A 43,418-nucleotide genomic window follows, 5' to 3' on the forward strand; every position below is an offset into this window, starting at 1 on the left:
GAGATAAAGTAATCGTTTTCAAAAAGAAAAGAAGAAAAGGTTACAAAAAGAGAAATGGTCACAGACAATATCTTACTCAAATTGTAATTGAAGGTATTACTGCAGCAGGAGGAACTAAAAAAGCAGCAGCTAAAAAAGCGGTTGTAGCAGAAGAAGCAGCTACTGAAGAAGTAGAAGCTCCTAAAGTGAAAAAAGCAGCAGCTCCAAAAGCAAAAAAAGAAGCTACTAAAGAATAATAACAATATTTAAACTCATACGTCATGGCTCACAAGAAAGGTGTCGGTAGTTCGAAGAATGGTAGAGAATCAGAATCAAAACGTTTAGGCGTTAAGATTTTTGGTGGTCAGGCTGCTATTGCTGGAAACATAATCGTTAGACAAAGAGGTTCAAAACATAATCCAGGTGAAAACGTTTACATCAGTAAAGATCACACTCTTCATGCAAGAGTACCTGGAGTTGTTAAGTTCCAAAAGAAAAAAGATAACAAATCTTATGTATCTATACTTCCATTCGAAGCATAATCATTAGATAACTTATTACAAAACCCGTTCTGAAAAGAGCGGGTTTTTTGTTTTATATTTTAGATTTAGTTATTTCCAATATATTTAAATAGTTGTTCATCAATTAGGATTGAAGATTTTGTAACATTTTATAAGATTGTACTACTTATGCTGTAATCAAATTAAATAATAAAGAAACGCAAATCAAATTTATGAATAAAAAGATGTTTACTACCTTCCAATTGTATTGTACAGGAATGATATTTATTTTGATTTGGGGATTGTTGCTGTGGGCGCATTATCATGGGGGAGTCTCAAGTCATCATATACTCGCCGATAAAGATTTGCCGGAGATTTCTAATTGGTGGGGCGGTCTTTTACTTCCCTTACTTACTTTCTTTTTATTACATCGAATGAAAAAAAGAATAATGATAAACAAAAATCAAGAATCACAAAAGTCAACTATTCCAGTAGCTATAATTTATGGATTTCTTTCTGCCTTAATTTATGGAATACTGCTTTCAGTCTTTTTTACATTAGGCTATTCAGATATTCCTGCCTATATGCTTATTGGGGCTTTTTTATTGGCATTATTTTTCCCGATTTACAAAGCAGAGTATATTCTTGGTTTTGTAATCGGCATGACTTTTACATTTGGAGTTGTTCTGCCAACGGGAGTAGGATCTATACTGGCATTAATTGGTGCATTTCTATATCTGTGTATAAGAACCGTAATGTTATATGTAATATCAAGGTTATTGTTTTTTCGGGTTTCAAAGAGATAAAAAGCAACTCAATAAATTTCAGTCAGAACAGAATAGTAGTATTAGGAACCTTTCCAAGTTTTCGTTTGATTCACATCAATACAAATATGCAAACTATCCGTGTACGGTTTCGTTTTTTCCATAATTGGTAATAATTGAACCCTCGAACTCAATCCATTCCTTCCAGCGTTTGTCAACATCTACATTATCGGCATATTTTCTGGCGAAACCTAAAAAAGTGGTGTAATGTCCAGCTTCCGAAATCATCAAATCGCGGTAAAATTTAGCCAGTTCTTCATCTTTTATATTTTCTGAAAGTACTTTAAAACGCTCGCAGCTTCTGGCTTCAATCATAGCAGAAAATAATAAACGATCACAAAGTGCATCTTTTCTGCTTCCGTCTTTTTTCATAAATTTGAAAAGTTCATTTACGTAATGATCTTTTCTTTCACGCCCCAATGTTAGACCTCTTTTTTTTATCAAGTCATGAACCATTTGTAAATGTTCCAGTTCCTCTCTTGCAATAACAAGCATTTCGGTTACTAATTCTTCTAATTCCGAATTGTAAGTAACTAAACTAATTGCATTCGAGGCTGCTTTCTGCTCGCACCAGGCGTGATCAGTTAAAATTTCTTCAATATTCGATTCTACTATATTTACCCATCGAGGGTCTGTGGCTAATTTTAATCCTAACATAATTTTGTTCAAAGGTATGATGCAAAATTAGTGTTTTTTTTATAACCGAAAGTCAGTAAATATTGTGTAAATCCGATCAAAATAGTATTATTTTGTATGTCGAAACAAATCAAATGAATCAAACAAAAAAACTTTTAATAATTGGTTTTGTCTGGCCCGAACCCAATTCATCTGCGGCTGGAGGACGTATTATGCAATTGATTTCTATTTTTAAAGAAAATGGATTTGAAATTACATTTGCGAGTCCGGCTTTAGATAGTGATTTCATGGTTGATCTAGCTGAGTTTGGAGTGGAGAAAAAATCAATCGAATTGAATAATTCCAATTTTGATGATTTTATAATTGCATTAAATCCGGAAATTGTTTTATTTGATCGTTTCATGATTGAAGAACAGTTCGGATGGCGCGTTTCTGAAAATTGTCCAAAAGCAATTCGATTGTTAGATACAGAAGATTTGCATTGTTTGAGAACTGCAAGACAAAAAGCTTTTAAGGAAAACATAATTTTTGAATTAAATGATTTGCTTTCAGAAGAAGTAGCAAAACGGGAAATTGCCAGTATTTTAAGATGCGATTTGTCTTTTATTATTTCTGAATTTGAAATGAAAATTTTGAATGAAATTTTTAAGATCGATCTCAGTTTATTACATTATCTTCCTTTTTTGGCTGATAGAATGTATGAAGAAGAGCTTTTGAAATTGCCATCTTTTGAAGAAAGAAAAAATTTTGTTTTCATCGGAAATTTTCTTCATGAGCCTAATTGGAATACCGTTCAGTATTTAAAAGAAACAATTTGGCCTTTGATTAAAAAAGATTTTCCGGAAGCTGTTTTGGAAGTTTACGGAGCTTATCCATCACAAAAAGTGTTGCAATTGCATCAGCCTAAAAATGGATTTTTTATTATGGGAAGGGCAGAAGATGCTAAAGAAATAGTGAAAAATGCCAAAATTGTTTTGGCGCCAATTCGTTTTGGAGCAGGTCTAAAAGGAAAATTATTAGAAGCCATGCAATGTGGAACGCCAAGTGTAACTTCAACAATTGGTTCTGAAGCAATGCATGCTAATTTGCCTTGGAATGGTTTTATTACTAATGATATTCAAGAATTTGCTCAACATTCAATTGAGTTGTATCAGAATGAAAATCTTTGGAAGCAAGCTCAAAAAAACGGAATTGCAATTGTAAATGAATGCTATCAAAAAGATAAATATTCAGAAGAAATAATCAAGACAGTTACTTTATTATTGAACGATTCAGAAAGTCATCGACTTTATAATTTCATGGGAAGCTTACTACAGCATCACACTTTAAAAAGCACCAAGTACATGGCGAAATGGATAGAGGCTAAAAATAAATAAAATAAAAATCCCGTTTTGAATTTTCAAAACGGGATTTAAAGATATAAAATGATCGATTATGCCAGCATGGTAACCGGGCTTTCGATGTATTGTTTTAATGTTTGTAAAAATTGAGCACCAGTTGCACCGTCAATTGTTCTGTGGTCACAAGCCAATGATAACATCATGGTGTTCCCAACTACAATCTGACCGTTTTTAACTACTGGTTTCTCCACGATTGCACCGACAGAAAGGATTGCGGAGTTCGGTTGGTTGATAATTGAATTGAATTCAGTGATGCCAAACATTCCAAGGTTAGAAACTGTAAAAGTACTTCCTTCCATTTCCTGAGGCCCTAATTTTTTGTTTTTTGCTCTTCCGGCAAGATCTCTTACTGAAGCTCCGATTTGTGATAAGCTCATAGCATCTGTAAATTTTAATACAGGAACTACTAATCCGTCTTCAACCGCTACAGCAACACCAATATTAACGTGGTGATTGATGATGATAACATCTTCTTTCCACTGAGAGTTAATTTTTGGATGTTTTTTCAAGGCTAAAGCACAAGCTTTGATTACCATATCGTTGAAAGAAACCTTTGTTTCAGGAACCGTATTGATTGTCGCTCTGGCTGCCATTGCATCATCCATACTCACTTCGATCAAAAGGTTGTAGTGAGGAGCTGTAAATAATGATTCAGCTAAACGTTTTGCGATAATTTTACGCATTTGAGAGTTTTTGATCTCTTCTGTGAAAACTTCTCCGGCAGGAACAAATACTTTTGGCGCAGCAGTTTCAGGTTTTTGACCGTCAGTATTTGCATTTGCAGCAGGCTGTGCTTGCGCAGATGGAGTAAAGTTTTCAATATCGCTTTTTACGATACGTCCGTTTTCTCCAGAACCTTTTACCTGATTTAACTGGATTCCTTTGTCAGAAGCAATTTTCTTTGCTAGAGGCGAAGCTAAAATTCTTCCATCTGAAGTGTTAGAATTATTAGTGGTTGCTTCTGTTGCTTTTTCAGCAGCATGAGCAGCTTTTTCTTCAGTTGCAGGAGCACTTGCAGTTGCAGTACCTCCGGCAGTATAATTGTCGGCAATTCCAGAAATGTCAGTTCCAGCAGGCCCAATGATAGCTAATAAACTATCAACTGGAGCAGTGTTTCCTTCCTGAATTCCGATGTATAATAATGTACCGGCATTGAAAGACTCAAACTCCATAGTCGCTTTGTCCGTTTCAATTTCCGCTAAGATGTCACCTTCTGCAACAGCATCTCCTTCTTTTTTCAGCCAGGTTGCTACTGTTCCTTCAGTCATTGTATCACTCAAGCGTGGCATAGTTACAACGACAACCCCTTTTGGTAATTCAGTTGTAGCTTTTGCAGGAGCAACAGTTTCGGTTTTAGCTTCAGCAGCAGGAGCTTCTGTAGTTTCTGCTTTTGATTCCGAAACTTCGGAACTGGCAGCAGGAGCATCGCCACCTGCTAAAAGTGCAGAGATATCTTCTCCTTCATTTCCAATAATTGCTAATAACGAATCAACCGGAGCAGTTTCTCCAGCCTGAATTCCGATATGTAAAAGAGTTCCTTCGTTGAAAGATTCGAACTCCATAGTCGCTTTATCTGTTTCAATTTCAGCAAGGATATCACCTTCGCTAATTTTATCGCCTACTTTTTTAAGCCAAGTCGCTACCGTTCCTTCCGTCATAGTATCGCTCAAACGAGGCATTGTTACTTTTATCGCCATAATATTTCTATAGTTTATGAGGTGTAAATGGATAGTCTTCTTGTGCGTATACTACATCGTATAATTGTTGTAATTCAGGATATGGAGATTCTTCAGCGAATTTCACACATTCTTCAACAAGGTCTTTTACTTTTTGGTCAATTACTTCAATTTCTTGTTCTGTAGCATATTTTTGATCCATAATTACATCTAAAACCTGAGTAATTGGGTCAATTTTTTTGTATTCTTCAATCTCATCTTTTGAACGATATAATTGTGCATCAGACATAGAGTGCCCTCTGTATCGGTACGTTTTCATTTCAAGGAAAGTTGGTCCATCTCCGCGACGTGCCCTGTCAATAGCTTCAGTCATTGCTTCGGCAACTTTTACAGGATTCATTCCGTCAACGGGTCCACAAGGCATTTCATATCCTAAACCAAGTTTCCAGATGTCAGTGTGGTTGGCGGTTCTTTCTACCGAAGTTCCCATTGCGTAACCATTGTTTTCAACAATAAATACGACTGGTAATTTCCATAACATAGCCATGTTGAAAGATTCGTGTAATGAACCTTGTCTGGCGGCACCATCACCAAAATAGGTCATAGTAACCCCTCCGGTTTCAAAATATTTGTCAGCAAAAGCCAATCCAGCTCCTACAGGAATTTGTCCGCCAACGATTCCGTGACCTCCATAAAAACGGTGTTCCTTAGAGAAAATGTGCATAGAACCTCCCATACCTTTAGATGTTCCTGTTGCTTTTCCTAAAAGTTCAGCCATAACACGTCTTGGATCAACTCCCATGCCAATTGGCTGCACGTGATTTCTGTAGGCAGTAATCATTTTGTCTTTAGTCAGATCCATAGCATGCAAAGCTCCCGCTAATACAGCTTCCTGACCGTTGTAGAGGTGAAGAAATCCTCTGACCTTTTGTTGGATGTATAATGCTGCAAGTTTGTCTTCAAACTTTCTCCAAAGCAGCATGTCTTCATACCACTTTAAGTAAACCTCTTTTGTAACTTCTTTCATCTGAATTCTTTCTTTTGCTAAAGTTGTTTTTTTGTGTTATCAATTATTACCTATAACGCAAAATAGTTTCCTCCCACAAATTTGCGCCCGAAGGGTCGGGATGCAAAAATAAGACATTACATTTAAGAACTAAAATTTAAAAGCTACTTTTTGGCTTTTTTTACAAGAACTTTTTATCAAACATAAAAGGGAGGAGGTTTTTTAGGGATGCAGACTGATAAATTGCACCTGTTTCTCCCATAAAATATATTTCTATCGGGGTATCTTGTTTAATTTCATATTCTGCAATTGATTGTCGGCAAGATCCACAGGGCGGAATTGGAGACTGAGTCTGATTCAAATCCGATGCCGCTGTAATGGCCATTTTTAAAATCTTAGCTTCAGGATATACGCTTCCAGCATGAAAAACAGCTACACGTTCAGCGCATAAACCCGATGGGTATGCGGCATTTTCCTGGTTTGATCCCAAAACTATTTTACCATTATCCAATAATAAAGCTGAACCAACTCTAAATTGCGAGTAAGGGGCATAGGCTTTTTTACGGATTTCTGTTGCCTCTTTCATTAGGTTTTGAACGTCATTTGGCAATTCTTCCAAAAAATCAAAAACTAAAAACGATGCTGTTATGTTTATTTCTTTCATTAGTATTAGAGGAAAAAAAATCCAAATTCCTAAAACAGAAATTTGGATTTATATTTATTGTATGTTTTTTTGATTAATACTCGTCGTATTTATCACCAAAATTAAATGTTAAAGAGAAACGTAATGTATTCTCTAACGGATTTTTAACTTTTGATGCAGAGAATAAGTACGATACATCAACTTTAACCACATTATATTTAAAACCTGCTCCCAAAGAGAAAAATTTTACGGCTCCTTTTTCAGGGCTTTGGTGATAATATCCTGCCCGCATCGAAAATGAGTCCTGATAGATATATTCTCCTGCTAAACTATAGGTGATTTCTTTTAATTCTTCACTAAATCCATCAGGAGCATCTCCAAATGATTTGAAAATACCAGGTACCCATCCAATAGAGTTATAATCATTATTTGCCTGCTGTACACCATTCGATTCTCCAGCGTCTTGATAATCCCCATCATTATTTAGATCAATTGGCACTGGAATTTGTTGAGTAGGAACTAATAATTTTGCAAATTCCACACTAACGGCTACTTTATTATAATCGTCTAATATAAAATCAAAACCGCCGCCTACTCTTAAATTCGAAGGTAAGAAGTTTGATCCTGCTCCATCTGTTACTTCGCTTAAATCATAGTTTATTTTTGGACCCAGGTTTTGGAAATTAAAACCAGCTCTCCATCTTCCGTTGAAATCACTGTAGGCAATTTCTTCTGATTGGTAAAATCCGGCAACATCAAATGCAAATGAAGTAGCGGCAGATAAACTTTGTCCTTCGGTTGTAATTCCTAAATTCGAACTGATAAACCTTGCCCCTACGGCCATCGAAAAAGTTTCACTTAACTTTAAGGAGTAAGAACCATCGATTGCAAATTCTGAGGGCTTTACAACATTTGGCTGATCGTTTTGATTCTGCCTCAACTCAATATCTCCAACACTAAAGTATCGTATGCTTCCGGCAAAAGCACTTCTTTCATTAATTTTATTGTAATAAGTCAACTGGCTAAGCGAAATATCATTTACTAAATCAGTTAAGTAGGGGGTGTAGCTCACAGAAAGTCCTTGTTTGTCTGTTGAAAAAGCATATTTTGCAGGATTCCATTGTTGAGAAAACACATCTGCTGATGTTGCTACACCCTGATCTGCAAGACCTGCTGCCCGGGCATCAGCGGCAACCAATAAAAAAGGGACTCCAGTTGTAATTGGCCTGTCCTGTGCTGTTGCAAAGGTAATAATAAGTAAACAAAATAATAAAAGCGATATTTTTTTCATTTATCTGAATAATGTGTTAATTGTGCAAATATATATTATAGAATGACAAGTTTTTCATACTTCTCGGCTTTTTTATTTGTTAAACTGGATTTTACAGTCAGTTTATAAATGTAAACCCCCTTTCCGATTCGATCTCCATAGTCATCTTTTCCATCCCAGCTGATTTCCCTGGATAAAAAACCTTCGGTAGTAATAATCTGATTTTTTGTCCACACCACTTTTCCGGTAATAGTCATTACCTGAACCTGAACTTCTAAAGGTTCATATGGTTTATTATGTGAAAACCAAAATTGGGTATAAGTAGAAAATGGATTAGGATAATTAAGAACGTGTGTCAGGGTTAGTGATTCATCGCCAACAACTACAAATTGTATTTCGCTTGTTACAGGGTTGTTATATACATCCCATGCCGTAAAACTTATTGTATGAATGCCTTCACTTAAATTGCGCAAAGGGAAACGTAAATTTCCATTAGTGTAATTATCTAATTCTGTTTGGTAATAATCGTTTAAAATCATAGGATTTGTAACATCCCCATCTAAAATCGCAACAATATCATGACCAATTCCACTAGCTGTATTGATTCCGTTTTCATCTTCAAGAAAAGCCAATAAAAATGGAGAATTATTTGTAATTCCGCCAGAAACAAAAGTTTCATCGTTCATATATAACTTCACTTTTGGATTAATATTGTCCTGAGGTGCATTTTCGTTAATTCCTCCTATTTTAATAGTATTACTGTAACCTGATTGGTTTTCCAAAACTTCATTTTTTTTCGAATAAAAGCTTATTCGGCCGTTATCTACAGGAATTCGGATATCTCTTGGAACTATAAAACTAAATTCAAACTGACCATTGGTTATTGATGCATTTCCTCTAAAAATCGTTTGTCCCAGTGTTTTAAATTGCATAGCCGGACTATATCCATCATTGTTAAGAGTTGAATTTGTAATTAGTTTATCAAAAATTGCTGTAAAAAGTTCTCCGTTGTAATTACTCAAAACATTATTGTTTTCATCTGTTATTTCACCTGAAATTTTAATCTTCGCAAGAGACTTCAAATCTTCAATTGGTCCTGTAATAAGGGCATCATTAACTTTTGTTAAATTAATTTTGGGTTTAGCAATGGCCAACATAATAGCTGGGTCGCCAATGTAAAAGACAACATTGCTGGAAGAACTGGGATTCTCATTTTTTGAAATTCTAAGCGCTTCTGCTATCGTGGAATATTGAGTGGATCCGAAAGAAAGCAGATTTTTAGTCAAATTGTCATTGAAATTTTCCGCATTAAATTGTCCAATAGAACGTATAGTGGTTAGCATTGCAATCGCACCTCCTTTTGGATTCCAGAATGTATATTCACCAGCAGTAGGTCTGGTTGGGTCATCAAAACGGGAAAATTCGCAAGTAATAGTAATAAACAAGGGATACTTATATTGATTGCTCAAGTTTTGACCATCTGATTTTTCCCAAATTCTTTCAGCTGCTAGTCCATCTTCTCCTCCATGCCCTAAATAATTAAAAACTAATGCACCTTTTTCGAATGCATCAAAAAAATCTGTTTTTGCTTTTGGGTATCTTGACCCGCCTGCTGAAGCTTCCTGAGAATAGGAATCTAAAATGATTTTATTGACGTTTAAAAAAGGTTTTTCGGCAATAATTACATCTGCTAAATTGTTTTGACGTGATTGCAGTGAGGAATCAGAACTTTTGTCTGAATCATCGCTGATCAATACAAAATTATTTCTCCAATTTCCATATGATTTTAGATTATGATATTCTAAAACCTTATTGACCATTTCTTCTGCCTGAGCATTATCCGAAACTAACATTCTGCCAACTGCAATATCAATTCCACCAAAAAAAGAAATAACATTACCTTCATTTTCATCCATGAGTCCATAAAAATCATCAGAAGCAAATGCGGCTTCTCCAGTACTGTTACTAATTAAAGAATGATAGACCGGTACTATATTACTATTGTTTGGAATTCTGGCTTTATAATCATAAGAAGCATCACCGAAAAGATTGAGGTATTTTATTCTTTTTTCTGATGAAGATGCATTTTGATAAATATATTTGATGCAGTTTCGAATGGCGGTAATATCTTGTTTTCCTGATGAAAATTCCTGATAAATGTTTTCCAAAGAGATAACCCTTACATTCAAGTTAGAACTATTTCTATGAAAATTTGCTAATTTTTCTGCCTGAGGAAGTAAAATTTTTGGCGATACAATTACATAATCCAAATCCTGAAAAGTGTTTTGGTTATTTTTTAAAAGTGTACCTTTTAAATTTTGATTGGTTATTTTTGACTGGTTTTCTTTTAATGGAGCATAATAATCAGAAGCGTCAACCATTAGATATTTTCTGACTTCGCCTAATGGAGCTTTGAAACTAAAAATAGTTTGATTGGTGTTTTCAATTTTTGATACATTATATATGTCTGTAATGTCCCAAACTTTTGAAATACCAGAGGCGTTCGTAATGGTGTAATTTACGATTCCGACAGAAGAACCACCAAGATCATATTGAAATCGGAATTGTTTCCCCGTACCAGTCAATTTTCTTTTAGCAATTAAATTAACGTAATCCATATATCCTTTTGATCCCGGGACGCCATTATTATTGTAAGTTAATTTTATTTTTATTTTTTCTGAACCCGTAAATGAACTGTTTACAGGTAACTTTCCAGTGTAGAATTTTGTTTCTGAATTTGAATTTAAGGAATTCAAAGCAATGTTTCCGACTGTTGCCCCATTGGCTGAAATTGAAAATGAAGTAGGAGTAAAAGCTGCAGAAGCAACTACTGTTTCAATTTTTACAGGAACTGAAACCTCTAAATTAGGAAATTCAAATTCAAATTCCTGCTCCTGATTGATGTCAAAAGATTCTCCAAACCACTGACGGCCTAAATGAGCAATATTGGTAAGATCTTTTTCATGAAATTGATGGTCATCAAAAGTGTTTAATTCCAAATTACTATTGCCGACTGGCTGATTAATATTCACCATCCTTTTTCCATCTCTGCCTTGTGTAGTGATATAATAATAAGATCTGGTATCGTATAGATTTAAGTTGGTCTGGCTTTCAGTATTCCAATTATCAACTCCTTCGCCATAAAAAAGTATGTAATCCTCGTTGTTGAAAACACCATCACTCTCTCCAATGATTTGAATTGCATTTTCAGTCAAATCTTCAGGATAATAAATATTGTTGGCTAATGGAAGCATTCTTCCGCCGTTTCCGTAAATTTTAATTTTCTGAGGATTTTCTTTATTCGTGTCAAAACCAATACTCTGTAAAAATGATTTAGAAATTTTATAGACTCCTGACTTTTCAATATAAAAACGATACCAGTCACCAGATGACAGAACAGAATTTGAAATTATACTTGATTTTGACGATAAGGATGGATTGTTTTTAGATGTTGAACTACGAATGGAATAGTCAAAAGATTGAATACGTTTGAAATTATTTCCATCAGATATTATTGGCGATAAAGCGATAAAAGATTGATTTTTATCCCTCGAAATTGCTGTTTGAAGTGTTTCGTTCGGCTTTTTAGGAATGTTTTCAAGCGATAAATCACCTAATTGGGAGATCGATAGCGATTCATAAACTACATTAGTGATTTCTATCGTACTCGTAGTTGAAAAATTCATTTCTTCTAACTTAAATAATAATGTTATGTTTTTTTTTGTAGTATCAAAACGAAAACCATTACCCGAAAAATAAGGAATTACTATTTTGGAATCTCCAATATTCATTTCTTTTTTATCATGCCAATCCAAAGATATGGTTCTGTTTACCTGAGAAAAAGAGATAATTGAAGACAAAAAGAAAGATAAGATTATAGCTTGTTTCATGTTAAAAGAAAACGAAATAGATTTAAAAATATTTTAGTAAGTAAAAATATAGTATTTAATGTTATTGTAATAATAAAAAGTATATTTTTGCGTTCAGAATATAGGTTATTTTCTGGGTAAAAAACAGCTAAATAAAATTATTAGAACAGATGTTGCTAATTAAATGTTAATTATTATATTGCAGCACCTAAATTTATCACCTAAGAATGAGTATGAAAGTAAACAAAATTGTAGTCTTGCAATTAATGATGTCAATGGTATTGATGTTAGGCACGGCTAGTTGTAGCAAAAAATCGAGTTCAAGCCATGCATCCAGAGCAACAGGTTGGGATGTCGACAGTCAAAATGGAACGGCTGCTAGAAATGCAGGAAAGAAACAACAGGCTGGTCCTGGTTTAGTTTTTGTTGAAGGTGGTACCTTTACTATGGGTAAGGTACAGGATGATGTTATGCATGATTGGAATAACACACCAACTCAACAACATGTTCAGTCATTTTATATGGATGAAACAGAAGTAACCAACGGTATGTACTTAGAATACCTGGAATGGTTGAAAAAAGTTTTCCCTCCTACAGAAGAAAATTATAAAAATATTTATGCTGGAGCATCTCCTGATACTTTAGTATGGAGAAATCGTTTAGGATATAATGAAACGATGACTAATAACTATTTGAGACATCCTTCCTATGCAAATTATCCTGTCGTTGGTGTAAACTGGATTCAGGCAGTTGAGTTTAGCAAATGGAGAACAGATCGTGTAAATGAAGCTGTTTTAGAAAAAAGCGGGTATGTTAAAAAAGGAGCTAAATCAAATGATGTCGCTGCAGAAAGTTTATTTAGTACTGAGGCATATTTAGCGTCTCCTTCTACTACTTACGGAGGAAATGAAGAATTAGTGTTAAAGAAAAGTCCTAATGGTAAAAGGCCTAAGAAAGGTAAAGATGGTGCTGTAGAAGAACAGAAAAACGTATATGCTCAACGTTCTTCGGGAGTTATATTGCCAGAATACAGACTTCCTACAGAAGCTGAATGGGAGTATGCAGCAGCAGCAGATGTTGGACAAAGAGAATATAATATCTATAAAGGACAAAAGAAATATCCTTGGTCTGGTGATTATACACGTTCTACGAAACGCAAGAACAGAGGAGATCAATTGGCAAACTTTAAACAAGGAAATGGTGATTACGGCGGGATAGCAGGTTGGTCAGACGATGGAGCTGATATTACAAATGCTATTAAAAGTTATCCGGCAAATGATTTCGGTTTATATGATATGGCTGGAAACGTTGCAGAATGGGTAGCAGATGTTTACAGACCTATAATTGATAATGAAGCTAATGATTTTAATTACTTTAGAGGAAATCTTTACGGTAAAAACAAAATTGGTAAAGATGGAAAAATCGAAATAGTAACGAAAGATAATATTAGATACGATACTTTAAGTAATGGTAAAGTTGTAGCCAGAAACCTTCCAGGCGAAATTGCACAGGTTCCGGTTGATGAAAACGAAACATATTTAAGACAAAACTTTAGCACAAGTGATAATATCAATTACAGAGATGGTGACAAACAATCGTCCAGATATTATGATTTCGGTGAATCTGATTCATCAGATAAAGATGGTAAAGAAGCCATGTATAATTCTCCAAAGCATAATGTTACGACAGATAGTTTAGGAAACATGGTTAGAAAATATGACAGCTCAAGCAAAAGAACAACTTTGATAAATGATAATGCAAGAGTTTACAAAGGTGGATCATGGAGAGACAGAGCATATTGGTTAGATCCTGCGCAAAGAAGATATTTTCCTCAGGATATGGCAACAGATTATATAGGATTCAGATGTGCTATGTCGAGAGTAGGCTCAAAAACTGAGAGAAGGAAATCGCCAAGAAATTAACAATATATTTAATTGTAGATAAAAGCCCTTTAATTAGGGCTTTTATTTTTTAAAAATGTTTAACTAATGACTATTCAGGATATTCATACTTTATTTTTAAAATGTAAATCTCTTTCAATCGATACACGCAGAATTGAAAAAGATTCTATGTTTTTTGCTATTAAGGGAGAAAACTTTGATGCTAATACATTTGCTCAGGAAGCGCTTGAAAGAGGAGCGCTATTTGTTGTTATTGATAATCCAGCCTTTTTAATTGATGATAGAACAATTCTTGTTAACAACAGTTTGGAAACATTGCAGGAATTGGCTAAGTTTCATCGGTTGTATTTAAATATTCCTATTATTGCTTTAACAGGCAGCAACGGAAAAACAACAACAAAAGAACTTATAAATATAGTTTTATCGCAAAAATACAACACGAAAGCGACTGTTGGTAATTTGAACAATCATATTGGAGTACCATTAACATTGTTATCTTTTAACAATGAAACCGAAATTGGAATTGTAGAAATGGGTGCTAATCATAAAAAAGAAATTGAATTTTTATGTGCAATAGCACAACCTGATTATGGCTACATCACCAATTTTGGAAAAGCTCATTTAGAAGGATTTGGTGGTGTTGAAGGTGTCATACAAGGAAAGAGTGAGATGTATAACTACCTTCTTGAAAATGATAAATTGGCATTTGTTAATTTAAATGATGCAATACAGGTTGAAAAGTCAAAATTAATAAGATCCTACACTTTTGGATTACTAAATGATCGTGCAGATCTAAATGTCCATAAAATTGAAGCCAATCCGCTAGTTTCTGTCCGTTATAATAATTTCTTTATAAATTCTAATCTTATCGGACTCTATAATGCCAATAATATAAATGCAGCGGTTGCTACAGGTATTTATTTTAACATTGAAAGCAAACATATCAAATCAGCAATTGAAAATTATATTCCCAATAATAATAGATCCCAGTTATTAAAGAAAGGATCTTTTCAAATTATTCTGGATGCTTATAATGCTAATCCAAGCAGTATGGGTGTGGCAATTACTAATTTTTTGCAATTAGATAGTTTAAATAAGATAATGATTTTAGGAGACATGTTTGAGCTTGGTGAAGAAAGCATGAAAGAACACAAAATTATTGTAGAAACTTTGGTTAATCAAAACAAATCAGATTGTTATCTGATTGGAAAAGCTTTTTTTGAAAATCGAATTTCTAATGAAAAAATTCATTTTTTTGAAACTTTCGATGATTTTATAATGTATCTTAATAATAATAAATATAAGGAAGAAAGCACTATATTGATTAAAGGGTCACGGGGCATGGCACTAGAGAGAACACTGGATTATATTTAAAACTAAACTCAAATTTGAATTATTTGAGAACATGATGTACAAAATCGATAGCGCCAATTCCTTTATAGGAAGCATATAATGCTTTGTCAAAAGCTTCGCTTTTCTTTTTTTTATCCTTAAGTCCTGTTTCCAGAATCATCTCATTGAAAATTTTTTCTTGTTCTTCGCTATATTTCAAAGATGCTTCTAAAAGGTATGTCTTAGAAACGAAACCAAATGAAGTCCAGATTTTATTTCTGATTTTTTGATTAATATTTTTTAGTGAATCTGTAATCATATTGGTGTAGTATAAATTATACAAAACACTATTCCCGCAATGCGTTATAGTGACGCAATGTACTTATTTTTCCAATTCAATTTTGATTTTAAGTAAAATTTGTGATTTTTACATTTCTAAAATTTTTATTGACTGATTAGATTATAACCAAATCAAAATAAAAGATCAATGCCTGAATTAACTTTAATAAGCAACGATAACTATCAACCAGGACTTTCAATAGATTGTGTTATTTTTGGATTTAACGATAATCATTTAAAAGTCTTACTGATTAAGACCCTTTATGAAAATAAATGGGCGTTACCAGGTGGATTTATTCCCATTGGTCAGGATATTGATGATGCAGCGATAGAAGTTTTGAATAAAAGAACGGGAGTAAAAGGTGTTTTTCTCAGGCAATTTTCAACTTTTGGAAAGGTAAAACGAAATGACAATCATTTTAGTGAGGAAGTTTTAGAATTGCTTCAAATTTCTAAAAAGGAACGAAAATGGTTTGTACAACGATTTGTAACTATTGGTTATTATGCATTAGTAGACTTATTAAAAATATTTCCGGAGAATGTAAGCAGCTATGAAGTTGTCGAATGGGTTGATCATAAGGAAGTGCCCGAACTTATTTTGGATCATAAAGAAATTTTAGATAAAGCTTTGGATACCTTAAGAATTGAATTAAATCTGATGCCCATCGGCTATAATTTATTACCTGAGAAATTTACTATTACGGAACTTCAAAAATTATATGAAACGATTTTGGATAAGAAACTCGACAGAAGAAACTTTCTTAGGAAAATAACGAATATTGGGATTCTAAATAAACTTGATGAAAAAAAGAACAACGTTGCACACAAAGCACCAGGTTTATATTCTTTTGATATGGATAAATACGAAAAAGTCCTTAAAAATGGAATGAACCAGGCTTGGTGAAGAAAAAGCAATTTTAATTTATACATTATTAATGGTCACAATTGAAACATTCAGAAAATTAGCCATGTCTTTCCCTGATACCAATGAAGAAGCACATTTTGAGAAAATATCTTTTCGGATCAATAAGAAGATATTTGCCACTTTTGATAAAAAAAATAATCATGCAGTGCTGAAATTAAACGAAATAGATCAATCCGTTTTTTGTGCTTCAGGCGAAATGAGTTTTTATCCACTTCCAAATAAATGGGGCAAGCAAGGCTGGACAATAATAGAACTTTCAAAAGTAAGACCTGACATGTTTGAGGATGCATTAGAGTATTCATATAAAAATGTCATTTCCAAAAAAACATGATAATTTTTTAAATTATCCGACAATAGTTCTAAAAGTCAAATTTACTCTTGGCTTGGAAGTTGTTTTTGTTGGAGGTAAACGGTGTAGCCAATTTGTTTGTGTCTCACCTTTCATAACCAATAAACTTCCATGTTCTAAAATCATAGAAACCGTCTCTTTACTTTTTTTATGTTTGAAAGCAAATTTACGTTCAGCACCAAAACTTACGGAACCAATTGCACCATTCTTTTTTAAATCTTTTTCAGCATCGCTGTGCCAAGCCATTCCTTCATCGCCGGAATGATATAAATTGAGTAAACAGGAATTGAATGTTTCTCCTGTTTTTTCTTCAATAGTTTTCTTTAATTCTAATAATTCTTTTGTCCACGGAAGTGCTTTTTTAGTGGTATTTGAATACGTATATTCAAACTCCGAGTCACCGTACCAGGCAACTTTCCGTTTCGTAAGAATTAGTTTTCCGAAGATAATAGCCTCGTCATTTTTCCACTCTATAGTATTTAATAGTACTTCTAAATAATGATTTGAATCTTCTCTGGAGAATAATCTTCCGTAATAATTCACGATTCCGTCTTTTGGAAGCAAGTTTGTAGTTTCGTTTATTTCGGGATTAAATAAGTCCATTTTCCATTTTAAATATTTAGATTTCATGCAATGTCCACAAGGTCTGTAACCATTTTTTCTGGCTTCATTTTCAGAGAAAAAGAAGACACGGTTTTCACGTTTCATTCTTTTTCCCGAAGAACATTTCAAACTTCCATAAATTTTTAGTATTCGGTTTCCACCAAAGCAAATTTCAGCATTTTTAATTTTATTTCGGAGATCTGAGTCAGGAATTTTGTCATGTTTAATCATGATTGAGCGTCATGAAAAATAATTCCCAAGGTATGTCGTTCTCCCGAATGAATTTCACTCACACCATGCTTCATATTTACGCGATAATATCCTTTTGTACCTTTAACAGGTCTGAAATTAGTTGTAAAAACCAAAACATCCCCTTTTTTAGGTTTCAAAACAATCACTTTCGATTGTGCTCTAGGTGTTTGCTGTGTTAATACAAATTCTCCTCCAGTAAAATCTTCATCTGGTTCATTTAAAAAAAGTACTATTTGAATAGGAAAATAAAGATCTCCGTATAAATCCTGATGCAAAGTATTAAAACCGCTTTTGCCATATTTTAAAATTAAAACAGTTGCTTTTAGTTGATTATTAGCGTGACATTGCTCTAATAATTTTTCATGCGTTTCAGGAAAAATTGTATTGATGTTTAATACTTTCATCCATGCGTTTGCAATTGGTGCCAATTTTGGATAAACGGCAGAACGTATAGTTTGAATTAAATCAGGCAACGGATAATTAAAATATTTATACTCACCCAAACCAAATCGATAACGCTCCATTACAACTGTTTTTCGATATAAATTTGGATTATCATAATCGAATTTTAAATCTTCGCATTGTTCGTTATTAAGTAAATTAGAAATAATTACAAATCCATTTTCGTGCATAGATTCGGTGATGCTTTCCCAATTTTGAGAAGCAATTTTTGATTGTATATTTTGCATTATTTTTTTAAATTTCAGGATTAGATTGAACACCTTCCCAGCCAATTATAGCTGTTTTTCGGGTATTTCCCCACATATAGCCGCCAAATGTTCCTGAAGATTGAATCACCCGATGACAAGGAATCAAAAATGCTACAGGATTACTGCCAATTGCGGTTCCTACTGCTCTTGAAGCATTAGGTTTTTCAATTTGTTGTGCAATTGATCCATAGGTAGAAAGTTGCCCCATCGGAATTTTAAGCAAGGTCTCCCAAACTTTCAATTGAAAATCGGTTCCTTTTAAATGCAGTTTGATTTCAGATAATTTGCTCCAGTCGTTTTGAAAAATGAAAAGTGCATTTTGTTGTGGCAAATCCATTTTTTGGGAGAATTCAGCATTTGGAAATTTTTGTTTTAAATTTTCAAATCCGGTTGCTTCATCTTCGGCGAAAGCCATAAAACAAACACCTTTAGTGGTCGAAGCAACGATAATATTCCCAAACGGACTTTTGGAGAAGCTGAAATTAATCGCTAAGTTTTTACCACCATTTTTATATTCAGCCGGTGTCATTCCTTCAATGTTTACAAACAAATCGTGTAAACGGCTTGTTCCTGATAACCCGGTATAAAATGCAGCATCGGACAAAGTGGCCTGATTATTTTTGAGGATATTTTTGGCGTGTTCGAGACTAATATATTGCAAAAACTTCTTCGGACTAGTGCCGGCCCATTCGGTAAACAAACGCTGAAAATGAAAAGGACTCAAGTGTACTTTCTCGGCAACTTCATCCAGATTAGGCTGTTCCTTAAAATTAGCTTTGATGTAATCAATGGCATCTGCAATTCGGCTGTAATTGATATTTTCCTGTGTATTCATTTCTTTCAATTTTATATTGCAAAGATCGGCTGATTTTTATCGTCATAAAATCCGAAACTTGCGAAAGTCATTTGAGTTTATCCTCGTTAACTTGAGTAAATTGAAAAGGAGCTTAATTAAGATTTTGCTTTATTCTTTTCAAAATTCAATTTCTCCAGAAGTTCTTTTTTTAAATCAATTAATATAGTTTCATCAATATTGAAAGCTGTCGACAAATCAATACTCTGATATAGAATATTTTCAGGAACATACTTGGCAAGCTCCCTAATTAAATTGTCACATTCAGTATCATAAACGTTCATGTCAAAATGAAGTATATCTTTTAAAGGATGATCTCCTGGTCCGCCTGCTGCCATTTCCTAATGTTTTTAATTTTGTGAAATTTTATTTGAGTATTTGCTTTGGGGTCGAAATACTGATTAATTTATAACCGTTATCCGTTCTTAAAAACTGAAAATGATCTTGTCCGAAATCCGATTCGCTTTTGGGTGAAATAACGATGTTTTTAACCGGATATAACCATTCTTTTGATTGATTGCAATTGTTGAAATACGTTTCATATTCGGTTGTTTCAAAGATAAAAGGATTTAAACCGTCTGATGAAATAAAATATTCTGTTTTGTTATCAATAAGTTCCTGTAGTTTTAGTTGTATAAAAGTATAATTCTGGTTGATGAATTTAGATTTTGATTCATTTATCCATCCATCAGCTTCTTTCCAAAAGCTGATTTTATCAAAAGAAGATTTCAATAAATTGTCTTTTGATAGATCAGTAAGCAGATTGTTTTTGATCCAGAATTCAAATTCCTTATCAAAATTGATGAAAGAATAATATTGTCCGTTAACTCCAAGAAAGTTTTCTCTTATAGGATCTTTGCTTGGTGCTGCTGATTTTTGTACAGAATAAAAATTCAAATCATCATTGTATTTAAAATTTTCAATTAAGATTTTGTTATTGGTGTCGACTAAGAATTCCTTTCCTTCTTTCCAGAAAAAATGTTCTCCAATTAATTCTTTTTTAGCATCTTTTAGACCTATAAACATTCCGTTTTTGGCTTTGGTTAGATTACTATATTCTGCTGGAATAACAATTTTTCCCTCGCCATTGAACATTCCCATTTTATCGGTTTTTGGATCCCTGAATCTGATGAAACCTTCGTTTTCACAATCGGATCCATTATCAAAAGTATACAAACTGTCGATACCCACTTTTTTTCCGGATTTGGTGAGATAATAACTTTTCCAGTTTTCATTGTCTTCTTCTGTTACAGCGATAATATCGTCAAATTTACTGGCGAAAGTCAGTCCAATGAATTTTGGTTCAATTTTGATGTTGCCATTTTTGTCTTTAAATCCGATGTAGGCAGAATCTTTATCCTGAAATGAAACCCAGGTGTCTTTGTTTTGGGAAAACGCTGTACAGCTGAAAAAAATAAACAGATATATAAAAAAAGAAAGTCTCATAAAAAAGTATTTCCAGTAAATATAATACAACGTTTTTGAAAACGAAATAGTCTGTTATATTTGAAATTTGTGGAGATAGGTTTTACGTGAGGGATAGTAGCAGGCTACCGAAGTAGCGCGGATAGCCCGACAGCATCCCGATAAAAGGGCGTATAACCGTAATGTAAGTTTGCCCATTTATCGCGATGGTGGCACGCCCCAATAAAAAACCCTCACATCACTGCAAGGGTTCTGAATTATAACTAGTAACTAATCACTAAAGACTAATCACTAAGTACTAAAAATTAGTATCTGTAATATTCCGGTTTGTATGGACCTTGAACTTCAACGCCAATATAAGCAGCCTGATCGTCACGTAAAGTTTCCAATTCAACGCCTAATTTAGCTAAGTGCAAAGCAGCCACTTTTTCATCTAAATGTTTTGGTAACATATAAACGTCATTGTTATATGCAGCGCTGTTTTTGTACAATTCGATTTGAGCCAAAGTCTGGTTAGTAAATGAGTTACTCATTACAAAACTTGGGTGACCTGTAGCACAGCCAAGGTTAACTAAACGACCTTCGGCCAAAATGATGATATCTTTTCCAGCGATAGTATATTTGTCAACCTGAGGTTTGATTTCGATTTTAGAGGCACCGTGGTTTTTGTTTAACCAGGCCATATCAATTTCGTTATCAAAGTGTCCGATGTTACAAACAACCGTTTTGTCTTTCATTTGCTCGAAATGAGAACCAAGAACGATATCTTTATTTCCTGTAGTAGTAATGATGATATCAGCAGTAGCAATTACAGTGTTTAATTTTTTAACTTCATAACCGTCCATTGCAGCTTGTAAAGCACAAATTGGGTCGATTTCAGTAACCGTTACAATAGATCCGGCACCTCTAAAAGAAGCTGCAGTTCCTTTTCCAACATCACCGTATCCACAAACAATAACTCTTTTTCCAGCTAACATCAAGTCAGTTGCACGACGAACCGCATCAACTGCAGATTCTTTACAGCCGTATTTGTTGTCAAATTTAGATTTAGTAACAGAGTCATTAATGTTGATTGCTGGCATTGGCAATGTTCCGGCTTTTACTCTTTCGTAAAGTCTGTGAACTCCAGTAGTAGTTTCTTCAGACAATCCTTTGATTCCAGGAACCAATTCCGGGAAACGGTCAATAACCATGTTAGTTAAATCTCCACCATCATCAAGGATCATGTTCAATGGTTTTCTGTCTTCTCCAAAGAATAAAGTCTGCTCAATACACCAGTCAAAAGATTCTTCGTCAAGACCTTTCCAGGCATACACCTGAATTCCTGCAGCAGCAATAGCAGCAGCAGCCTGATCCTGAGTAGAGAAAATGTTACAAGAAGACCAGGTAACTTCAGCACCAAGAGAAATTAAAGTTTCGATTAAAACTGCAGTCTGGATCGTCATGTGAAGACATCCTGCAATACGTGCACCTTTAAGAGGTTGCTCATCTTTATATTCAGCACGAAGCGCCATTAAACCCGGCATTTCAGCTTCAGCCAGTTCAATTTCTTTTCTTCCCCAAGCCGCCAGGGAAATGTCTTTTACTTTGAAAGCCACATAAGGCGTAGTTGTAGTACTCATTTATAGTATATTTGTATTGTAGAATTTTTTGCAAATTTACGGAATAGCTTTTGAATTTTGAATAATTTCGGTAAGATTTGTGAAATGTTTAATTTCTTAATCTTTAGAATATTAACTGATTAGTATTTTTAAGAAGCTAATCCTGCTGTACACTATATCTTTTATGGCGAACCCCGCCACAAAAGGATGCCGTTTCCATCAGGGCTAAAGATCACGGATTAAACAGAATTTAGTTTTCAGACACAGAAAATAATTCATAATTTAAAACTCATAATTTATAATTAAAGAAGTAATGCCTTTATTTCAAACCATACAATGCAGTGAAACAACCAAAATTTTAATTTGGGAAATAACAGAATCTTTAGAGGAATTATTGAGCAAGGTAGTTTTAAAAGAGAAAACACAGAAGAGGCTTGACGGAATGAAATCCCAATTACACCAGCGTGCTTTTTTGAGTGTTCGGATGCTGATTCAGGAAATGGGTTTTACAGATCATGATCTGCATTATGATGAATTTGGGAAACCCTATTTCGATTGTCATAACCATATTTCGATCACCCATTCTTATCATTTTGCAGCGATTATCATCAGCCACGAAACAGTTGGGATCGACATGGAGCTGCAGCGTGAAAAAATTATTCGCATCGCCGATAAATTCACCGATTATGAGGGCAGTTATCTGGAGCCTGACTTGACAGAAGAATATGTAAAAAAATTAACTGTAATCTGGGGAGCAAAAGAAGCAATTTTCAAAATCAGGAACGAAAAAGGGATCAGTTTTAAAGACCATATTTACGTGGATGATTTTTCTTTAAACCAACCTCAAACAAAGGCAAGTCTTCATTTTGATGATTTGATAAAAGATTTTGATGTCCATTATAAGAATATACACTCAGAAAATTTTGAGGGAAATTTTACTTTGGTTTACGCTTTTGAGAAGTGATTTACTCCGAAGCTTTATCCTCAGCCAGCTTTCTACGATGCTCAAACATGCTCATAAATAAAAATGTCCCCATTTTTCTGGCACGACGTTTCAGCGTTTCCACATTCTCTCCTTCAAAATGCTCGTCTAAAGTCTGAAACCAATAATTTAGCCAGATTCCGAATTCGTTAGAAGTAATTTTACCATTAAAATGCGAATCAGCTTCATTATGAACAGCAAGCGGATTGCCTTTGTATTTTTGTGTCGCAAACAAATTCGTTTCCCAAAAATCGGTCAGTTTTTCTAAATGCGAATCCCAATTTTTTATCATCGTATTAAAATAAAAACCAATTTCTTTATCGGCTCTTATTTTAGAATAGAACTGATTAACCAAAAAAGCAATATCAGCTCTGGTTTCTATTTGTTTTTTCATAGCACGAAATTATTTAGAAATATAAATAAAATGCTTAATACAGCGCTTAAAATAATAAGGTTAAAAACCACTTTGTGTTTCATTTGTGCTAAAATTGAAGTGTTGGCAAAAACACAAGCCAAGACAATAATTGCAAGTTGAAGCATTTGTACAATAGACGTTCCGTGTGAAAGAATATACATGGCCGCTGTTCCACCTAAACAGCTTTGACCAATTACTGCCATTGCTGCAGAACCCATGTAGTTTTTATTGAAATTTTCGAATGTTGTTTGATATACTGTCATGATATTGAGATTTTATATCACAAAGATACAGGCACGATACAGTTACAATTTATGACTTAAATCATAAAACAGGAACTCTTTTATCGATATACTTTTCTGTTGATTATCTTCAATTCGCCTTTTTTTTCGAGAGCTTTTATAGCTCTAATTACCGTTTCCACACGTAACCCTGTTAAATCCCCAATCTGCTGTCGCGTAAAATTGATTAAATATCCGTTTTCGTCTTTTCTAAAATTAAAATAGGAAATTCCGTGATCAATTAATTTTAAAATACGATGCTCGGGATCATGCGTTGATATTTCTGCAGCGATAACGGATTTGTAATATAATCGCTGTGCTAAATTTTCAATTATTTTAATGCTGATTGCCGGGTTTGCTTCCAATAGTTTCATGAAGTTATTTTTTAAAAGAAGAAATACCTGTGAATCCTCCATAGCTACAGCATTTGCAGGATATTTTTGATTTAAGAATAAAGGAGGTTCACCAAAAGATTGATTTTTATAAAAGATTCCCTGAATAAATTCCCTGCCGTCATCATTATAATTGCTCATTTTTACTTCGCCTGAAATAATCTGGTAATAATGCGCGGGCAGATTACCTTCTTCAAAAATAGTTTCATTTTTTTCGAAAGACTTTTTTAAGGCGCCGTATTTTTCAAGTAGTTCAGTCGTAATCATAATTTTGTACATTGGTTATCGAAAGACGTCATACAAATATAATTCATTCAAAATAGTTCTTCTCCGTTAAAAAACTTTTACTTTTACGGCCGTTATGGAGCAAAAAATACTAACCATTCACCAGCAAATTTTACACGCTAAGAAAAATGGGCAAAAGCTGTTGGCCATTCTTTTGGATCCTGATAAAATTGTTTGGGAAAATTTTGGACATTTATTGAGTAAAATAAATGAGTCTCCTGCAACCCATATTTTTGTTGGAGGAAGTATAGTTGAAAGTAGTCTTATTGAAGATTTAATCAAACAATTAAAGCAAAATACAGATTTGCCGGTTATTATATTTCCGGGTGATCCATCGCAGATTTCCCGGGAAGCAGATGCGATTTTGTTTTTGTCCCTGTTATCTGGACGAAATGCAGATTATTTAATAGAATATCAGGTTCAGGCTGCGCCTATTCTTAAAAAAACAAATCTCGAAGTTATTTCGACAGGTTATATTTTGATTGAAAGCGGTAACGAAACTGCCGTTGCCCGTGTGAGTAAAACAAAACCGTTAAATCGGGAAAACCTTGATTTGGCTTTGGCAACAGCACAAGCGGGAGAAATGTTAGGCAATAAATTAATCTATCTTGAGGCTGGGAGTGGTGCAAAGCAAGCAGTGCCGCTGGAAATGATTCAGCTAATTGCTCAAAATATTGAAATTCCTATCATTGTTGGAGGAGGAATTGTAAATTTACAAGGAATTCAAAAAGCCCATAATGCCGGCGCTGATTTGGTCGTGATAGGAACAGCTTTTGAAAATGATAACTATTTTTTTGAATCATAAAAGTTCAAAACAATAACCAAAAACAGCTATATAGATGATTGATTTTTTCTTAGACAGTTATAAAAATGCTCCGTTATGGCATATTGCCTTAGAGTTTTTGGTCTTTGTATTTGGGATTTTAAGTGTCTGGTTTGCGAAAAAAGAGAATATCTGGGTATATCCAACAGGTTTAATTGCAACTGTAATTTCGGTATATCTTTTATACATTGCTGGCTATATAGGTGATATGATTATCAATGCCTATTTTTCTATTATGAGTATTTATGGTTGGTATTTTTGGGCAAAAGGACAAACAGCAGATGAAAATTTGCCCATTTCCCGGACAAATTTTAATGAAAAAATAATCGGAATTTTACTCTTTTTTGTTACCATTTTTGTAGTTTTCGGTATTTATAAATATTTTGACTATGAGATTAAGATTGACAACTATGTGGATATAATTTCATCAGGAATATTTTTTGCCGGAATGTGGTACATGGCCAGAAAAAAGATAGAAAACTGGACACTTTGGATTATTGGTGATATCATTGTTGTGCCTCTTTATGCCTACAGAGGCTTAGGAATGTTGTCACTGCAATATTTAATTTTTACAATTTTGGCTGTTTCAGCCTATTTAGAATGGAGAAAAATCTTAGACAGCAAAAAACATCTATCATAAAAATTGCCTTGTTTGGACCTGAAAGTACAGGTAAAACTACATTGGCAAAACAATTGGCTGCATATTACAATACAGAATGGGTGCCAGAGTTTGCGCGTGATTATTTGCAGTTGAAATGGGAACAAACCCAGCAAATTTGCACTGTAGAAGATATGATGCCTATTGCTTATGGTCAGATATTATTAGAAAATGAAAAGTTAGGCACTTCAAAAAAATACTTGTTTTGTGATACAAATTTAATGGTTACTAAAGTTTTTTCTGAAGTTTATTATGGTATTTGTAATCCGCATTTGGCGGATGCTGCAATAGAACATGAATACGATTTGTTTTTCCTGACCGATATTGACGTGCCTTGGGAAAAGGATGACATCAGAGATAAACCGGAAGGCAGAGAAACTGTATTTTCTATTTTTAAGCAAACTTTAATTGAAGCAAAAAAGTCATTCATAACGCTTTCCGGAAATGAAGAAAGTCGTTTAGCAAAGGCAAAAAACATTATAGATAATTTGACACTTGCCAAAGAAATGGGATTTTCTTCAGAGGATTTTCTTCAGATTTACGAACATGGAATTCCTTTTGAAAAAATCCAGAAACAATTATCTATTTTAAAAAAAGGAATTGCAAAAAGTAATTTGATAAGTCCTGCTGCAGCTTCAAATGGAATCCTGAATTTATCAGAAACTGATTTTGAAATAAAAGCGGCATTTTTTGATGCCAATAAATCAAAATTAAAGTTAAAAAAATTCGTTCCTGCATCTGGTGCTGCCACTAGGATGTTTAAATTCTTAACAGCTTTTTTAAATGATTTTGATATTGAAAATGAAAGTATAAATGCTTACATAAACCGAAAAAAAGATGCGCAGTTGTCTCTTTTCATAGTAGGGATGGACAAGTTTCCTTTTTTTGAAGTACTATATAAAAAACTAAAAGAGATATATCATGATTTCGATTCTTTAAACAGGGATTATAAAAACTATTATTTTATAAAGCTGCTATTGTCGTCAGATTATTTTGATTTTGCCAATAAGCCAAAAGCGGTATTACCTTTTCATCATTACAAAAAGCATATTGCAAACCCTATTGAGGAACATTTGCATGAATGTGTACATTATGCCACTTCAAATTCTGTATCTAATTTACATTTTACAGTTTCAGAAATACACCAAAACCAATTTGAAAAATGTGTTTTGGATGTAAAAAGAAAAATTGAATCCGAATCTGGAATAAAAATAGAAATCAATTATTCCTATCAAAATAAAAGTACAGATTCAATTACAGTCGATTTGAAAAATAATCCGGTCAGAAATGAAAATGGAAAACTTATTTTTAGACCAGGCGGTCACGGGGCATTGATTGAAAATCTAAATGAACTGAATTCTGATATTATATTCATCAAAAATATTGATAATGTAATTCAGAATCATATTGATAAGATTGCATTGTATAAAAAAGCACTGGCAGGAATTTTAATTGAATTGCAGGCACAGGTTTTTGGCTATTTAAAAAGTATAGATAAAAAGCTGATTAATGTTGGGAATTTAGAAGAAATCATTATATTTTTAAAACAAAATCTCAATATAGAATTGACTTCTGATTTCTATAAATTTACTTTTGAAAATAAAATAAGCAAGATAAAAGAATTGTTGGACAGGCCAATTCGCGTATGCGGGATGGTAAAAAATGAAGGAGAACCTGGTGGAGGACCTTTTTGGATTATGGATGAGAAAGGAAGAGTTTCTCTTCAGATTGTAGAAGCCTCGCAGGTTGATTTGTCGAATAAAAAGCAAGAAGCGATTTTATCTGATGCAACGTATTTTAATCCTGTTGATTTAATATGCGGAATCAAAAATTATAAAAATGAAAAATTTGATCTTATAAAATTTGTTGATAAGAATAGTGGTTTTATCGTTGAAAAAAGTAACGCCGGAGAAACTGTAAAAAGTTACGAATTACCCGGTTTATGGAATGGTGCAATGGCCAACTGGTTAACGGTTTTTGTTGCTGTGCCAATTATCACTTTTAATCCGGTAAAAACCGTAAATGATTTATTAAAACCAGCTCATCAGCCACAATAATGGATGTCGAAAAAATCATATCAGAGTTAAGTTTTAAAGCTGTCAGAAGTAGTGGGGCCGGCGGACAAAATGTAAACAAAGTATCGTCTAAAGTTGTTTTAACTTTTGAACTGAGTAGTTCTCAGGCTTTATCTGAAGAAGAAAAATTACTCTTGGAAACCAATATTGGTTCCCGACTAACAACTGAAAACATCTTAATCTTAAATTGTGACGAAGACAGAAGCCAGCTTAAGAATAAAGATATTGTTGTAAAACGTTTTTTAGAAATTATCAAAAAAGGATTGTTCGTTCCAAAGATTAGAAAAGCGACCAAAATTCCTAAATCTGTTATTAAAAAACGCATTAAGGATAAAAAGAATATTTCTGAAATAAAGCAATCAAGAAAGAAACCTAATTTGGATTAGCATCATCCATTAAGCGATTTCAATGTAGCAACCTAAAAATATTCCCTTGACAAAAAACAAAATGTTTAAACGAATTGTATGGACTTTGACAATTGTATTTGTTTTAATGAATATTGTTGCAGGTTTTCATGCTTATAAATTCACGCATTTTGCAGATAGTAGTCAAATAAAAACGAAAAGCCCTAATAAACTATCTTCACTTGATAAATTCAAAACAGTTTTGTTTGGTCTAAATAATCCCAGATCGGAAAATAAGGAAAGGCCGCTTGATTATTATGAAACCATCGTACTTAAAAGCAATAAAAATTGAATGCTGGTACATTAACAAAGATAATTCTGTAAAAACAGATACAGTTAAGGGAACTATAATTATATTTCATGGGTATAGTGGAGAGAAATCTTCAATGCTTGATAAATATGACGAGTTTGTAAAACTTAAATACAATACATTTTTAGTTGATTTTATGGGAAGTGGCGGCTCAGAAGGAAATCAGACAACATTAGGATTTAAAGAAGCCGAACAAGTAAAAACAGCATTTGATTATTTAACTGAAAGAGGCGAAAAAAATATTTACTTATTTGGAACTTCCATGGGGGCTGTTTCTATTTTAAAAGCAATTAGCGACTATGGCTTACAACCAAAAGGAATACTAATTGAATGTCCATTTGGTTCCATGTATACAACTACTTGCGCAAGATTTAGAAATATGAATGCGCCAGTTTTTCCAATGGCAGGACTTTTAGTTTTTTGGGGTGGAATTGAGAATGGATTTTGGGCTTTTGGACACAATCCTACACAATATGCAAAGAAAATAAATTGCCCAACTTTGTTGTTTTATGGCAACTTAGATAAAAATGTGAGTAAGGAAGAAACAAATGAAATTTTTGAAAACCTGAATGGTAAAAAAAGCAAAAAAGTTTTTGAATTCGCCGGACATGAAAATTATTTATCCGGACCTTATAAATATGAATGGGTAATTGCAGTATCAAAATTTCTAAATGAAAATTGAAAATTATCTCTTGTTTTAAATTTGATTTTTGCAATTTTAAACACTACTTTTGCACTGTCTCAAAGGGGTGCTCTAAATAACGAGCTGAGATCATACCCAAAGAACCTGAGCAAGTAATGTTGCTAAGGGAATAAACGACAATTTTGGTTGTACTATTTATTGTTGTGAAACACATTTATTAATTTAACAAAAGAATAATTCCCCCTTTTATTCGTAATTCTTTTACGGATGAAAATTTATTTAAATCTTAAAGTTGCAAAGTCTCAAAGTTGCAAAGTTTTTAAAACCCAGAATTGGGCTAATCACAAATTAATTTTCTTTACTCTATTCTCTTTTTTCTCTTTTCTTTTATCTTCAGCACAAGATCAGGATTCAACTAAAGTCAATCAATTGGATGATGTATTAGTTTCAGCAGTTCGTGTTACTTCAAAAACTCCGGTTAGCTTTAGCAATCTGGATAAAAAAGATATTAAAACCAGAAATCTGGGTCAGGATATTCCAATTCTTATGAATTATCTCCCATCTGTTGTTACCACTTCCGATGCTGGAAACGGTTTCGGATACACAGGTATTCGTGTACGTGGTAGCGACGCAACGAGAGTCAATATTACCATAAACGGAATTCCGTATAACGATGCTGAAAGCCAGGGAACATTTTGGGTCAACATGCCTGATTTTGCTTCTTCGGTAGAAAGTCTGCAATTACAGCGTGGTGTTGGAACATCAACAAATGGTTCGGGTGCTTTTGGTGCCAGCCTGAACATGCTTACAGATAATTATGCAGCCAAAGCAAATGGTGAAATCTCTAACTCTTTTGGAAGCTTTAATTCACGCAAGCATACCGTAAAATTCAGTACAGGTTTATTAAATGATCATTTTGAATTGGCCGGAAGGTTGTCAACAATAAAATCGGATGGATATATTGACAGAGCGAGTTCTGATTTAAAATCTTATTTTTTGCAGGGAACGTATGTTGGTAAAACTACTTTAATTAAAGCATTGGTGTTTGGCGGAACCGAAAAAACATACCAATCCTGGAACGGTATTGATGGGGAAACTTTAAAAAAGAATCGTACTTTTAATTCGATAGGTCAAAAATATGATGATGCAGGAAATCCGGAAGGCTTTTATGAAAATCAAACTGATAATTATCAACAGGATCATTATCAGTTGCATTGGAGTGAATCATTTTCTGATAAATGGAGCACCAATTTAGCATTTCATTATACAAAAGGTAAAGGTTATTATGAAGAATATGCAGATGATTGGTATTTTCAAAATGTAGCGTTTAGTAACGAAACTTCATTTGATTTTTTAGGATTTACTCCAATAACAGTTGATGGAAATCAAGTTAATTCAACTGATTTAGTTCGTCAAAAATGGTTAGACAATGATTTTTACGGAGCGACATTTTCATTAAAATACAAGGACGAAAAGCTGGATGTTATTTTAGGTGAAGGCTGGAATAAATATGAAGGTAATCATTTCGGAAAAGTAATCTGGGCGAGATATGCTTCACAATCGGAATTGGGAGACCATTACTATGATGATTTTTCCACAAAAGTGGACGGGAATATCTTTTTAAAAGCCAATTATCAGTTATTAGAAAAATTAAGTTTATATGGAGACTTGCAATTCAGAACTGTTATGTATAAAGCCAATAGTCTGGAAACTGGTTTGGTAGATGATACTTTTAATTTCTTTAATCCAAAAGCAGGTCTGAATTTTGAAATCAATCAAAAAAACACGCTTTATTTTTCTTATGCCAGAGCCAATCGTGAACCTAACAGAACCGATTATGAAGGAGGAAACGTTAAACCGGAAAAACTGAATGATTTTGAATTAGGGTGGAGATTCAATTCGGATAACTTTCAACTGAATACCAATTTCTACTTTATGGGTTATAAAGATCAGTTGGTGCTAACTGGGGAATTAAATGATGTAGGTTCACCAATGCGTGCTAATAGTGGTGATAGTTACAGAGCCGGTATCGAGGTTGATGCAACACTTAAACTTTCAGATAAATGGTTTTTACAGCCCAATATCACTTTGAGCCAAAACAAAAATAAAGATTTTTATTTTACACGAGATGGCGTTTTACAAAATCTGGGCGAAACCAATATTGCATTTTCTCCTGATATTATCGCTGCTAATCGCTTGACTTTTATGCCAGTTAAAAACTTACAATTATCATTACTTTCTAAATTTGTAGGAGAACAATTTATGGGCAATATAGATTCCGAGCTTTCAAAATTAGACAGTTATTTTGTGAATGATTTGAATGTTTCTTACGAAATCAAAACGGATAAAATTTTCAAATCGATCATGATATCAGGATTGCTCAATAATATTTTCGATTTAAAGTATGAGAGCAATGGTTTTTTCTACACGTTTGATGATGATTACTCAAATCCTCCTGCTATTACAACTGTTGAAGGTGTTGGCTATTATCCTCAGACTGGAACCAACTTTTTAGTTGGACTGACTTTAAAGTTTTAAAATACGAAGCCTGAAAGTTTAAAATTTTCAGGCTTTTTTAATTATATACATGAATTATAGTCCCGCTAACTTCTACACGATATTGTTTTAAAGGATATTTTTTCTCTCCTAAACCAGTAAACAGACTATATTGCGCCTCATCGCAGGAACAAACTGCATTTATGCCATTAATTGACATAGGAATACAGGAAGTTAATTCCTGATTAGGGCAGGCAGCATCAAAAGCATTATAAGTGTTTCCCGCATTAAATACAATTACACCTTTTGCACCATAAGCAGAAATTATAACTCCGTTGCTGACATATTTAAGGTTAGAATAAGCCGGAAGGTTCATGTCTATCGTAAAATTAACATTGTAATTGGGAATATAAGGATTGTTGTTTTTTGTTTCATTCTCGCTACAGGAAAATAAAGCAGATACAAATAAAATTAAAAGGCAGATTTTTTTCATTGTTTTAATTGGAATTAAAGAAGCAAAAATAATTTATTTGATTTTGAATTCTATATGATTAACATATAATTATGTACTCTTAAAAATTATAGTATATTTGTAATACAAAATCCCGTTCCGATGGGATTTTTTGTATTTATATAAACAATGAAGTTATGAGTAATGTATCTTATTATACCGCAGAAGGATTAAAAAAATTAAAAGAGGAATTGGAGCACTTAAAAAGTGTAATGCGTCCAAAGGCATCTCAGGATATAGCAGAAGCAAGAGACAAAGGAGATTTATCTGAAAATGCAGAATACGATGCGGCAAAAGAAGCACAGGGTTTGTTGGAAATGAGAATTTCTAAATTGGAAGAAGTATATTCAAATGCCAGATTAATTGATGAATCACAATTAGATGTTTCGAAAGCGTTGGTGCTTTCTAATGTAAAAATTAAGAATCAGGGTAACGGAATGGAAATGACATATACTTTGGTTGCTGAAAGCGAAGCTGATCTGAAAACCGGAAAAATATCCGTTACTTCTCCAATTGGAAAAGGTTTATTGGGAAAATCGGTTGGCGAAGTGGCCGAAATTACAGTACCAAATGGCATTTTGAAATTTGAGATTCTGGAGATTTCAAGAGATTAATTCTAAATCAAAAGTTTAATAATCTAAAAAATGAGCATATTTACCAAGATAGTAAACGGAGAAATTCCAGCTTATAAAATTGCCGAAGATGATAACTACCTGGCTTTTTTAGATGTGAACCCAAATGCCAAAGGTCATACACTGTGTATTCCAAAAAAAGAAATTGATAAGATTTTTGATTTGGATGATGAATTGTATTTGGGATTGATGAAATTTTCTAAAAAGATAGCTATTGCTTTAGAAAAAACGGTTCCCTGCAAAAGAATCGGAATGGCAGTTGTTGGTTTGGAAGTCCCCCATGCACATGTACATTTGATTCCGTTAAACGAAATGGATGAAATGCGTTTTCAAAATAAAGTGTCACTTTCCAAAGAAGAGTTTGAAACTTTAGCCAAAAGTATTCAGGCAAATTTATAGGCTCGTTTAAACGGTATTAAAAAGTGTAGTAAAGTAATTTGCTACACTTTTTTATTTAATGAAATCTGAAAAGTAGTGCCTTTTCCAATTTCAGAATGTAATACTTTAATTTTTCCGCTATGATATTCTTCGACAATTCTTTTGGTTAAAGAAAGACCTAGTCCCCAACCACGTTTTTTGGTCGTGAAACCTGGTTCAAATATAGTTTTGAATTGTTTTTTTGAAATTCCGCTTCCGGAGTCCTTTACATTTATTTTTACATGATTAGTATCCTGCTCAATCTTAAGCTCTAAAAATCCTTTTCCTTTCATGGCATCAATGGCATTTTTTATAAGATTTTCAATCGTCCAGCTATGCAGTATTGGATTAATCATAACATAAACAGGCTCTTTTGGTGCATGATATGAAAAAGCGACTTGTTTAGAAAAACGGGATTGAAGGTATTCATAAGTATTCCATGTTTCGGAAATAATATCATGAGGTTCTAATACAGGAACTGACCCAATTTTAGAAAAACGATCTGTAATAGTCTGTAAACGTTCAATATCTTTCTCAATTTCTAATGTGATTGAGGGATCGATTTCTTCCGTTTTTAATATTTCTACCCATCCAATAAGGGATGAAAGCGGCGTGCCAATTTGATGCGCCGTTTCTTTTGCCATTCCTGCCCAAAGTTTATTCTGAGTAGCCATTTTAGTGCTTTTGTAGTAATTGTAAATCAAGGCGCCGAATAAAAAAATAATCAGTAATAAAGCTATAGGATAATATTTAAGTTTATTGATAAGTTCAGAGTTTCCATAATATAATTTCTGAAATTTGCCCGGGGTATATTCAATCACAATGGGTTCGTTTTCTCCTTTTAGATTGTTTAGATAAGATGTTGATTTTTTTTTGTCTTCCAGTATTTGCTCCGGGACATTGACTGAACTAATGATTTTTCCATACATCACCAGCATAACCGGAACCGAAGTATTGTTGTTTAAAATTTCAAGTGGCAGGTCCAAGTTTGTATTTTCATCAGCATTAATCAGTGTTTTTTGGGCATTGGCCCAAAGATTCATTTTAAGACGCTCCTCATTTTTAAAAATTTGAAAAAAAGTATAGGTATTCCAAAGAATCAGGGAAATGATTGAAAAGGAAATGAAAATAATAATCCAACGCGTTGTATTTCTTCTTTCGGAAAAAAACATAAATTAATTTTTGAGGTATAAATATAACGAAATAAACATACTTAATATTTTGTTAAGATCTAAAGATTTTTTTATTTTTAAGTCCAAAACTATTTCTTTGGCATAAACCATTTCAATACTTTTGCAGTTACTTAAACGTACTTCGGTTTAAAAAAAAATTATGATTAGCATTAATCCAAAAGAAATTACAACGGCAAAATTGCAGGGTTATCTGCAAAGTGCTATTGGTCCAAGACCAATTGCTTTTGCGAGTACGATAAGTGAAAAGGGAATACCAAATTTGTCGCCTTTCAGTTTCTTTAATGTCTTTAGTGCCAATCCGCCAATTTTGGTTTTTTCGCCCTCAAGACGCGTTCGCGATAATACAATAAAACACACTTTGATCAATGCCGAAGCTACGCGGGAAGTAGTAATAAATGTTGTTAATTATGATCTGGTTCAGCAAACTTCCCTGGCGAGTACCGAATATGGTGATGGAGTTAATGAGTTTATAAAAGCGGGATTAACGCAAATACCTTCAGATATAGTAAAACCTTACCGGGTAAAAGAATCTCCTGTGCAGTTTGAATGCAGGGTTACGCAGATTATTCCGTTAGGGGATGAAGGCGGTGCAGGAAACCTCATTCTTTGCGAAGTGATAAAAATTCATATTCATGAAGCCATTTTAGATGAAAACGGAGCCATCGATCAGCATAAAATAGACTTGGTTTCAAGATTAGGTAATAACTGGTATTCAAGATCAAACCAGGGACTGTTTGAGGTTGCTAAACCATTGACTACTTTAGGAGTGGGAGTTGATGCAATTCCGAATTTAGTTAAGGAGAGTGCCATTTTTAACGGAAACGATCTTGGAAAATTAGGAAATATAGAAGCCTTGCCTACAACAGAAGAAGTTAGTATATTTGTGAAAGAAAATTTTTCGGTTAAAGGAGTTTTAAGCGCTGATGATCAGGAAAAAATATATTTGGAAGCCAAAAAATATCTTGATATTCATGATATAGTATCCGCTTGGAAAGTGCTTTTAGCAAAAAAATAAGAAACGAAATAATAATTAATACAGAAGAAGATGGAAGTTATAGGAAAAGTAAAAGTGATTAATCCGGAACAGCAGGTTAGTGCATCATTCAAAAAAAGAGAATTGGTTGTTACTACAGATGAGCAGTATCCGCAACATATTTTAGTCGAATTTACACAAGATAAGTGCGATTTATTAAACAGCTACAAACAAGGTGAAGCGGTAAAAGTTTCAATCAATTTAAGAGGACGGGAATGGGTTAATCCACAAGGAGAAACCAGATATTTCAATAGTATTCAAGGGTGGAGAATCGAAAAATTAGCACCAGAAGGTCCTGGACAAACGCCTCCAATGCCAGCAGCAGAAGCTTTTGCCCCGGCAACAAATTTAAACGAAGATGAACCGGACGATTTACCTTTCTAAAAAGTAATATTAAGGTTATAAATTCCAAACCCCAATTCATAGTAGATATGTAATTGGAGTTTGGAATTTTTTGTATTGAAATTTTTATAAAAGATGTATTACGTATTCAAAGATTTATTTTTTCCTCCAGTTTCAGAAGCCGATGAAGATGGTATTCTGGCCATTGGTGGGGATTTAAGTTCAGAAAGATTGGAGATGGCTTACAAAAGCGGAATTTTTCCGTGGTTTAATGAAGGAGAGCCTATTCTGTGGTGGTCGCCTGATCCCAGAATGGTTTTGTTTTTGGACGAATTGATCATATCAAAAAGTATGCGGAATATTTTGAACCGAAATCAATTTAAAGTTACTTTTAATCAGAACTTTGAAGCTGTAATTTTAAATTGTCAAAAAATAAAACGTGAGGGTCAGAATGGAACGTGGATCTCAAAAGAAATGATTGAAGCCTATTGCAAATTAAATACAGAAGGAATTGCAAAATCTGTTGAGGTTTGGCAGGATGAGGTTTTGGTTGGAGGTTTATACGGAATTGATTTAGAAGATGTTTTTTGTGGTGAAAGCATGTTTTCTATGGTGCCTAATGCTTCAAAAGTAGCTTTTATAGCTTTGGTAAATTATTTAAAAGAAAAAAATTATAAGTTATTGGACTGTCAGGTTTATAACCCGCATTTAGAAAGTTTAGGCTGTCGTGAAATTGACCGCAATGAATTTATGTCTTTTTTAAAAAACAATTAAATGAGTGTGATTCATATTATAAAAGAAATTTATATTTATCCAATTAAAAGTCTTGCAGGGATTAGCTGTCAACAAGCTTTTGCCGAAGAAATGGGGTTTCAAAATGACCGCAGATGGATGTTGATTGATGCTGAAAATCTGCCTCTAACCCAAAGAGAATATCCAATTTTGAGTCAGTTTTATCCTGAAATATCAGAAAGAAAAATTAGTATTACTTTTAAGAATCAAAAGCATGAATTTTCTACAACCGAACATTTAGATAATCCAATACAAGTAAATGTTTGGGAGGATAAAAGCGAAGTTGTTGAGGTAAACCAAACAACTTCAAAATGGTTTAGCGGACATTTAGGTTTTGAATGTAAATTGGTCAGGATCATGAAAATTGGAGATCGCAAACATGAAAGTTCAAGATTAAAAGAAACCTTCAATGTAAGTCTGGCCGATGGTTATCCCTATCTGTTAATCGGCACAGAAAGTCTTGATTTTTTGAATCATAAATTAGCGGAAAAAATTACAATAAAAAGATTTCGTCCAAACATTTTAATCACTACGCAAAAAGAACATGAAGAAGATAATTTTGATACTTTTAAAATTGGAGAAGTCAACTTTAAAAATATAAAACCTTGTGGAAGATGTATTATGGTTAACAATAATCCCCAGAATGGCATTGTTAAAAAAGAACCTTTGAAAACCTTAAGCAAGTATCGAAATGTAAATAACTCTGTTTTATTCGGAATTAATATTGTGAGTTTGAATTCAGGGATTATTAAAGTAGGAGACAAAATTGTCTTTTAGAAATCCAATTTTGTAAAGTTCCAATTCAAAGTATTAAAAAGCACCAATTCATTTTTTAAAGTTGGTAATTCCAAAATTAATTTAAGCGTTTCATGTGCCATCATAGTACCGATAATTCCGGGGAGCGTTCCTAAAACTCCATTTAGATTGCAGTTTGGTACTTCTTTTGGATTTGGTATTTCTGGAAATAAATCACGCAGATTTTTACTTCCGTTATGATTAAAAACGGCAACCTGTCCTTCGAATTTTAAAATACTTCCATAAATTAAAGGCTTGTGAAATTGAACACAAGTATCGTTTATCAAATAACGGGTTGCAAAATTATCAGATCCATCCACTATAACATCATATTGTTGAATGATTTTCGATGCATTCTCACGTGTTAACTTTTTAGGTATTGCATCAACTGAAATCAAAGGATTCAGTTTTGAAACAACAGTTTTAGCTACAATTGCTTTTTCCTGACCAATTTCGTCTTCGGTATATAAAATTTGACGGTGTAAATTATGAATTTCAACGGTATCAAAATCCATTATTCCAATACAACCTACGCCAGCTGTTGCTATGTATTGTAGGATCGGGCAGCCCAAACCTCCTGCGCCAATTACTAAAACTCGCGCTTTTTTAAGTTTTTCCTGACCTTCATCGCCAATTTCAGGAAGAATGGTTTGTCGGTTATAACGTAAAAATTCTTGGATAATGCTCATTGTAAGTAAGTCTTAAAGTTGGAAAGTCGAAAGTGGAAAATCAAATTTGAAATATAAGAATGTAAAGAATAAATTATTGGAAATAGTCTGTTTGAAAGCTTTAGACTTTATGACTTTCGACTTTTCAGACTAAAATTTTTATCCCAGTCTTTCCAAACGGGTTCGTATCCTTTATTGATTATGATTTCGGCAATTTCTCCTGCCGAACGCTCGTCACTTATTTCAAATTGTTCCAGTGATTGCGGATCAACAACATAACCGCCGGGATTAGTTTTAGAACCTGCGCTCATACTTGTAACACCAATCGGAATAATATTGTTTCTGAATTTTTCGTTTTCCCTTGTAGAGATCGAAATTTCCAGATCTTCATTCCATAGACGATAGGCACAAATTAATTGTGTCAGGTCTTTGTCGTCCATAATGAAATTGGGTTCGATTATGCCTTCCGCAGGCCTTAATCTCGGAAATGAAACCGAATATTTGGTCTTCCAGTATTTCTTTTGAAGGTAATCCAAATGCAGAGCATTGAAAAAACTATCGGTTCGCCAATTTTCCAGACCTAACAAAACACCCAAGCCTATTTTATGAATTCCTGCAGTTCCAATTCGGTCAGGAGTTTCCAGCCTGAAATCAAAATTTGATTTTTTACCTTTCGTATGGTATTTTTTGTAAACTTCCTGATGATACGTTTCCTGATACACCAAAACTGAATAAACTCCTGATTCATGCAAACGTTGGTATTCTTTAGTAGAAAGCGGCTGCACTTCTACAGAAATAATTGAAAATTGTTCTCTTATTAAATTGATTGCATTCAGAAAATAATTAATGTTTACTGTATAATTAGCTTCACCAGTAACCAATAAGACATGATCGAAACCAATTTTTTTCAGGGCTTCAACTTCGAGTTTTATCTCAGAGTCCAAAAGTGTTTTCCGCTTGATTTTATTATCCAGACTGAAACCACAATAGGTACAAATATTTTGGCATTCATTACTTAAATAAAGCGGCGCATACATTTGAATTGTTTTTCCAAAACGCTTCTTGGTAAGTTCATGGCATTGCTGTGCCATTTGTTCTAAAAAAGGCTGTGCAGCGGGCGAAATCAGTGCTAAAAAATCATCGAGATTACGTTTGGTTTTTGCCAATGTGTGCTCAACTTCCCGGGTTGTTGTTTGGTATATTCTGGTTTGAATAGAATTCCAATCGTAGTTTTCAAATGTCGATTTAAATGTTTTCATGTTTTTGTTTCTCGCAGATTTTGCAGATTGAGCGGATTATATTTTGTTTACAATACGATGGATATTATCTAAGATATTTGTACAATTAAAATTGACTAGCAAAGCCAACTTTTTATTAGTTAATTTTAAATACGTATTTACTTGTTTAAAATGAATAGACTTCATTTCTTCAACTGATTTTAATTCAATGATTACTTTATTTTCAATTAATAAATCAAGACGAAAAGAAATGTCTAAAATAATATCGTCGTATTTAACCGGTAAATCGATTTGTTTAGTAACATTCAATCCATCTTTTTTTAATTGATAATATAATGCACTTTCATAAATAGATTCTAATAATCCCGGACCTAGTGTATTGTAAACTTTAAAAATTGATCCTCTTACTCTATATGAAATTTCATTCTCAGACATATCTTAAATTTAAATTATTAAAAATAATAAATTTAAGAATTTTCTTTCTTTTGTTTGTTTTTTTTCGCAGGTTTTAAAGAGCGTAATTTTTTTTTATCAGCTTAATCTACAAAATCTGCGAGAGAAAAAATTTCATTCATATAGAAAAGAAGTCAAAGGACTTGAAGCAATAGCATGATTTTGATGACTGGCAATTTTAGCTTCGAATGCTTTACGGCCAGCAATAACAGCTTCCTTAAAAGCTTCTGCCATTAATTTTGAATTTCCGGCCACGGCAATTGCAGTATTGACCAAAACAGCATCGGCGCCAATTTCCATTGCTTTTGCGGCATCAGAAGGAGCGCCTATTCCTGCATCTATAATTACCGGAACATTACTTTGCTCAATAATAATTTCTAAAAAATCAATGGTTTTTAAACCTTTGTTACTGCCAATAGGAGAACCTAGAGGCATAACTGCAGCTGTTCCTGCATTTTCCAGATGTTTGCATAAAACAGGATCAGCATGAATATAAGGCAAAACAAAAAAACCTAGTTTAGCCAGTTCCTCAGTTGCTTTTAAAGTCTCAATCGGATCGGGCATCAGATATTTTGGATCGGGATGAATTTCAAGTTTTACCCAATTGGTTTCGAGTGCTTCACGTGCCAATTGCGATGCAAAAACAGCTTCTTTTGCATTTCTGGCGCCTGATGTATTGGGTAATAAATTAATATTCGGATGTTGTAAATGTGATAAAATGGCGTCTGTGTCGGTTTCGAGATCTATGCGTTTTAAGGCAACGGTCACCAATTGACTTTCTGAAGCTAAAATGGCTTCTTCCATTTGCAGGTTAGAACCGAATTTTCCTGTTCCCAAAAATAAACGGGAGGTAAGGATTTTATCTCCAATTTTAAATAATGGCGTTTGCATATAATTTGTCGTTAAGTTGTTGAACTAGTTTTTCTTTTTGAAGGCTTTTTGTAATTATTCCCGAAACAGCAATGCCATAAATGCCTGTTTTTAGAAGATATTCTATGTTTTCTAATGTGATTCCGCCAATAGCGTAAACAGGTGTTAAAATGTCTTCAGTTCTCATTTTATTCAGAATTGAAACATAGCCTTCAGCACCTAAAACGGGACTTAATTTTTCTTTGGTTTCGGTAAATTGAAAAGGCCCAAGGCCAATATAATCGCAGCCGTTTTGAGACTGATAAAGTACATCTTCAAAAGTATTTGCTGTGGCACCGATAATTTTCCGATCTCCTAAAATAGCTCTGGCTTCAGGTATACTCATGTCGCCTAAGCCTAAATGGACACCGTCTGCAGCAATTTTTTGAGCGAGTAAAACATCATCATTTATAATAAAAATGGACGAGTATTCTTTGCATAAAATTTTTACAGCTTCGGCTAAAACAAATCTTTTTTCAGAATTTTGATTTTTGAATCGCATTTGTATCCAGTCGCATCCGGCATCCAAAGCCTCATGGATATTGTAAAGTTGTTTTTCGATGGTTTCACCTTGTGAAATATATTGCAATTTGTTAAACATAATGATGCCCGATTAATGTGGATGATGAGCTTAAATATTTTTCGATATAGATTTTAGCTTCAATACATGCTGATTTTAAATTATGACCTAAAGCCAGATTGGCTGCAATTGCTGATGACAATACACACCCTGATCCATGTTTGGGTTGGAAATTTATGTTTGTGGGTAAGAGTTCTGTAACCGTGCTATTCATAAACAGATAATCTGTCCCCAAAGCTTCTTCATTATGACCTCCTTTTAGCAAAATAGCTGATGGAAGTTCATTTTTTACCCAAGGCTTCTCAGATACGAAATCCGGAAAAAGCATCATTATCTCATCGTAATTTGGTGTTATTAAATCAATTTTTGATAAAGCTTCATTAAGTAATAAATCATCATTTAGTTCAATAAATTCGAATTTTGTAGACGACTTTAAAACCGGATCCCAAACAATTTTTGTCATAGGTGATAATAATTTTATGGATGAAAGTATTCTGTTTAAATAATATAAACTTGGGACAATTCCAATTTTAACAGTGGTGATTTCATAGCTTAGAAATAAGGTTTCAATCGAACGGATTACAAAACTCAAATCTGTCCATTGAATTTCATAAAACATATTATCGGTCTGAATCGTATTGGCTGTGTTAATGGCAAAACCATTGACCTGATGCTGTTCAAATGTTTTTACATCAGCTAAAACACCAGCACCACCAGACGGATCAAAACCAGCTATACTAAGTGCGAATGGACGATTTGTTGACATAATTTAAATTGTTTTATTGGATTCTTATTATTCCAGATTGTTCCTAAAAGAGTCACATTGTCAAAACCTTTTAGGAGTGTTTCTTCAATATTGCCTGAATGTATTCCGCTTAAGGCAACCATTTTTGAATCAAAATTTGTTCTTTGTTTTACGTCTTCCAAAAGATTGGTTTTTGGGTTATAATTTTCTTTTGAAATGCTTCTAAAAACCGGACTTAAAAAAGCATATTCAAAAATGTTTTCCAAAGCATTAAAATCCTGAATAGAATGTGTGGAAGTTGATAAAATCATATTTTCGATTACTGTAAAGCCAAATTTTTCTCTTACTGTTTCTGAAAAATGAATTCTGTTAATTCCAAAATCAGCTGCTATTTCATAATGATTGTGTAAAACCAGTTTCTCACGGTATTCATGTTTTATCCGATGAATAAATTTTGCTGTTTCAACTTCTGAAAAATCCGGTTTCCGAATGTGAAGCAAAGACAATCCTTCTACAAGTAAGGAATCAATTATACTGATTTCATTTGCAATTGCACAAGGATTAGTAATTACGATCATAATCTTGATTTATTTCTATACTCTTGATTCTTTTCTCTATTTTCTTTCTCAGCTATAAATCTCTTTCCCTTTTTTAATAAATTCTTCTGATTTTTCCTGCATGCCTTTTTCGGCAGCTGCCACATCACGAATTTCCTGAGATATTTTCATCGAGCAGAATTTCGGCCCGCACATAGAGCAGAAATGGGCTACTTTTGCACCATCCGCAGGAAGGGTTTCATCATGAAATTCCCTTGCGGTATCCGGATCTAATGATAAATTAAACTGATCTTCCCAGCGGAATTCAAAACGGGCTTTACTTAAGGCATTGTCTCGATATTGTGCTCCCGGATGACCTTTGGCCAAATCTGCAGCATGGGCGGAAATTTTATAAGTGATAACACCATCTTTAACATCTTTTTTGTTGGGTAGTCCAAGATGTTCCTTTGGTGTAACATAGCATAACATCGCACAACCGTACCAGCCAATCATTGCAGCTCCAATTGCCGAAGTGATATGATCGTAACCGGGTGCAATATCAGTTGTTAATGGCCCAAGTGTGTAAAAAGGAGCTTCGTGGCAATGTTCTAATTGTTTGTCCATATTTTCCTTTATCATGTGCATTGGAACGTGCCCAGGACCTTCAATAAAAACCTGCACATCATGTTTCCAGGCAATTTTTGTCAGTTCTCCTAA

The 43,418-nt window shown here is 33.6% G+C and carries 48 protein-coding genes, 1 pseudogene and 1 riboswitch; of the genes and pseudogenes, 22 read left to right on the plus strand and 27 right to left on the minus strand.

Annotation, left to right across the window (positions count from 1 at the left end):
- The 3 genes from ABI657_RS09540 to ABI657_RS09550 form a co-directional block, all read left to right on the plus strand.
- Positions 1-236: bL21 family ribosomal protein (locus ABI657_RS09540; protein WP_348097023.1), on the plus strand; the 236-nt coding region annotated here is incomplete at its 5' end.
- A 24-nt stretch (positions 237-260) separates the two neighbouring features.
- Complete coding sequence (gene rpmA, locus ABI657_RS09545; protein ID WP_348097024.1) at positions 261-521, plus strand: 50S ribosomal protein L27; 261 nt, start codon at positions 261-263, stop codon at positions 519-521.
- Positions 522-724: 203 nt separating this feature from the next.
- Complete coding sequence (locus ABI657_RS09550) at positions 725-1,285, plus strand: hypothetical protein (RefSeq protein ID WP_348097025.1); 561 nt, start codon at positions 725-727, stop codon at positions 1,283-1,285.
- A gap of 93 nt (positions 1,286-1,378) precedes the next feature.
- Here ABI657_RS09550 and ABI657_RS09555 read toward each other — a convergent pair whose 3' ends face one another.
- On the minus strand, positions 1,379-1,960 hold the full coding sequence (locus tag ABI657_RS09555; protein WP_348097026.1) for a tRNA-(ms[2]io[6]A)-hydroxylase: 582 nt from the start codon (positions 1,958-1,960) through the stop codon (positions 1,379-1,381).
- Between the two features lie 113 nt (positions 1,961-2,073).
- On the opposite strand from ABI657_RS09555, the gene ABI657_RS09560 reads away from it, so the two are divergent.
- A complete protein-coding gene (locus ABI657_RS09560; RefSeq protein WP_348097027.1) occupies positions 2,074-3,315 on the plus strand; it encodes a glycosyltransferase family 4 protein in 1,242 nt (413 codons plus the stop codon).
- A 56-nt stretch (positions 3,316-3,371) separates the two neighbouring features.
- Here ABI657_RS09560 and ABI657_RS09565 read toward each other — a convergent pair whose 3' ends face one another.
- The 5 genes from ABI657_RS09565 to porU all read right to left on the minus strand — a co-directional run bounded on the left by ABI657_RS09565 (position 3,372) and on the right by porU (position 11,824).
- A complete protein-coding gene (locus tag ABI657_RS09565) occupies positions 3,372-5,036 on the minus strand; it encodes a 2-oxo acid dehydrogenase subunit E2 (RefSeq protein ID WP_348097028.1) in 1,665 nt (554 codons plus the stop codon).
- 7 nt (positions 5,037-5,043) lie between these two features.
- Positions 5,044-6,042 (minus strand): pyruvate dehydrogenase (acetyl-transferring) E1 component subunit alpha, encoded by a 999-nt coding sequence (pdhA, locus tag ABI657_RS09570; protein WP_348097029.1) that lies wholly within the window; start codon positions 6,040-6,042, stop codon positions 5,044-5,046.
- Between the two features lie 160 nt (positions 6,043-6,202).
- Positions 6,203-6,685 carry a cytidine deaminase gene (gene cdd, locus ABI657_RS09575; RefSeq protein WP_348097030.1) on the minus strand — a complete coding sequence of 161 codons (483 nt, stop codon included), beginning with the start codon at positions 6,683-6,685 and terminating at the stop codon, positions 6,203-6,205.
- 73 nt (positions 6,686-6,758) lie between these two features.
- Positions 6,759-7,955: a type IX secretion system outer membrane channel protein PorV gene (gene porV / locus ABI657_RS09580; RefSeq protein ID WP_348097031.1), complete on the minus strand. Its 1,197-nt coding sequence runs from the start codon at positions 7,953-7,955 to the stop codon at positions 6,759-6,761.
- Between the two features lie 35 nt (positions 7,956-7,990).
- Entirely contained in the window at positions 7,991-11,824 is a 3,834-nt protein-coding gene (porU, locus tag ABI657_RS09585; protein WP_348097032.1) for a type IX secretion system sortase PorU, read from the minus strand.
- 212 nt (positions 11,825-12,036) lie between these two features.
- Here porU and gldJ point away from each other — a divergent pair, with 212 nt between their 5' ends.
- Positions 12,037-13,725, plus strand: a complete 1,689-nt coding sequence (gldJ, locus tag ABI657_RS09590) for a gliding motility lipoprotein GldJ (RefSeq protein WP_348097033.1) — start codon at positions 12,037-12,039, stop codon at positions 13,723-13,725.
- Between the two features lie 66 nt (positions 13,726-13,791).
- On the plus strand, positions 13,792-15,078 hold the full coding sequence (gene murF, locus ABI657_RS09595; RefSeq protein WP_348097034.1) for a UDP-N-acetylmuramoyl-tripeptide--D-alanyl-D-alanine ligase: 1,287 nt from the start codon (positions 13,792-13,794) through the stop codon (positions 15,076-15,078).
- A gap of 19 nt (positions 15,079-15,097) precedes the next feature.
- On the opposite strand, the gene ABI657_RS09600 is transcribed toward murF, so the two are convergent.
- Entirely contained in the window at positions 15,098-15,355 is a 258-nt protein-coding gene (locus ABI657_RS09600; protein WP_348097035.1) for a hypothetical protein, read from the minus strand.
- Positions 15,356-15,523: 168 nt separating this feature from the next.
- On the opposite strand from ABI657_RS09600, the gene ABI657_RS09605 reads away from it, so the two are divergent.
- The gene (locus ABI657_RS09605; RefSeq protein ID WP_348097036.1) at positions 15,524-16,279 is read left to right on the plus strand and encodes an NUDIX domain-containing protein; all 756 of its coding nucleotides are present in this window, start codon (positions 15,524-15,526) and stop codon (positions 16,277-16,279) included.
- Between the two features lie 31 nt (positions 16,280-16,310).
- Positions 16,311-16,631 (plus strand): MmcQ/YjbR family DNA-binding protein, encoded by a 321-nt coding sequence (locus tag ABI657_RS09610; protein ID WP_348097037.1) that lies wholly within the window; start codon positions 16,311-16,313, stop codon positions 16,629-16,631.
- 12 nt (positions 16,632-16,643) lie between these two features.
- Here ABI657_RS09610 and ABI657_RS09615 read toward each other — a convergent pair whose 3' ends face one another.
- From ABI657_RS09615 to ahcY, 7 genes and pseudogenes are all read right to left on the minus strand, one after another.
- Complete coding sequence (locus ABI657_RS09615; RefSeq protein ID WP_348097070.1) at positions 16,644-17,252, minus strand: alpha-ketoglutarate-dependent dioxygenase AlkB; 609 nt, start codon at positions 17,250-17,252, stop codon at positions 16,644-16,646.
- A gap of 39 nt (positions 17,253-17,291) precedes the next feature.
- Positions 17,292-17,483: pseudogene (locus ABI657_RS09620) on the minus strand (Ada metal-binding domain-containing protein); the annotation flags it as partial.
- Complete coding sequence (locus ABI657_RS09625; protein WP_348097038.1) at positions 17,480-18,193, minus strand: 2OG-Fe(II) oxygenase; 714 nt, start codon at positions 18,191-18,193, stop codon at positions 17,480-17,482. The pseudogene ABI657_RS09620 and the gene ABI657_RS09625, both read right to left, overlap by 4 nt.
- Positions 18,194-18,200: 7 nt before the next feature.
- Positions 18,201-19,049 carry a methylated-DNA--[protein]-cysteine S-methyltransferase gene (locus ABI657_RS09630; RefSeq protein ID WP_348097039.1) on the minus strand — a complete coding sequence of 283 codons (849 nt, stop codon included), beginning with the start codon at positions 19,047-19,049 and terminating at the stop codon, positions 18,201-18,203.
- A gap of 116 nt (positions 19,050-19,165) precedes the next feature.
- A complete protein-coding gene (locus tag ABI657_RS09635) occupies positions 19,166-19,405 on the minus strand; it encodes a hypothetical protein (protein ID WP_348097040.1) in 240 nt (79 codons plus the stop codon).
- Between the two features lie 28 nt (positions 19,406-19,433).
- Positions 19,434-20,513: a hypothetical protein gene (locus ABI657_RS09640; protein WP_348097041.1), complete on the minus strand. Its 1,080-nt coding sequence runs from the start codon at positions 20,511-20,513 to the stop codon at positions 19,434-19,436.
- A gap of 284 nt (positions 20,514-20,797) precedes the next feature.
- Positions 20,798-22,114: an adenosylhomocysteinase gene (ahcY, locus tag ABI657_RS09645; protein WP_348097042.1), complete on the minus strand. Its 1,317-nt coding sequence runs from the start codon at positions 22,112-22,114 to the stop codon at positions 20,798-20,800.
- A gap of 292 nt (positions 22,115-22,406) precedes the next feature.
- Here ahcY and ABI657_RS09650 point away from each other — a divergent pair, with 292 nt between their 5' ends.
- Positions 22,407-23,057 carry a 4'-phosphopantetheinyl transferase superfamily protein gene (locus ABI657_RS09650; RefSeq protein ID WP_348097043.1) on the plus strand — a complete coding sequence of 217 codons (651 nt, stop codon included), beginning with the start codon at positions 22,407-22,409 and terminating at the stop codon, positions 23,055-23,057.
- A gap of 1 nt (position 23,058) precedes the next feature.
- Here the strand turns inward: ABI657_RS09650 and ABI657_RS09655 are convergent, their stop codons facing one another.
- The 3 genes from ABI657_RS09655 to ABI657_RS09665 all read right to left on the minus strand — a co-directional run bounded on the left by ABI657_RS09655 (position 23,059) and on the right by ABI657_RS09665 (position 24,430).
- The gene (locus ABI657_RS09655; RefSeq protein ID WP_348097044.1) at positions 23,059-23,469 is read right to left on the minus strand and encodes a group III truncated hemoglobin; all 411 of its coding nucleotides are present in this window, start codon (positions 23,467-23,469) and stop codon (positions 23,059-23,061) included.
- Entirely contained in the window at positions 23,466-23,753 is a 288-nt protein-coding gene (locus tag ABI657_RS09660; protein WP_348097045.1) for a hypothetical protein, read from the minus strand. The genes ABI657_RS09655 and ABI657_RS09660 overlap by 4 nt, the downstream gene beginning before the upstream one ends.
- An 80-nt stretch (positions 23,754-23,833) precedes the next feature.
- The gene (locus ABI657_RS09665; RefSeq protein ID WP_348097046.1) at positions 23,834-24,430 is read right to left on the minus strand and encodes a Crp/Fnr family transcriptional regulator; all 597 of its coding nucleotides are present in this window, start codon (positions 24,428-24,430) and stop codon (positions 23,834-23,836) included.
- Positions 24,431-24,524: 94 nt separating this feature from the next.
- On the opposite strand from ABI657_RS09665, the gene ABI657_RS09670 reads away from it, so the two are divergent.
- The 7 genes from ABI657_RS09670 (at position 24,525) to ABI657_RS09700 (ending at position 31,899) form a co-directional block, all read left to right on the plus strand.
- A complete protein-coding gene (locus tag ABI657_RS09670) occupies positions 24,525-25,253 on the plus strand; it encodes a geranylgeranylglyceryl/heptaprenylglyceryl phosphate synthase (RefSeq protein ID WP_348097047.1) in 729 nt (242 codons plus the stop codon).
- Between the two features lie 34 nt (positions 25,254-25,287).
- Complete coding sequence (gene pnuC, locus ABI657_RS09675) at positions 25,288-25,911, plus strand: nicotinamide riboside transporter PnuC (RefSeq protein ID WP_348097048.1); 624 nt, start codon at positions 25,288-25,290, stop codon at positions 25,909-25,911.
- Positions 25,872-27,986, plus strand: a complete 2,115-nt coding sequence (locus ABI657_RS09680; protein WP_348097049.1) for a DUF4301 family protein — start codon at positions 25,872-25,874, stop codon at positions 27,984-27,986. The genes pnuC and ABI657_RS09680 overlap by 40 nt, the downstream gene beginning before the upstream one ends.
- On the plus strand, positions 27,986-28,390 hold the full coding sequence (gene arfB, locus ABI657_RS09685) for an alternative ribosome rescue aminoacyl-tRNA hydrolase ArfB (RefSeq protein ID WP_348097050.1): 405 nt from the start codon (positions 27,986-27,988) through the stop codon (positions 28,388-28,390). The genes ABI657_RS09680 and arfB overlap by 1 nt, the downstream gene beginning before the upstream one ends.
- 61 nt (positions 28,391-28,451) lie before the next feature.
- Positions 28,452-28,700, plus strand: a complete 249-nt coding sequence (locus ABI657_RS09690) for a hypothetical protein (protein WP_348097051.1) — start codon at positions 28,452-28,454, stop codon at positions 28,698-28,700.
- Positions 28,666-29,400: an alpha/beta hydrolase gene (locus tag ABI657_RS09695; protein WP_348097052.1), complete on the plus strand. Its 735-nt coding sequence runs from the start codon at positions 28,666-28,668 to the stop codon at positions 29,398-29,400. Before ABI657_RS09690 ends, ABI657_RS09695 begins: the two co-directional genes overlap by 35 nt.
- Positions 29,401-29,453: 53 nt before the next feature.
- Positions 29,454-29,547, plus strand: a riboswitch (TPP riboswitch).
- 81 nt (positions 29,548-29,628) lie between these two features.
- Positions 29,629-31,899, plus strand: coding sequence for a TonB-dependent receptor (locus ABI657_RS09700; RefSeq protein ID WP_348097053.1), 2,271 nt, complete (start codon positions 29,629-29,631; stop codon positions 31,897-31,899).
- A gap of 37 nt (positions 31,900-31,936) precedes the next feature.
- Here the strand turns inward: ABI657_RS09700 and ABI657_RS09705 are convergent, their stop codons facing one another.
- Entirely contained in the window at positions 31,937-32,350 is a 414-nt protein-coding gene (locus tag ABI657_RS09705) for a hypothetical protein (protein ID WP_348097054.1), read from the minus strand.
- Between the two features lie 155 nt (positions 32,351-32,505).
- On the opposite strand from ABI657_RS09705, the gene greA reads away from it, so the two are divergent.
- Together greA and ABI657_RS09715 are read left to right on the plus strand one after the other, a co-directional pair.
- Positions 32,506-32,982 (plus strand): transcription elongation factor GreA, encoded by a 477-nt coding sequence (gene greA, locus ABI657_RS09710; protein ID WP_348097055.1) that lies wholly within the window; start codon positions 32,506-32,508, stop codon positions 32,980-32,982.
- A gap of 30 nt (positions 32,983-33,012) precedes the next feature.
- On the plus strand, positions 33,013-33,399 hold the full coding sequence (locus tag ABI657_RS09715; protein WP_348097056.1) for an HIT family protein: 387 nt from the start codon (positions 33,013-33,015) through the stop codon (positions 33,397-33,399).
- Between the two features lie 41 nt (positions 33,400-33,440).
- Here ABI657_RS09715 and ABI657_RS09720 read toward each other — a convergent pair whose 3' ends face one another.
- The gene (locus ABI657_RS09720; RefSeq protein WP_348097057.1) at positions 33,441-34,589 is read right to left on the minus strand and encodes a HAMP domain-containing sensor histidine kinase; all 1,149 of its coding nucleotides are present in this window, start codon (positions 34,587-34,589) and stop codon (positions 33,441-33,443) included.
- A 160-nt stretch (positions 34,590-34,749) separates the two neighbouring features.
- On the opposite strand from ABI657_RS09720, the gene ABI657_RS09725 reads away from it, so the two are divergent.
- The 4 genes from ABI657_RS09725 to ABI657_RS09740 all read left to right on the plus strand — a co-directional run bounded on the left by ABI657_RS09725 (position 34,750) and on the right by ABI657_RS09740 (position 37,554).
- Positions 34,750-35,625 (plus strand): flavin reductase family protein, encoded by an 876-nt coding sequence (locus tag ABI657_RS09725; RefSeq protein ID WP_348097058.1) that lies wholly within the window; start codon positions 34,750-34,752, stop codon positions 35,623-35,625.
- A 30-nt stretch (positions 35,626-35,655) separates the two neighbouring features.
- On the plus strand, positions 35,656-36,027 hold the full coding sequence (locus tag ABI657_RS09730) for a DUF3127 domain-containing protein (protein WP_348097059.1): 372 nt from the start codon (positions 35,656-35,658) through the stop codon (positions 36,025-36,027).
- A 93-nt stretch (positions 36,028-36,120) separates the two neighbouring features.
- Positions 36,121-36,759 (plus strand): leucyl/phenylalanyl-tRNA--protein transferase, encoded by a 639-nt coding sequence (gene aat / locus ABI657_RS09735; RefSeq protein ID WP_348097060.1) that lies wholly within the window; start codon positions 36,121-36,123, stop codon positions 36,757-36,759.
- Entirely contained in the window at positions 36,760-37,554 is a 795-nt protein-coding gene (locus tag ABI657_RS09740; RefSeq protein WP_348097061.1) for an MOSC N-terminal beta barrel domain-containing protein, read from the plus strand.
- Here the strand turns inward: ABI657_RS09740 and ABI657_RS09745 are convergent.
- From ABI657_RS09745 to ABI657_RS09780, 8 genes are all read right to left on the minus strand, one after another.
- Complete coding sequence (locus ABI657_RS09745) at positions 37,551-38,261, minus strand: HesA/MoeB/ThiF family protein (protein ID WP_348097062.1); 711 nt, start codon at positions 38,259-38,261, stop codon at positions 37,551-37,553. The two genes, ABI657_RS09740 and ABI657_RS09745, sit on opposite strands and share 4 nt — an antisense overlap.
- A gap of 107 nt (positions 38,262-38,368) precedes the next feature.
- On the minus strand, positions 38,369-39,499 hold the full coding sequence (thiH, locus tag ABI657_RS09750) for a 2-iminoacetate synthase ThiH (protein WP_348097063.1): 1,131 nt from the start codon (positions 39,497-39,499) through the stop codon (positions 38,369-38,371).
- Between the two features lie 36 nt (positions 39,500-39,535).
- Entirely contained in the window at positions 39,536-39,913 is a 378-nt protein-coding gene (locus ABI657_RS09755; RefSeq protein WP_348097064.1) for a GxxExxY protein, read from the minus strand.
- A gap of 132 nt (positions 39,914-40,045) precedes the next feature.
- Positions 40,046-40,822, minus strand: a complete 777-nt coding sequence (locus tag ABI657_RS09760; protein WP_348097065.1) for a thiazole synthase — start codon at positions 40,820-40,822, stop codon at positions 40,046-40,048.
- Complete coding sequence (locus ABI657_RS09765) at positions 40,803-41,441, minus strand: thiamine phosphate synthase (protein WP_348097066.1); 639 nt, start codon at positions 41,439-41,441, stop codon at positions 40,803-40,805. The genes ABI657_RS09760 and ABI657_RS09765 overlap by 20 nt, the downstream gene beginning before the upstream one ends.
- Positions 41,434-42,186, minus strand: coding sequence for a hydroxymethylpyrimidine/phosphomethylpyrimidine kinase (locus ABI657_RS09770; RefSeq protein ID WP_348097067.1), 753 nt, complete (start codon positions 42,184-42,186; stop codon positions 41,434-41,436). The genes ABI657_RS09765 and ABI657_RS09770 overlap by 8 nt, the downstream gene beginning before the upstream one ends.
- Positions 42,153-42,743, minus strand: a complete 591-nt coding sequence (locus ABI657_RS09775; protein ID WP_348097068.1) for a thiamine phosphate synthase — start codon at positions 42,741-42,743, stop codon at positions 42,153-42,155. Before ABI657_RS09775 ends, ABI657_RS09770 begins: the two co-directional genes overlap by 34 nt.
- Before the next feature lie 48 nt (positions 42,744-42,791).
- A partial coding sequence (locus tag ABI657_RS09780) for a phosphomethylpyrimidine synthase ThiC (RefSeq protein WP_348097069.1) occupies positions 42,792-43,418 on the minus strand: 627 nt, incomplete at its 5' end.

This window comes from Flavobacterium sp., from assembly GCF_039930565.1.
Lineage (GTDB): Bacteria > Bacteroidota > Bacteroidia > Flavobacteriales > Flavobacteriaceae > Flavobacterium.

Bases quoted from the DNA above. Each gene is read 5' to 3' on its own strand.
- rpmA (WP_348097024.1), top strand. From the start codon at position 261: ATGGCTCACAAGAAAGGTGTCGGTAGTTCGAAGAATGGTAGAGAATCA.
- ABI657_RS09550 (WP_348097025.1), top strand. From the start codon at position 725: ATGTTTACTACCTTCCAATTGTATTGTACAGGAATGATATTTATTTTG.
- ABI657_RS09555 (WP_348097026.1), bottom strand. From the start codon at position 1,960: ATGTTAGGATTAAAATTAGCCACAGACCCTCGATGGGTAAATATAGTA.
- ABI657_RS09560 (WP_348097027.1), top strand. From the start codon at position 2,074: ATGAATCAAACAAAAAAACTTTTAATAATTGGTTTTGTCTGGCCCGAA.
- ABI657_RS09565 (WP_348097028.1), bottom strand. From the start codon at position 5,036: ATGGCGATAAAAGTAACAATGCCTCGTTTGAGCGATACTATGACGGAA.
- pdhA (WP_348097029.1), bottom strand. From the start codon at position 6,042: ATGAAAGAAGTTACAAAAGAGGTTTACTTAAAGTGGTATGAAGACATG.
- cdd (WP_348097030.1), bottom strand. From the start codon at position 6,685: ATGAAAGAAATAAACATAACAGCATCGTTTTTAGTTTTTGATTTTTTG.
- porV (WP_348097031.1), bottom strand. From the start codon at position 7,955: ATGAAAAAAATATCGCTTTTATTATTTTGTTTACTTATTATTACCTTT.
- porU (WP_348097032.1), bottom strand. From the start codon at position 11,824: ATGAAACAAGCTATAATCTTATCTTTCTTTTTGTCTTCAATTATCTCT.
- gldJ (WP_348097033.1), top strand. From the start codon at position 12,037: ATGAAAGTAAACAAAATTGTAGTCTTGCAATTAATGATGTCAATGGTA.
- murF (WP_348097034.1), top strand. From the start codon at position 13,792: ATGACTATTCAGGATATTCATACTTTATTTTTAAAATGTAAATCTCTT.
- ABI657_RS09600 (WP_348097035.1), bottom strand. From the start codon at position 15,355: ATGATTACAGATTCACTAAAAAATATTAATCAAAAAATCAGAAATAAA.
- ABI657_RS09605 (WP_348097036.1), top strand. From the start codon at position 15,524: ATGCCTGAATTAACTTTAATAAGCAACGATAACTATCAACCAGGACTT.
- ABI657_RS09610 (WP_348097037.1), top strand. From the start codon at position 16,311: ATGGTCACAATTGAAACATTCAGAAAATTAGCCATGTCTTTCCCTGAT.
- ABI657_RS09615 (WP_348097070.1), bottom strand. From the start codon at position 17,252: ATGGACTTATTTAATCCCGAAATAAACGAAACTACAAACTTGCTTCCA.
- ABI657_RS09625 (WP_348097038.1), bottom strand. From the start codon at position 18,193: ATGCAAAATATACAATCAAAAATTGCTTCTCAAAATTGGGAAAGCATC.
- ABI657_RS09630 (WP_348097039.1), bottom strand. From the start codon at position 19,049: ATGAATACACAGGAAAATATCAATTACAGCCGAATTGCAGATGCCATT.
- ABI657_RS09635 (WP_348097040.1), bottom strand. From the start codon at position 19,405: ATGGCAGCAGGCGGACCAGGAGATCATCCTTTAAAAGATATACTTCAT.
- ABI657_RS09640 (WP_348097041.1), bottom strand. From the start codon at position 20,513: ATGAGACTTTCTTTTTTTATATATCTGTTTATTTTTTTCAGCTGTACA.
- ahcY (WP_348097042.1), bottom strand. From the start codon at position 22,114: ATGAGTACTACAACTACGCCTTATGTGGCTTTCAAAGTAAAAGACATT.
- ABI657_RS09650 (WP_348097043.1), top strand. From the start codon at position 22,407: ATGCCTTTATTTCAAACCATACAATGCAGTGAAACAACCAAAATTTTA.
- ABI657_RS09655 (WP_348097044.1), bottom strand. From the start codon at position 23,469: ATGAAAAAACAAATAGAAACCAGAGCTGATATTGCTTTTTTGGTTAAT.
- ABI657_RS09660 (WP_348097045.1), bottom strand. From the start codon at position 23,753: ATGACAGTATATCAAACAACATTCGAAAATTTCAATAAAAACTACATG.
- ABI657_RS09665 (WP_348097046.1), bottom strand. From the start codon at position 24,430: ATGATTACGACTGAACTACTTGAAAAATACGGCGCCTTAAAAAAGTCT.
- ABI657_RS09670 (WP_348097047.1), top strand. From the start codon at position 24,525: ATGGAGCAAAAAATACTAACCATTCACCAGCAAATTTTACACGCTAAG.
- pnuC (WP_348097048.1), top strand. From the start codon at position 25,288: ATGATTGATTTTTTCTTAGACAGTTATAAAAATGCTCCGTTATGGCAT.
- ABI657_RS09680 (WP_348097049.1), top strand. From the start codon at position 25,872: ATGGAGAAAAATCTTAGACAGCAAAAAACATCTATCATAAAAATTGCC.
- arfB (WP_348097050.1), top strand. From the start codon at position 27,986: ATGGATGTCGAAAAAATCATATCAGAGTTAAGTTTTAAAGCTGTCAGA.
- ABI657_RS09690 (WP_348097051.1), top strand. From the start codon at position 28,452: ATGTTTAAACGAATTGTATGGACTTTGACAATTGTATTTGTTTTAATG.
- ABI657_RS09695 (WP_348097052.1), top strand. From the start codon at position 28,666: ATGAAACCATCGTACTTAAAAGCAATAAAAATTGAATGCTGGTACATT.
- ABI657_RS09700 (WP_348097053.1), top strand. From the start codon at position 29,629: ATGAAAATTTATTTAAATCTTAAAGTTGCAAAGTCTCAAAGTTGCAAA.
- ABI657_RS09705 (WP_348097054.1), bottom strand. From the start codon at position 32,350: ATGAAAAAAATCTGCCTTTTAATTTTATTTGTATCTGCTTTATTTTCC.
- greA (WP_348097055.1), top strand. From the start codon at position 32,506: ATGAGTAATGTATCTTATTATACCGCAGAAGGATTAAAAAAATTAAAA.
- ABI657_RS09715 (WP_348097056.1), top strand. From the start codon at position 33,013: ATGAGCATATTTACCAAGATAGTAAACGGAGAAATTCCAGCTTATAAA.
- ABI657_RS09720 (WP_348097057.1), bottom strand. From the start codon at position 34,589: ATGTTTTTTTCCGAAAGAAGAAATACAACGCGTTGGATTATTATTTTC.
- ABI657_RS09725 (WP_348097058.1), top strand. From the start codon at position 34,750: ATGATTAGCATTAATCCAAAAGAAATTACAACGGCAAAATTGCAGGGT.
- ABI657_RS09730 (WP_348097059.1), top strand. From the start codon at position 35,656: ATGGAAGTTATAGGAAAAGTAAAAGTGATTAATCCGGAACAGCAGGTT.
- aat (WP_348097060.1), top strand. From the start codon at position 36,121: ATGTATTACGTATTCAAAGATTTATTTTTTCCTCCAGTTTCAGAAGCC.
- ABI657_RS09740 (WP_348097061.1), top strand. From the start codon at position 36,760: ATGAGTGTGATTCATATTATAAAAGAAATTTATATTTATCCAATTAAA.
- ABI657_RS09745 (WP_348097062.1), bottom strand. From the start codon at position 38,261: ATGAGCATTATCCAAGAATTTTTACGTTATAACCGACAAACCATTCTT.
- thiH (WP_348097063.1), bottom strand. From the start codon at position 39,499: ATGAAAACATTTAAATCGACATTTGAAAACTACGATTGGAATTCTATT.
- ABI657_RS09755 (WP_348097064.1), bottom strand. From the start codon at position 39,913: ATGTCTGAGAATGAAATTTCATATAGAGTAAGAGGATCAATTTTTAAA.
- ABI657_RS09760 (WP_348097065.1), bottom strand. From the start codon at position 40,822: ATGCAAACGCCATTATTTAAAATTGGAGATAAAATCCTTACCTCCCGT.
- ABI657_RS09765 (WP_348097066.1), bottom strand. From the start codon at position 41,441: ATGTTTAACAAATTGCAATATATTTCACAAGGTGAAACCATCGAAAAA.
- ABI657_RS09770 (WP_348097067.1), bottom strand. From the start codon at position 42,186: ATGTCAACAAATCGTCCATTCGCACTTAGTATAGCTGGTTTTGATCCG.
- ABI657_RS09775 (WP_348097068.1), bottom strand. From the start codon at position 42,743: ATGATCGTAATTACTAATCCTTGTGCAATTGCAAATGAAATCAGTATA.